The 57,671-nt window shown below is 44.2% G+C and carries 42 protein-coding genes (1 of these 42 only partly in view); 21 read left to right on the top strand and 21 right to left on the bottom strand.

Features of this window, described 5'->3' with window-relative positions; genetic code table 11:
- Together R2R28_RS12175 and R2R28_RS12170 are read left to right on the top strand one after the other, a co-directional pair.
- A protein-coding gene (locus R2R28_RS12175; RefSeq protein ID WP_316825962.1) for a LytTR family DNA-binding domain-containing protein crosses the window boundary here: on the top strand, positions 1-24 show its 3' portion. The gene continues 717 nt to the left of window position 1, outside the view; 24 of the gene's 741 nt are visible here — the last part of the coding sequence; its start codon lies off the left edge, out of view; it ends in the stop codon at positions 22-24.
- Positions 25-259: 235 nt separating this feature from the next.
- Positions 260-1,345, top strand: a complete 1,086-nt coding sequence (locus R2R28_RS12170; protein WP_316825961.1) for a sensor histidine kinase — start codon at positions 260-262, stop codon at positions 1,343-1,345.
- Between the two features lie 282 nt (positions 1,346-1,627).
- On the opposite strand, the gene R2R28_RS12165 is transcribed toward R2R28_RS12170, so the two are convergent.
- The 7 genes from R2R28_RS12165 to R2R28_RS12135 all read right to left on the bottom strand — a co-directional run bounded on the left by R2R28_RS12165 (position 1,628) and on the right by R2R28_RS12135 (position 14,390).
- Positions 1,628-2,161, bottom strand: coding sequence for a sigma-70 family RNA polymerase sigma factor (locus tag R2R28_RS12165; RefSeq protein ID WP_316825960.1), 534 nt, complete (start codon positions 2,159-2,161; stop codon positions 1,628-1,630).
- Positions 2,162-2,501: 340 nt separating this feature from the next.
- On the bottom strand, positions 2,502-3,503 hold the full coding sequence (locus R2R28_RS12160; protein WP_316825959.1) for a hypothetical protein: 1,002 nt from the start codon (positions 3,501-3,503) through the stop codon (positions 2,502-2,504).
- Positions 3,504-4,547: 1,044 nt separating this feature from the next.
- The gene (locus R2R28_RS12155; RefSeq protein WP_316825958.1) at positions 4,548-7,214 is read right to left on the bottom strand and encodes a PQQ-dependent sugar dehydrogenase; all 2,667 of its coding nucleotides are present in this window, start codon (positions 7,212-7,214) and stop codon (positions 4,548-4,550) included.
- 25 nt (positions 7,215-7,239) lie between these two features.
- Positions 7,240-8,100 carry a sugar phosphate isomerase/epimerase gene (locus R2R28_RS12150; RefSeq protein ID WP_316825957.1) on the bottom strand — a complete coding sequence of 287 codons (861 nt, stop codon included), beginning with the start codon at positions 8,098-8,100 and terminating at the stop codon, positions 7,240-7,242.
- Between the two features lie 154 nt (positions 8,101-8,254).
- Positions 8,255-9,718: a RagB/SusD family nutrient uptake outer membrane protein gene (locus R2R28_RS12145; RefSeq protein ID WP_316825956.1), complete on the bottom strand. Its 1,464-nt coding sequence runs from the start codon at positions 9,716-9,718 to the stop codon at positions 8,255-8,257.
- Positions 9,719-9,745: 27 nt separating this feature from the next.
- Positions 9,746-13,027 carry a TonB-dependent receptor gene (locus R2R28_RS12140; RefSeq protein WP_316825955.1) on the bottom strand — a complete coding sequence of 1,094 codons (3,282 nt, stop codon included), beginning with the start codon at positions 13,025-13,027 and terminating at the stop codon, positions 9,746-9,748.
- Positions 13,028-13,229: 202 nt separating this feature from the next.
- Positions 13,230-14,390, bottom strand: coding sequence for a FecR family protein (locus R2R28_RS12135; RefSeq protein ID WP_316825954.1), 1,161 nt, complete (start codon positions 14,388-14,390; stop codon positions 13,230-13,232).
- A gap of 135 nt (positions 14,391-14,525) precedes the next feature.
- On the opposite strand from R2R28_RS12135, the gene R2R28_RS12130 reads away from it, so the two are divergent.
- A complete protein-coding gene (locus R2R28_RS12130; RefSeq protein WP_316825953.1) occupies positions 14,526-15,104 on the top strand; it encodes an RNA polymerase sigma-70 factor in 579 nt (192 codons plus the stop codon).
- Between the two features lie 644 nt (positions 15,105-15,748).
- The gene (locus tag R2R28_RS12125; RefSeq protein WP_316825952.1) at positions 15,749-18,025 is read left to right on the top strand and encodes a glycoside hydrolase family 3 N-terminal domain-containing protein; all 2,277 of its coding nucleotides are present in this window, start codon (positions 15,749-15,751) and stop codon (positions 18,023-18,025) included.
- A 294-nt stretch (positions 18,026-18,319) separates the two neighbouring features.
- Here R2R28_RS12125 and R2R28_RS12120 read toward each other — a convergent pair whose 3' ends face one another.
- From R2R28_RS12120 to R2R28_RS12080, 9 genes are all read right to left on the bottom strand, one after another.
- Positions 18,320-18,787, bottom strand: coding sequence for an Lrp/AsnC family transcriptional regulator (locus R2R28_RS12120; protein WP_316825951.1), 468 nt, complete (start codon positions 18,785-18,787; stop codon positions 18,320-18,322).
- A gap of 774 nt (positions 18,788-19,561) precedes the next feature.
- A complete protein-coding gene (locus R2R28_RS12115; protein ID WP_316825950.1) occupies positions 19,562-22,363 on the bottom strand; it encodes an insulinase family protein in 2,802 nt (933 codons plus the stop codon).
- A gap of 323 nt (positions 22,364-22,686) precedes the next feature.
- A complete protein-coding gene (locus tag R2R28_RS12110) occupies positions 22,687-23,766 on the bottom strand; it encodes a TlpA disulfide reductase family protein (RefSeq protein ID WP_316825949.1) in 1,080 nt (359 codons plus the stop codon).
- A gap of 8 nt (positions 23,767-23,774) precedes the next feature.
- A complete protein-coding gene (locus tag R2R28_RS12105; RefSeq protein WP_316825948.1) occupies positions 23,775-24,965 on the bottom strand; it encodes a TlpA disulfide reductase family protein in 1,191 nt (396 codons plus the stop codon).
- A 99-nt stretch (positions 24,966-25,064) separates the two neighbouring features.
- Complete coding sequence (locus R2R28_RS12100) at positions 25,065-26,546, bottom strand: RagB/SusD family nutrient uptake outer membrane protein (protein ID WP_316825947.1); 1,482 nt, start codon at positions 26,544-26,546, stop codon at positions 25,065-25,067.
- A gap of 10 nt (positions 26,547-26,556) precedes the next feature.
- Positions 26,557-29,847 (bottom strand): SusC/RagA family TonB-linked outer membrane protein, encoded by a 3,291-nt coding sequence (locus R2R28_RS12095; RefSeq protein WP_316825946.1) that lies wholly within the window; start codon positions 29,845-29,847, stop codon positions 26,557-26,559.
- A 251-nt stretch (positions 29,848-30,098) separates the two neighbouring features.
- Positions 30,099-31,232, bottom strand: a complete 1,134-nt coding sequence (locus tag R2R28_RS12090; protein ID WP_316825945.1) for a FecR family protein — start codon at positions 31,230-31,232, stop codon at positions 30,099-30,101.
- A 116-nt stretch (positions 31,233-31,348) separates the two neighbouring features.
- Entirely contained in the window at positions 31,349-31,921 is a 573-nt protein-coding gene (locus tag R2R28_RS12085; RefSeq protein WP_316825944.1) for an RNA polymerase sigma-70 factor, read from the bottom strand.
- Positions 31,922-32,326: 405 nt separating this feature from the next.
- Positions 32,327-33,256 carry a helix-turn-helix domain-containing protein gene (locus R2R28_RS12080; protein WP_316825943.1) on the bottom strand — a complete coding sequence of 310 codons (930 nt, stop codon included), beginning with the start codon at positions 33,254-33,256 and terminating at the stop codon, positions 32,327-32,329.
- A 286-nt stretch (positions 33,257-33,542) separates the two neighbouring features.
- On the opposite strand from R2R28_RS12080, the gene R2R28_RS12075 reads away from it, so the two are divergent.
- The 11 genes from R2R28_RS12075 (at position 33,543) to R2R28_RS12025 (ending at position 43,457) form a co-directional block, all read left to right on the top strand.
- The gene (locus R2R28_RS12075; protein WP_316825942.1) at positions 33,543-34,709 is read left to right on the top strand and encodes a hypothetical protein; all 1,167 of its coding nucleotides are present in this window, start codon (positions 33,543-33,545) and stop codon (positions 34,707-34,709) included.
- A gap of 1,065 nt (positions 34,710-35,774) precedes the next feature.
- Entirely contained in the window at positions 35,775-36,128 is a 354-nt protein-coding gene (locus R2R28_RS12070; RefSeq protein ID WP_316825941.1) for a hypothetical protein, read from the top strand.
- A 55-nt stretch (positions 36,129-36,183) separates the two neighbouring features.
- Positions 36,184-36,726, top strand: coding sequence for a YceI family protein (locus R2R28_RS12065; protein WP_316825940.1), 543 nt, complete (start codon positions 36,184-36,186; stop codon positions 36,724-36,726).
- A gap of 6 nt (positions 36,727-36,732) precedes the next feature.
- Positions 36,733-37,680, top strand: coding sequence for a DUF5777 family beta-barrel protein (locus R2R28_RS12060; protein WP_316825939.1), 948 nt, complete (start codon positions 36,733-36,735; stop codon positions 37,678-37,680).
- A gap of 31 nt (positions 37,681-37,711) precedes the next feature.
- A complete protein-coding gene (locus tag R2R28_RS12055) occupies positions 37,712-37,945 on the top strand; it encodes a hypothetical protein (RefSeq protein ID WP_316825938.1) in 234 nt (77 codons plus the stop codon).
- 919 nt (positions 37,946-38,864) lie between these two features.
- The gene (locus tag R2R28_RS12050; RefSeq protein ID WP_316825937.1) at positions 38,865-39,593 is read left to right on the top strand and encodes an SDR family oxidoreductase; all 729 of its coding nucleotides are present in this window, start codon (positions 38,865-38,867) and stop codon (positions 39,591-39,593) included.
- A gap of 49 nt (positions 39,594-39,642) precedes the next feature.
- The gene (locus R2R28_RS12045) at positions 39,643-40,071 is read left to right on the top strand and encodes a hypothetical protein (protein WP_316825936.1); all 429 of its coding nucleotides are present in this window, start codon (positions 39,643-39,645) and stop codon (positions 40,069-40,071) included.
- A gap of 40 nt (positions 40,072-40,111) precedes the next feature.
- Positions 40,112-40,477, top strand: coding sequence for a hypothetical protein (locus tag R2R28_RS12040; RefSeq protein ID WP_316825935.1), 366 nt, complete (start codon positions 40,112-40,114; stop codon positions 40,475-40,477).
- A gap of 155 nt (positions 40,478-40,632) precedes the next feature.
- On the top strand, positions 40,633-41,370 hold the full coding sequence (locus R2R28_RS12035) for an AraC family transcriptional regulator (protein ID WP_316825934.1): 738 nt from the start codon (positions 40,633-40,635) through the stop codon (positions 41,368-41,370).
- 245 nt (positions 41,371-41,615) lie between these two features.
- On the top strand, positions 41,616-41,807 hold the full coding sequence (locus tag R2R28_RS12030) for a hypothetical protein (protein WP_316825933.1): 192 nt from the start codon (positions 41,616-41,618) through the stop codon (positions 41,805-41,807).
- A 171-nt stretch (positions 41,808-41,978) separates the two neighbouring features.
- Entirely contained in the window at positions 41,979-43,457 is a 1,479-nt protein-coding gene (locus R2R28_RS12025; protein ID WP_316825932.1) for a hypothetical protein, read from the top strand.
- 137 nt (positions 43,458-43,594) lie between these two features.
- On the opposite strand, the gene R2R28_RS12020 is transcribed toward R2R28_RS12025, so the two are convergent.
- Positions 43,595-45,979 (bottom strand): TonB-dependent receptor, encoded by a 2,385-nt coding sequence (locus tag R2R28_RS12020; protein WP_316825931.1) that lies wholly within the window; start codon positions 45,977-45,979, stop codon positions 43,595-43,597.
- Between the two features lie 433 nt (positions 45,980-46,412).
- Here R2R28_RS12020 and R2R28_RS12015 point away from each other — a divergent pair, with 433 nt between their 5' ends.
- From R2R28_RS12015 to R2R28_RS12005, 3 genes are all read left to right on the top strand, one after another.
- The gene (locus tag R2R28_RS12015) at positions 46,413-47,417 is read left to right on the top strand and encodes a hypothetical protein (RefSeq protein ID WP_316825930.1); all 1,005 of its coding nucleotides are present in this window, start codon (positions 46,413-46,415) and stop codon (positions 47,415-47,417) included.
- 222 nt (positions 47,418-47,639) lie between these two features.
- Positions 47,640-49,937, top strand: a complete 2,298-nt coding sequence (locus tag R2R28_RS12010) for a TonB-dependent receptor (protein WP_316825929.1) — start codon at positions 47,640-47,642, stop codon at positions 49,935-49,937.
- A gap of 4 nt (positions 49,938-49,941) precedes the next feature.
- Positions 49,942-50,745, top strand: coding sequence for a DUF4249 domain-containing protein (locus R2R28_RS12005; protein ID WP_316825928.1), 804 nt, complete (start codon positions 49,942-49,944; stop codon positions 50,743-50,745).
- Positions 50,746-50,896: 151 nt separating this feature from the next.
- Here the strand turns inward: R2R28_RS12005 and R2R28_RS12000 are convergent, their stop codons facing one another.
- Positions 50,897-51,028, bottom strand: a complete 132-nt coding sequence (locus tag R2R28_RS12000) for a hypothetical protein (RefSeq protein WP_316825927.1) — start codon at positions 51,026-51,028, stop codon at positions 50,897-50,899.
- A gap of 87 nt (positions 51,029-51,115) precedes the next feature.
- Between R2R28_RS12000 and R2R28_RS11995 the strand changes: the two genes are divergently transcribed.
- The 3 genes from R2R28_RS11995 (at position 51,116) to R2R28_RS11985 (ending at position 54,002) form a co-directional block, all read left to right on the top strand.
- Positions 51,116-51,883 (top strand): methyltransferase domain-containing protein, encoded by a 768-nt coding sequence (locus tag R2R28_RS11995; protein ID WP_316825926.1) that lies wholly within the window; start codon positions 51,116-51,118, stop codon positions 51,881-51,883.
- A 552-nt stretch (positions 51,884-52,435) separates the two neighbouring features.
- Positions 52,436-53,455 (top strand): SDR family NAD(P)-dependent oxidoreductase, encoded by a 1,020-nt coding sequence (locus tag R2R28_RS11990; RefSeq protein ID WP_316825925.1) that lies wholly within the window; start codon positions 52,436-52,438, stop codon positions 53,453-53,455.
- A 61-nt stretch (positions 53,456-53,516) separates the two neighbouring features.
- The gene (locus R2R28_RS11985; RefSeq protein ID WP_316825924.1) at positions 53,517-54,002 is read left to right on the top strand and encodes a nuclear transport factor 2 family protein; all 486 of its coding nucleotides are present in this window, start codon (positions 53,517-53,519) and stop codon (positions 54,000-54,002) included.
- 271 nt (positions 54,003-54,273) lie between these two features.
- On the opposite strand, the gene R2R28_RS11980 is transcribed toward R2R28_RS11985, so the two are convergent.
- From R2R28_RS11980 to R2R28_RS11970, 3 genes are all read right to left on the bottom strand, one after another.
- Positions 54,274-55,104, bottom strand: coding sequence for an AraC family transcriptional regulator (locus tag R2R28_RS11980; RefSeq protein WP_316825923.1), 831 nt, complete (start codon positions 55,102-55,104; stop codon positions 54,274-54,276).
- A 69-nt stretch (positions 55,105-55,173) separates the two neighbouring features.
- Positions 55,174-56,445, bottom strand: coding sequence for a metallophosphoesterase (locus R2R28_RS11975; protein WP_316825922.1), 1,272 nt, complete (start codon positions 56,443-56,445; stop codon positions 55,174-55,176).
- A 28-nt stretch (positions 56,446-56,473) separates the two neighbouring features.
- Complete coding sequence (locus R2R28_RS11970; protein ID WP_316825921.1) at positions 56,474-57,472, bottom strand: alpha/beta hydrolase; 999 nt, start codon at positions 57,470-57,472, stop codon at positions 56,474-56,476.
- Between the last annotated feature and the right edge of the window lie 199 nt (positions 57,473-57,671).

Below are 57,671 nucleotides of genomic sequence, written 5' to 3'. Positions count from 1 at the left end.
TGGCTAAAGACGAAAAGAAAGTAACGCTACTGAACACCCGACTGGCTGGTATGAGAAGTCGTTATCAAGGTGATCGTCGTTGTAGTAGGATCTGTTGTAAGACGTTTACTACCTGAATTGGAGCGAAAAATAAACACTGTTTTTTTGCTCAGTCTAGGGCTGTTTTTTGTTTTCATGAAAGGAAACTAGCCCCCTAAAAACCCCTAAGAGACCGCCCGTGGCCAAATGAGGAATCCCCGTGGCCAAATCCCGAACCGACATGGAAAAAATAAAAAAATATATCCATCGTTACCGTCTGCACGTGATATTCTGGTTATGCTTTATAACCTATGAAACCCTTGCACTCTGGACGCTTACCGGAAAGTTTTCCAATAAGGGAAACTATATATTTCACTACATTATCAACATCGCATTATCATACCTTATCGCCGGTTGCATCCTACCCTGCACCGCGGGTGGAAACAAAAAAAAATATCCGATACTGCTACTGCTTATCTCGGCCGCAATGTTAACTTTTCTGACAATAAGCAATTTTACCGACCGGGTACTCGGAATGATGGCCGGCAAAGCTTTTTTTGGAGAATTTAAACTGGACCAGATCTTCGTTGGTGCCACAGTGTGGCGCGGAATATATTTCATGGGTATAGGTACTGCCCTGTTTTTTTACCGGAACAGCAAAAAAGCCGACAAGAAAGCCATTAAATTTGAGAAAGAAGCTATCCAGAAGGAGCTCAACGAACAGCAGCTTGCCCTGGAACTTGCGGTAGCCAAGAACGCCTACCTACGCGCCCAGATCAACCCGCACTTCATGCTAAGCACGCTAAGCTATATCCATGATCGCACCAGGCTCTCAGAGCCTAAGGCTGCACTGGCAGTCCTTTATCTGTCCAAACTGCTGCGTTATGCGCTTGCAAGCGAACGCGGACCAGAAAAAATACCGCTGCACATTGAAATAGAACAGGTCGGAAACCTGCTGAACCTTACCAGGATCAGGAAATCACAGACGCATATCAGTTTCATTTATGATCACAAAAACAGCGGAGCAGAAGTCATTCCCTTCATACTGTTGTCACTGGCAGAAAACATGCTCAAGCATGGCAACCTTAGCTTACCAGATGATCCAGGAGAGATAAAAGTATCAGCCCAAGGCAACACCCTACTGATCGAAACCAAAAACCTGATCAGTGCCGGCATCAATGATACCGGACTTCATACCGGACTTTCCAGCATAGAGCAAAGGTTGCAGCACAGTTATGGCAACCGCGCATCTTTTAGGTACGGAAGAGATGAAGGGGGGCATTTCATTACAACGGCAAACCTGCCATTGTATAATTTAGATACCTGATGCGCTCAGGGAGTATGCTTTTATATCCATTTTTCCCTATGTATAAATAAATAAACCTGGGGGAAGTGGTGTTCATAGTTCCTGTCACAGCCTGACCAGCGTGTACATGGATCGCCTGATTTTCAAAACAAGTATCCAGCAATGTAATACCCTTCATCAAATTGAGTTCATAATCCATTTTTATCTGGCCCGGACATGACCAATTTTAGGATGTAACCTAAAAACAAGCTTCTAAAGCGATAGGGCAGTTTGATAAAGTTTAACCAGATATGGCCTACCGGATTATTTATCTGCTCCATTAATCATATCCTTAAGCTTTTTCCTTGCTTTGTGCAGGTTGGATTTAGACGTTCCTACACTGATATTTAGACATTCTGCAACCTCTTCATGTGAATACCCATCAATTGCGAATAGATTAAATACGGCCTGGTATGCCCTTGGAAGCTTCCTGACCATCTCCAATAGATCAGAATAGTTTAAATTACTTTCACACTGGTTTACCTCATAAATATCATTGACCTGGTCCAGTTCGAGAAAATAAACGGAGTTGATATTTGCCCTATAATTATCGATGGAAACATTTATCATGATCCGTCTAAGCCATGTCCTAAAGCTCCTGGTATGATCAAACCGGTTGATATTGGTAAATATTTTTAGAAAGCCCAGATTGAGTACAGCGACCGCTTCCTCACGATTTTTGGTGTAGCGCTGACATATGCCAAGAGCGTAGCTATAAAAGTTTTTATAAATATATTGTTGTGATTTCCTGTCATTATTTTGGCATTTCTTAATAAACAACAATAATTCTTCTTCCATATTTGACTATTACAGTTTTACCCTTTTTACCATTGCGGACAAAACCTGTCAAAAGCAACCTCCCTTTATTATTTTTTATAAAGAACCATTGCCATCCAACTTTTATTTGCCAGGCAAATCCATTATCCCGCTTATTATTTTTTTTGCAATCGGAGGAAATGGAATTTCATCAGATATTCCACAAAAGAAATTATAGGTATGGCATCTTTTTCAAACGGGCGATTAAAGTGTTTACCTTATTTCCGGCCCTAAAGAAATGATGCCTGTTTTATAATTTTAAAACAGGCACCATTCTCACCAAAAAAAATAGAGCCCTGCCCCTGGATCAGGTATCCATTGTTTATCTATAACTGTTGAGCAGACTATTTTCTGCAGAACTTGTACGGTTAAACAAATATTCTTCGACAATTTTTCCGTTTCTCCATTTCGCAATGGTAACCAATGCACCGATGGTCTTCGCCGAGGTAGCTGCATTCGTGCTTGAGGTTAACCCGATTACCGCAGTCCAGTCTCCCTGGGCAATTTTAACGGGATGGGAGGTTACACCATCACCGGGCTGCAGAAAAGTAAAGACACGTTCCGCGTCAGCAGTATGTTTGTTCAGGCTGGTCGCGTTATTACCGCTCCATTCCACATAAACATTTTCGTCATGTGCACTATTGAACACCGACAGGTTACGCTGTGTCCAGCCTATAAAATCGAGGTTGTCAAAAGTCGTTAAATTTCTCTTCTCCGAATCATCCATGGCAATATAGGCTGCCAACCGCTCCCGGTCGGTTCCGGTTGGAGAAGTATAATTGGCAGAAGTATAGTTATTGGTAGTTGAATAAGATTTAAGGCGGCTGCTATCTGCCCCATCAGTCCGGCTAAATAAATATTCTTCGGTAATCTTGCCGTTTTTCCATTTCGCCACGGTAACCAGTGCAGTAAGCCTTTTGGTAAAACTACCTGCTACAGTTGATTGCGAAAGGGCCACAACAGCAGTCCACTGTCCATTTGCAATTCTAATAGGGTGCGCAATAACGCCATCCCCAATTGCGAGATAATTATAATAATTAAGTAGATCAGACTCGTGCTTGGCTAAATTATCAGCGTCAAAACCGCTCCATTCCACATGTACCTGGGCATCATGCATAGCTTCAAAGACGGGAAGGTTTCTTCCTGTAAAACCGACATAATCAAGTGAATCGAATTTTAACAGGTTGGAATTTTCTATTTTTTCTTCATCAAGATAGACTTTAAGGTCAGCATCTACTTCAGTCTGGTTAGATCTGTTTTTCTTGCAACCACTGATACAAACAATCAGTAGGACAATAACGGCGAGATTTGTTTTATTAATCATAAGTTCAGGTTTTTGTTTCCAATACTGCAAAGAACAAGAACTTTTCGCAGGTTGATTTAGCACTTTTCGTGCAATTTTTAATACTTTTATCGTACTTCAATATTGAAATATCTGCAACAGTGAAATAAAACCGATATGATTCCGCTGTTGGAAACGATAGCTGATTTCTTTAGGGCTTATGATATTTAAAGGAGGGACTGCCCACATCAGAGTAGAAGATCAAAAAGTAAAATTGAATCATATCTCCCCGAGCAGTACAAACTTCTACCGAAGCATCCATGCCGGCTCAGCTCCACCTTATCCACATCGAAAGAGGACAAAAAAAGTAACAGTTGGGTTCCTTTTTATCAGGATTACAAAAACAAGCGGCAAAAGAGAGAAGCAATGGTCAGAAGAACGAGAATGGTGGTGATATTGTTGTTATCAATCATAAGTACGGTTTTTTGTTTTCGCAATCGCAAAGAACACAAATTTTCAACAGATTGATTTAGCACTTTTCATGCATTTTCTGACACTTTTATTCTACTTAAACTTCTGAAATAATGCCGCGGTGAAAGTAAAATCTGCTATTTCATTGCGGAACAATATCTTGCTTCAATAAAACCTACGGTATTGATATTAGACTTGAAAGGGATTTCGCTGGACCAGAGCAGAAGATCAAAAAGGTAAAAAGAGGCAGGATCCGATCTATGGGACACCTACAGTCTGGTGTCGAAAACACCCTATTGATAAGTCTTTCGAAAGAACAATGCTTAATCCTATACTTTTCCACCAATATGGGCAATCTTAAGGTCCGGATTATCCTGTAACGTCAATACCCGCTTTGGTTACAGCTATAGGATCAGGGACACCGGAATTTCGCTTGTTGTTCCAGTAATTGATGCCTAAGATTTAAAGACAAATAGTTTGGCAACAAACTATGATTGACAAGTCCAATCAGGAGAAATGGCAACAGTTTGTTTTCTACTGCCATTTCCCTGGATATGGAAAAGATCTGTGATTTATCGGAATATGATCCGTTTCACGCGATCCTGTTTTCAGGAGTTATTTAATATCAAAATTGATCCCCTTGAGGTTGGACCCTTTCTCTAAAAAAACAAAGTAAATATCAAATACCCCTTTAATGTTGTCAAGACCGATAATATTTTCACCTTTCTTTTCAACTGTTGTACGCCCCAGTATTTTTCCCTGGGGTGAACCGGTGCGGATTTCCACTATACCATTCACATCACCCAGGATTTCAGCAGTTTTAAGTCCTGTGAGATCGAGTTTCCGCAAGAGCAGGTAAGCTCCATTCTCTGATGAAGTTGCTACAGACCTGTCGTTATTAAAGGTAAAGCCACTGTTGCCATTGCTTTCGTTTACAGGGACATAAGGGTTACGCAGCACCACAATGTTTTCAGAGAATTGCGGGGCAAGCTTTCCAACTCCTTTATCCCTATATGCTGCCCTGAAAATAAAACTGCCTTTATTGGCCGCATTGGCCGGAACATTTGTGGTATATGAACCTTTGACCGGCAGGTTATCTGGGGCAGTCTGTTTGTCTCCCAGACTTAGGATATATTTTACAATCGCATTGACCTCGCTTGGGGGCAAAGTGGCATGCGCGGGCATCATTGCATCTCCCCAGATACCCGATCCACCGTTGATTACTTTTTTTACCAGGCGCTCCTGTGCCCCTTTGTCACCTTTATACTTTATGGCAACCTGGGTAAATGGCGGGCCTAAAGATTTCGCGGTAAGATCATGACAGGCGCTACAGGTACTTTTTTTCATCAAAGCCCTTCCAATCTCAAACTGTGCAGCAGCATCAAAACGTTGCTGGTGCTGCGCGATCGTGGTCATGTCGTAACCCTCTGAGAGGTAATTTATGGATACTGAAACCTGCGAGGGGACAATCCGTTTATCTGCTAAACTTCCATCTTCGTTATCGCTTACCCCTACGGCATAAGAAATGGTGTTTCCCGGAAAGTAAAAGCTTGAATTTCCCTTTACAAAACCGAACTTCACTACAGGGGCTGCGTTACCGGCAGAAATTTCCACCGATTTACTGTTTTTTGCCCCCGAAGGATCGGTAACCGTTAATGTTGCCTTATAAACACCCGCAGCGGTAAGCTGTAATTCGGGATTTGCAGTTTTAAATACTGATTTAAGCCCTTTATCTTTCGTAATACGCCATTCGTATTTTAAAACATCACCGTCGTAGTCTTTTGTTCCGGCTGACGACAATTTAACTTTTAATGGTAAAGCACCTGAAACTTTATCGGCAGCCACCTGAACAACAGGCTTGCGGTTTCCGCCGTTATATTCTATTTTGATCAGTTCGGCTTCGGGGTTATCTTTAAAATAGCCATTGCCATATTCGAGTATATATAGACTTCCGTCAGGACCGAATTTCATATCAATAGGCCCCTTAAGGGTAAGTTCAGGCATAAAATGTTCCATAGACCTGTAATTCCCCTCCTCATCCATGGTGATAGCCAGGATCCACCCGCGGACCCAGTCGGTAATGAACCATTTGCCTTCGTAATAAACAGGAAAAACATTCCCGGCTCCTTTAAAATCGTTCTGATGGAATATCGGACCGCCCACGGCACTTCTTCCGCCACTGCCCATTAAGGGAAAATACTCACTAGCACCATAGGGATACCATACCAAAGAGGTTTCGGTTGGAGGTAGAACGGTCAGGCCGGTATTGTTGGGAGAGTTGTTCACCGGGCGGAGGGGATCGTAAAGATCGCCGGATTTTTTCGTCGCAAAATCATAATACCGGTACGGCAGGTTGTTACCGATAAAATAAGGCCAGCCAAAATTCCCTGCTTTTTTTGCCCTGTTAAATTCATCGTAAGATGCCGGTCCCCTCGATTCTGATGCGTTCGATCCATCAGGCCCCACTTCTCCCCAGTACAGCCAGTTGGTTTTGCTATCCAGGCTCATGCGCCAGGGGTTCCTGTTTCCCATTGTATATATTTCCGGTCTGGTTTTAGCGGTTCCCTTTGGAAAAAGGTTGCCCTCAGGGATCGTGTAAGTGCCGTCCGGTTCAGGGTGGATCCTTAAGATTTTGCCTCTCAGGTCATTCGTGTTCGAGGAAGACTTCTGTGCATCGCGCGCACTTTCACCCGCACGCTCATCGATAGGGGTAAAACCGTCAGAAGATCTTGAAAAAGTATTATCGCCCGTACTCAGCAGCAGGTTATTGTCTTTATCAAACAACATCCCCCCTCCCACATGGCAGCATTCCTCCCTTTGTACGGGTACTTTTAAAACCACCTTTGCCGATCCCATATCCAGTTTGGCACCGGCCCAGGTGTACCTGACCAAATTGTTGACCGATTCACTGCCCTTAACTGAATAATAGGTATATACCCAGCGGTTTTTAGCAAAATTGGGATCCAGTATAAGCCCCTGAAGCCCATCTTCCCCTTCTTCCCTTTTCCCGTTCTTATCTACATATTCTGTGCTCACCGGTATTTCGGCAATGATATCAAGATTTTTCGTGGTAGGATTGTAAACCTTTATTTTCCCTTTCCGCTCTGCATATAATACCCTGCCATCTTTTAATACCTGAAACTGCATCGGCTCCTCAAGCTTTTGTGCCAATACTATTTTGGTGAACCTGTTCATCTCCGGGCCGTGTCCGCTCTGCGCCCGGGCAGCAGAAGAGACAACTGTAATAGAGACAGCGAGCAGGAGGAATCTTTTAAAATTCATTGAAAACATTTTTTATTTTTTATGGTTAGGGTTTTTGAACAGACTGACGGAAGTAAGCTACACTCTTTGCGACATCATCCGTGTTATTATCCCAGTTGTATTCATATTCTGCAGAAATTATACCTTTAAATTTCTGTCTTTTTAATTCTTTTATCACTGCATCAATGTTGGTGGCACCGGTTCCCCAGTGTACATCATGTGCGTTTTCATCTGTTCCGTTCAGATCTTTGAGGTGCAGGTGCAATACATGGCCTTCCGCTTTTTTGATACACTCGAGCGGATCGAGGCCTGAATGTACCCAATGGCCAAGATCGGCACAAAGCCCCAGGCGTTTGCTTTTCCCTTTTATGGCATTTAAGATAATATCGGGGTTCCAATATCTGGAAGGCTTTGCGTGGTTGTGGATGGCCACATTGATTTTATATTTATCGCATAGATCAGAAAGCAACTGCATATCTTTTTCGTTGGGCTCGGCAGTAATGGTTTCAAGCCCCATTGCCTTGCCAAATTCGAATATCTTGATCCATTCCGCTTCACTATCTGCACCGATCACCCCAAATGCAGCCATTTTAACGTGGTGTTTGTTGAGCAGCTGAAGGACCTGTTTCCTTTTTGCAGGTTCCATATGGTAATCCATTTTCCCTTCAATGCCACCGCCTATTTCCTGTCCGGGATAGGCTTCAATATAATCCAGTTTGCAACTGGCGGTTTTGTCTACTGCCTCAAAAAAAGTAAAACGGTTAAAGGTAAAAGCCTGCGTACCGAGTTTCCAGCCAAAACGCTCTTCGGGACGGTCGGCTTTGGTGCTGTAGCCCACCGCAATGGTAAGCAAGATAAACCCCAGGCTGTAAACCAATAGGGACAGTTTGTTTCTGTAAAAATTCATGTTGTTTAGTTTGTGTGTTTAAAGATGATTATTAATTATTAGTTTTTTACTGGATTAGGGCAAACAGGAAATTAACCTATTTACCCTAACCAAAATATATAAATCAATCTGTCCAGAGGTACAAAACCCTCAAACAGATTCAGGATGACTTCCTTTAATATCCCGGATTCTGCACCAGAACACCGCCGCTTAACTGAATTTCGGTCAGAGGGATCGGTATGTGTTCATTTTTTCCCGCCGTGAAATTGGGCAGCAGGGCCGCGGCCCTTCCCGTTCTAACCAGTTCATAAAACCTGCGGTGTTCGCCGAGCGCGGTTTCCACCCGCATCTCGTGGTAAATATTGTTAAGCGTAACCGTACTGTAAGTGGGAAGTACCGTCTGATCGGTATTGCCGCCACTGTTTCTTGCCCTGGTCCTGATCTGGTTCACCAGATCTGTGGCATGCGGTATTGCGGCATTGTGGAAAGAAGCTTCTGCGGTCCATAACATGACCTGTGCCAGCCCGAATACCCTGTCGTTGGTCGGACCATCTCCTGCACCCCCCCCATTATTTGTGGGGATCTCACTAAGGGCAAGCCAGTATTTCCTGTTCCAGTAACCCGTTTCACTGCCACTTGTATTGGCCGTGGTTCCATCTGGCATGACCTGATTGTTAACAATGACCGTGGCTCCAAACCTTGGATCGCCTCTTTCAAATTCATCTACAAGGGATTTGGAAGGCACGGTAAATCCATAACCCCAGGTATTCCTCGGTGCATTGAACAAATTAAGCAGATTACCAACATTCCTGCCCGGAATTGTTGCATTATTTACCTCAAATATAGACTCAGGGCCAAATTCACCAGCCAGTGTCCAGATTTTCGTAACATCATCAGTCAGGTGGTACTCACCGGAAGAAATAATCAGATCCCCCAAAAGCTGGGCTTCAGGCCATTTTTTCTGCCACATGTAAGTTTCCAGTAGTAAGGCCTGGGCTGCTCCCTTAGTTGCCCTTCCTTTGTCTGCCGAAGCCTGTTTGCTATTTTCGGGCAGGTCGTTAATGGCAAGATTTGCATCTTTTTCGATCAATGCCAGAATATCCTTTTCTTCAGACTGTTTAATATTATATTCTCCATTGTCTATCGGCTCGGTAACCATGGGAATCCTGCCGAAAAGCCTCACCAGGTGCAGATAGTAATATGCGCGCAGAAAATAAGCCTCTGCAAGCAATCTGCTTTTCAAACTTTGGTCCATCTCAATCGAAGGCACTTTCTGTAATACCAGGTTCGCGAGATAAACCCCTTTATAATTATCCCTCCAGGCATTGAACACATATCCGTTATCGGCCCTGGCCGTAAATAGCTTAAGATCCTGGATCAGCCCCTGGTCAGAAGCACCGCCTCCGCCCTTGTTTGCATCATCGGCCATGATATCCCCAAAAGAAGTTGGTGAATATCCGCCATATGCCTGGTCTTTCAGCTGCCTATAGGCATCATTCACCGCGCGCACGGCATCATCACTGGTTTTATAAAAGTTACCCGTTGATAGGTGAGCAGTTGGTGTCTCATCAAGAAACTTCTTACATCCACCGAGGCTGAACATTAATACAGCACTCAGGATTAAATAGTAATATTTCATATTTCTTTATTCAAAATTGAATTTCTATTAAAATGATAGGTTAAGGCCTGCAGAAATCGTTCTGCTCTGTGGATAATTGCCACCATCTATACCGATATCCCGGGTACCACCGGCGCCACTGTACTGCTGCCCCACTTCGGGATCATATCCGGTATACTTTGTGAAGGTAAGCAGGTTCTGTGCCGATAAATAAAAGCGCAGATTTTTGATATTCAGTTTATCCAGCACTGTTTTAGGCAGGGTATAACCCAGTACCACATTCTGCAGGCGCAGGTAAGAACCGCTCTGCAGGTAAAAACTGGACACCCTTGAGTTGTTGTTCGGATCGCTTGCGATCAGGCGCGGAAGGGTATTGCTTGTTCCCGGCCCCGTCCATCTGCCCAGCGCTTCTGTTTCCATGTTATAGTTGGAAATGAAGAACCCGTCTGTATAATACTTGTAAGCAGCATTGATCTTATTGCCATAAACACCAGAGAAAAAGGCTTTAAAGTCAAATCCTTTATAACTTGCCCCTATATTGAAGCCATAGGTAAGTTTGGGTATCGGTGAACCCAGAAAAGTCTGGTCATTCTGGTCTATCACCCCATCGCCGTTCAGGTCTGCGAAACGGATATCCCCCGGGGCAGTGCCCGTTTGTTGTCTGGCATGGCTATCCACCTCCTGCTGGTTCTGGAAGATACCATCAGCGACATAACCATAAAAGGAAGCTACCGACTGGCCTACCTGGGTAAGTTCGGTCTGGCCGGGCTTGATATTCCCACTATAGAGTTTTATACCTGTCTGGTTCAGCTCAAGTACCCTGTTTTTGATCGTTGCAAAAAAGAAGCCGGCATCAAGGTTAAGATCATCGTTAAGCTTGCCATTGTAATCCATCGAAAATTCAATCCCGGAATTCTGCATAACACCTGCATTGCGCGGAGGGCTCTGGGTAAAACCTGAAACAGACAATATGTTCAGGTTTAAAAGCATGTCCTTGGTTGTTTTGTCATAATAGTCGAATGAACCGCTGACATGGTCACCAAAAAGACGGTAATCGAATCCTGCATTCCATTGTTTTACCTGTTCCCATTTGAGATCCGGATTTTCCAGGCCGCCGGGGCCTGCCGTTGGCTGCGAAGTGGCCGGTATACCGAAAGCATAATAGCTGGTATTGACCCTGGCCGAATAATCATAATATCCAACAGGGGCCTGATTTCCTACTACTCCCCATCCTCCCCTAAGTTTCAGGTAGCCAAGGACATTGTTTTTTGGAAAAAAGGATTCGTTTGTTAAAAGCCACCCTACCGATCCGGATGGAAAATTACCATATTTGTTGTTTGCACCAAATTTTGAAGAACCGTCACGGCGGAAGGTAGCGGTCAAGAAATATTTCCCGCTGTAATTATAATTCAGACGGCTCAGATATGAGAGCAGGTCCCAACGCTGCTGGCTCCCGCCAACTACCTGGTTACTTATACCGCCATCCAGATATTGCAGATAAGGGTCATTTCCCGGCTGTCCCTGATTGGACCCATTAAGGTAATTGTAGGTAAACTGCTGTGCTGAGATACCCCCAAGCAGATCAAAATGATGGTCTTTGTTCAGTGTAAACTCATAAGCTACGGTGTTGTCCCATGTCCAGTTGGTAGCCTGGTCTTTCTGCTGGTAAACGCTGGGATTGGGGTTGTTAAAATTTGGCGCCACATTATAGCTTGGGGTAAAGCGCTTATTATCACTGAATTTCAGGTCAACACTGTATGATGATTTCAAGGTCAACCCCTTAATAGGTTTGAACTGAGCATAAACACTGCCCAGTAAACCATACTGATTGTAAGGGTTATTATCGGATATATAATGGATCCTGGCCAACGGATTGATAATGTCCGAATATTTGGTTGCCGTAAAGTTGCCGTTCGCATCTTTCACAGGTATTGTTGGATCGAGTGCAAGCGCGTCATTTACAATATTCGCTCCAAAATCGGTGGCAACATTATGTGACCTTGATTTATTGAAGGCCAGGCTTTCCCCAAACTCAAGACCTGGTTTTGGATTAAAAGTGAGGTTATTGGATAAGTTTACCCTTTTATAATCCGATCCAATGATAGTCCCATCCTGGTCCAAATAGCCACCACTAACCCTGTAGGTGGAGTTTTTACTGCCACCACTGATTGCCACATTGTAATTTTGCATACGGGCGGTACGGAACAGTTCTTTCTGCCAGTCGGTGGTCGAGGTGTAGCTTGAAGGCGGACCTTCAAAAGGCGATGTACGGCCTGCATTGGTATAGGCCTCATTATTTAGCATTACGTAATCCGAAGCACTTACCATGTCCAATGTTTTGCGTACCTGGGTTACACCCTGATAGGAACTTAAAGTAATCAATGCTTCACCGTCCCTGCCCTTTTTGGTTTTAACGAGGATCACACCGTTTGCTCCCCTGGAACCGTAAATGGCCTGGGCAGAAGCATCCTTCAGGATATCGATCGATTCGATATTTGCAGGATCAATGATGTTGATATCATTTGAGGTAAGGGGAATCCCGTCGACCACGTATAAAGGATCTGAGTTATTGATCGAAGTCAGCCCGCGTATGCGCACCTGGGCAACGGCACCCGGGGCGCCGGAGTTTTGGGTGATCTGGACGCCGGCCGTTTTTCCCTGTAGTGCACCCTGAAGGTTGACTACCGACTGGTCTTTTAACTTATCGGCAGAAACAGAAGATATTGCCCCTGTAATGTCGCCTTTGCGCTGCGTTCCATAGCCGATTACAACAACCTCATCAAGTGCAGAGGGCTGGGCAAGTAAAACAATGTTCAGCTCCGAACGGCCGTTCAGCTCCACTTCCTGACTTGCAAAGCCCAGATAGCTGAAAATCAGCACAGCATCCGCATCGTTTAATTTTAATGAGAAGGAACCATCGGTAGCGGTAACCGTTCCGGTATTGCTTCCTTTTACCTTTATGGTCACCCCGGGCAGCCCAACGCCTGCCTGATCGCTGACCTTTCCTTTTACAGTCACTTCGCGTGCTGCAGGAATGGGCCTTAATTTCACAATTACGGTATTCTGATTGATGGTATAGGTCAGCAACTGGTTTTCGAAGCACTTTTCAAGTACTTCTGACACAGGAGCGTTCTGGAGCGAAAGACTTACCGGATTAGCCCTGTCCAGCATATCGCTGTCGTAAAGGAAATTATAATTGCTCTGCTTCCTCAATTTCTTAAAGATGCTTTTCAATGAAGCATCTTTTACGGAAATATTGATTTTTTGTGCGTATCCAGACGCACTTACCTGCAAAAACGAGGCAGTCAACAATATGACTATCAATTTCATAATGAGCAACAATTTATAGAATGAACGGAAATTCCGTGTGCACGAAAATGCACCAATATTTTTATACATTTGGTTAAGGATAAATTTATGATTGATTGTTCGAACTATTGATTATGTTTTCCTTATGCCCTAAAGGCTATAGACCGGATGCATTCCACTGCATTCGGTCTTGATAAGGACAACATGATAACCTAAATGATATTTATGGCATCACAATTATCCTCCTTTCCTTAATTTGAAAATGAACGGAACCTGTCAGTTCCAGGGATTTTAAAACCTGGGCAACATCCTTAAAGCGGGAAACCGTCCCACCGAAATTTGCCCTTTTAAAGTTTTGCGGAAATACCACTTCTACATCGTACCATCTTGCGATGCGCTTCATGATGGTGTGGATATCTTCATTATCGAAAACAAAATACCCCTCTTTCCAGGCGACAGCTTCTTCGGCATCAACCCCACGGACATCTATTGATGTCGCACCATAACTGAGCATACCCTGTTGACCGGGTTTTAACATAACCTGCCTGTTGCCTGTGCTTAACTGGACCGAGCCTTCCAGCAAGGTTGTTCTGATCGCATTTTCGTCCTTATAGGCCATCACATTGAAGTGGGTTCCGAGAACCTTGACATCAAGATCATCCACACTGACCTTAAAGGGTTTTGCCTTATCCTTTGCCACCTCGAAATAGGCCTCGCCCGTCAGCCGGACGATACGCTCGTTTTTAGCAAAACTTACCGGATATTTTAGCGTAGAAGCAGAATTCATCCATACTTTGGTCCCGTCTGAAAGTACCAGCTGATACTGCCCTCCCCGGGGAATGGTTATGGTATGGTAGTCAACTGCATCGCCATTATTGGCAACAACTGCAGCCTTGTTATACCGGATCAGTCCATCATTTATTTTATTGACCTCTATTCCGTTCTGTAAAGAAATTCTTCCGTTTTTAAGACCGTCCAGGGTGATCACGCTACCGTCTGCTGTTGTCAGATAGGCTTTATTTCCACCTGGAATAATTTTTGAACCTTTGTTTTTTACCACATGAACAGCTTTCCTATCAGCAGCAGGTTTTTGCAGCACCATGAAGGATATCGCAGCAGATATAATGACAAGGATTACTGCAGCAATTTTTAACAGCTTGAACCTGCCGCGTAAAACAAAGGCCTGCTGATCGGGAATACTGTTACGGATTTTATCCTTTAAGATATGATAGAGCCTGTCTGTATCACTTGGATCTGAAAGCAGATCATCTCCTGTGAAGGGAATTTCTTCATCATGATGGGATTGCAATGTGTCGATTTCTTCAGCTGTACACTTTCCATCTAAAAACTTTTCATACAGTGCAACAAACTCTTCTTTGTTCATTATTCAGATAAATATTTGGTCCTAATATATAAGTACCAAAAAGATCTTCATACACCCATACTTTTATGATTTTTTTTTTAAATCTTTAATAGCCTGTAATTTTTCAATTATTTTTATAGTTTTAGCCGACCAAATATGCGCCTGTCTAATAAAACTGATTCTGATCTCTGGCTAGCCGTCCAAAACAATGATGGAAAAGCATTTAATGTGCTTTTCGACAGGTATTGGCTGATGCTCTATAAGGTAGCGCTACAGCAGTTAAAGGATGAGGAGAGCAGCTTGGAAATAGTCCACAATGTTTTTGTCAGTTTATGGAGCAGGCGGAAAGAACTGCAGATAACCGCTCTGAAAAATTTCTTGTTTACATCCATCAAATATCAGGTATACAAAAGCCTGAGACCAAAAAAACTCTCGATAGTCTATAAGGCAGATATTAGCGAAGATAATTTTTCTACCGAAATCAACCTTGGGGATTTAAAGATCCGGGACTCCGAGCTTCAACAAAGACTAAATAGCTCCCTAAGCCAGTTACCGGGGCGATGCCATCAGATATTCCGTTTGAGCAGGATAGAACATTTTTCCAATAAAGAGATTGCTGACCGCCTGGGCATCAGCCAAAAATCGGTGGAAAACCAGCTGACCATAGCCTTAAAACATCTAAGGGCATCCTTTAAAGATATTGCTTTTCTGCTCTTCATCTTCCACTACCTGTAAGCGGTTATTCAATTTAATATGTATATCCTTTAGCGGCACATCAGAAGCAAATTTTAAAGTCTGCCCGGAAAACTGAACCCGGAACGGGAAACCTCAAGGTCATTTAAAGTGAAAGGATCCCGGGAGGACATTATTTTACATGAATGGATTATCCATCTTTTTGCGCATTGTGTCTATTTCCGGCTTGGGTCAATCAGCGTAATTTAGGCTCCCGTACCCTACCCTGTGCTGGGTGGCTGACCAGATACAACAAATAATTGAGTCTAAGTCCTGATACATTATATCAGTTCCCACGAACTGACGGAAAGCATCATTAAGCTCATGAAAAATCCAATGTTTACCATGAAACCAGTTAAATTTTTATTTCAGGATTATTTAAGGGCCGGAAAGTATTTTTGCTTTTCAAAAAAAAATATGGGGCCAGTCTGTTCCTCAGGCAGCTGAACACTAATAGCAATCCCCGATACTGGCGCAGGAGAACAGCTCCACAATTGACCCCTTCCGCTTGGCATCCAAAAAAACAGGTATAAACAACTGTGAAACCTGACCGTGCCGGAGCATCGCTGAACTGAATTTACAGGATAATAAGACCGTAAGAAAATTATTTTTTTAAAACATACAAGAACAACACCAGGAACAATCAAATGAGAAAAACGTTTTTTACCTCAATAGGCCTATTGCTGATCACATGCAGCAGCTATGCGGTTAATAATCCCAGCACCGATACTTTGCTCTATAAAAACAGTAAAGCTCCTATACCTGCCCGCGTGGAGGATTTATTGAGGCGTATGACACTTAAAGAAAAGATGCTGCAGTTACAAAACCGGGGATCTGGAAAAATAGACGAGGTCGAACGGATTTTTAACGGACAAAGTTATGGATGTACCCATGAAATGAATATGACGGCCCAGAAATGTGCGGATATGTACCAGGAACTACAGACCTATATGCGAAAGAAAACCCGGTTAGGCATTCCCATACTTACCGCTGCTGAAGGTATCGAGGGCATCTTACAGAACAATTGTACAATCTTCCCCCAGGCCCTGGCACAGGGCAGTACATTCAATCCGCAGCTGATACAAAAAATGACAAATGCGGCCGGTAGTGAGGCACAGGTAATCGGCATCCACCAGATCCTTTCCCCTGTGCTGGATATTGCAAGGGAACTCCGCTGGGGAAGAGTGGAGGAAACCTTCGGTGAGGACCCGTTTTTGATCGCGGAGATGGGCACTTCATTCATCAGGGGGTACCAGCAGTATAATATTACCTGTACCCCTAAACATTTTGTTGCCCATGGCAGTCCTTCGGGCGGTCTCAACTGTGCGAATGTAAGCGGCGGCGAGCGTGAGCTGCGGAGCCTTTACCTCTACCCTTTTGCCAAGGTGATTGCCAATACTACCCCATTATCCCTGATGTCGTGCTATAGTAGCTATGATGGGGTAGCGGTGAGCGGGTCGTCTTATTACATGACCGAGATATTGCGTGGCGAACTGGGTTTCAAAGGATACGTATACTCAGACTGGGGTTCTGTCGAGCGGCTACAGACGTTTCACCATGCGGTGAACTCAAGAGAGGAAGCAGCGGTGAGGTCATTGGAAGCAGGTGTTGACCTGGATGTCGACGGTGCTTATGAAACCCTGGAAAAAATGGTTGGAGAGGGCAAGCTTGATATGAAATATGTAGATCAGGCGGTACGCCGTGTGTTGAGCGTAAAATTCACCCTTGGCCTCTTTGAGAACCCATTCGGTGACCCTTCCAGAGTAGAAAAAATCGTGCACAGCGCCAAGAATGTCGCTATCTCCAAAGAAGTAGCGGACGAAAGCGCGATATTGCTTAAAAACGACAACAATATTTTACCCTTGAACCTGTCAAAATATAAATCGATCGCGGTGGTCGGCCCCAATGCGGACCAGACCGTATTTGGAGATTATGCCTGGACCGGGCGGGACACCAAGGAAGGCATCACCCTGTTACAGGGGCTCAAAGATGTGGCAGGTAATAAAGTACAATTCAATTATGCAGAAGGATGTGACTGGTGGAGCAAAGACAGATCAAAGATCGATGAGGCGGTAAAAGCTGCTCAGTCCAGTGACCTTACAATTGTAGCCATCGGTACACGGAGCACCTTTTTGGGCCGCAGTCCGAAATATTCCACTTCAGGAGAGGGTTTTGACCTCAGTTCACTGGAACTTCCCGGAGTACAGGAAGACCTTTTGAAAGCGGTCAAAGCAACAGGCAAACCATTTATCGTTGTTTTTATAGCTGGTAAACCCCTTGCGATGCCATGGGTGAAAGATAATGCAAATGCGGTGATCTGCCAATGGTACGGGGGCGAAATGCAGGGCAGGACATTGGCCGATATCATTACCGGGGCGGTCAATCCATCAGGTAAACTGAATGTGTCCTTTCCGCGTAGCACAGGAAATTCACCGAGTTATTATAACCATTTTGTGACCGATCGCAACGAACCTTTTGATAGCCCCGGCAGTCAAGAGGATCCAAAAGGCCATTATATTTTTGACAGACCGGACCCGCTTTGGAGCTTTGGACACGGCTTGAGTTATTCCAGCTTTAAATATATGGGCTGTAGGTTGGCCGACTCTGTACTTACCTCAAAAGATATCATAAAAATTGATGTTGACATCGAAAATACAAGTGGAATTGACGGACAGGAAGTGGTACAGCTTTATGTCCATGACAAGGTCAGTTCTGTCGCAACCCCGATAAAGCAGCTTAAGGCATTCAAAAAAGAATGGATCAAAAAAGGAAAACAAAAGACTGTGCACCTGGAGATCCCTGTTTGCGAACTTGGTCTGTACAATGTAAGGATGCAATATGTGGTTGAACCCGGCGAATTCGAATTACAGATCGGCAGCGCCGCAGACAACATCCACTTCAAAAAAACAGTTACCGTAAGATAATCAAACAATAAGTTGGGCCGCCCTTGCAGTTTGCGGAAGACGCTCTTCCAGAAGCTATGGGGCGGCCCATCTTTTCTAAAATGAAAACAGACAGATAATAAACAAGCTATGGCGAATCTGTTTTTAAACCAGGATCTCGATAAAACCACGTTTTCTATTCCCCCTTTCATCGCTCCCGTAACCTTCACAGTTATTTCACCCAACAGTACAAAATAGTTCTTTAACATAAAAAAAAGAAATTTTTGTTCCTATCCCCTTCTCTATAAAAAGCGTTTGAACTCAAGTGGTGCGCATTTAAACCGGAATAGCTGTTTCGTGTTTTGTCTGGACAATTACAATTGAAGAGTTCATTGCGCCAACATTATTCAGAAGTCCAAGTTTTTGGGTGAGGAACTCATTATAGGTATTCATATTCCTGGTCAGGATTTTAAGGATAAAATCATAAGAGCCAGTGCAGTGACAACAGTCAACAACTTCGGTAAAACCACAAATTCCCTGTTGAAATTCAGAGATAGCTGCTACAGAGTGATCTGTAATCTGGACATGCAGATAAGCCATCATACAGTCCGGTATTTTACGGTAATCCACGAGTGCCACATAAGATTTGATATAGCCGTACTTTTCCAGCTTCTCTATGCGTTCTTTGATCGGGGTCTGGGACCGGTGAAGTCTGGCAGCTAACTCTTTGTATGTTAAATGTGCATCTTGCTGTAGTAGCTTTAAAATACCAAAATCAGTCTGGTCGGGGCGGAAAGATTCCATTATATTTATTTGGTTTTATGAAAAATTTAGTTAGGTATAATGGTTATCAAATATAGCGGATTTCCTTCCCAAAAGCAAGGTTAACCAACTAAAAAAGAAGATTTTACAAAATAAAATTCGGCCAATCAGAAGCATTTAACGGGGATCAAAATATAATTCCGCAAAAACACCTCAAAACAGAGAAATTCTCTAAAAAGCGGAGTGTTCTCTCATTAAATGGAACTCTTACCGATATTTGTGATAGGTTATCCAGAACATTACGGATGACGGCATAAACGTTTCAAGGTTCGCCTGTAACTGATGCACTTACCAAAGCCCTATAATCAGATTGTAGAAGCTGATTTTTTCATAGGTGGGACAACCTTTAGGCGGATGCCAAGAGGAAGTTTAGGATTAATTAGTTTTTGTAAGACAGTATTTTTTAAGCGGAGTTAGTCCCGATTTTTTGTACTGTTCATTGAAGATGTGAAGGCCGGTAAGTTACCGGCCTTCCTTCTGAAACACCAATTATCAAAAACTATTTTAACACATCCCTTCCACAGTCAGTTCCCACTTAATAAAAGATCAGCAAAACAACAACTGCTCAAGAAAGCCTGTATAATTCCACACATATACCACCAACTAACTGAATCTCAATGTATTACCATTAGCACTTTTGCTTATCCCCTGATAAATATAATTACCATACCGCTACCGGACTTTAAACTGGCATCCGCCAAAAAAAACAGGCACCATCGCTAAGACAGCACCTGTTTTTGAGGCAGAAACATTATTTTAATTTTTAGTCTGTCCGGGTAGCAGGATAAATTTGATCAGGTTCTTTTGATCAAAAAAGATTTTTGAGGCCTGCTGAAGGTTTTCTGCATTGATCTTGTCCAGTATAACCGAATGGTCGAGGACTTCAGGCAGGGGCTCGTTATTTTCGATCTGACCTGCCAGATAGTTAAGCCAAAAGCTGTTGTCCTTTAGGGCGAGTTCTACATTCTTGGCGTAAGAGGCTTTAAATTTCTGTATATCAACTTCTGTTATCCCGCCTTTTAAAACCTTATCCATTTCTTCCGAAATACCAGTGATCAGATGGTCCACATTCTTCGGCGCACATCCAAAAACCACATTGATCGAGAAACGGTTTTGTGGATACTTAACATAGCTGGCCTGGACAGAGGGGCTGTAGACTTCACTTTCAGCTTCACGCAGGCGTTCCAGGACCTTTACGTGAAGGATATCGGCCAATGCTTTCAAAAATAAATTGTTCTGCGGGCTGTATGGATAATCCCCGCTGTATACAAGGCGGACAGAGGCTTTGTTTTCGCTCCCGAGGTAAACTTTCTTGGTGATCCGGCCTTCCGGGATATGTATCCCAAGATCTTTGGCCCTGTGTTTTTGCTTCAGGTCCGGCAAGGCGCCAAGATATTGCGCCAATAAGGGTTTTATTTTTTCAGGGTCAAAATTGCCGACAAAAACAAAGGTGAATCCCGAAGCGTCAGCGAAACGCTCCCTGTAAATTTTCCAGACCTGCTGAAGGTTGATTTTATCCAGGCGCTCAGGCGTTGAGGGCATAGCACGGTAAACATAATTCCCCAGGACAGCATTTATGGTATCGGTAAAATTTGTCACCGGATCACTCTGGTGGGCCCTGAGATTTTCCTTCGCGCTGCTGATGATGTTTTTAAATAACACTGAATCCACGCGGGGTTTGGTCATCTGGAGGTAAGCCACCTGCATGGCGGTTTCAAAATCTGCAACAGAGCTGCTTCCGGTAACCACTTCTGATCTGGACAGGATATTGGAAACTACATTAACCGAGCGGCCGTTGAGTAATTCCTTTAGCTGGTTGGGATTAAAAGATGCGAGCCCAAAGCGGCTGATCAATGCACCTGCATTGAAGGCATCATCAAATTGTTCATCATCATACAGCGAAGTACCACCGGCTTTAAACCCTTTGAATAAAATCTGGTCATTTTTAAAGGTGGTCGGTTTGAGGATAATACTGATACCATTCTGAAGTTTGAGCTGGGTAATCCCCATTTCCGGCAAGCGCTTTTCAGCGGTTATCTTTCCAGCTTTCGGCAGAACGGCCAATAGCTTGGCATTGACCTGTTCATTTACAAACGGCTGAACTTTCATATTTCCAGCCGCTTTTATCCATGCGTCCACAGTGGCCGAATCGGGTAAAGTAGACTGGTCTTTTTCCGGGGCCAGAACCAGCACGTCCACGTCCGCACTGTTCAGGTACTCATTTAGAATCGCCATAATGTCGCTGAGCTGTACCTCAGGGATATGGCGCTTCACAAAATCTGCTTCCCATTGTATCCCCGGGGCGGCGGTACCATGGAGAAAATGTTCTTTATATTCGTTAACAAAGTTTACTGAAGCGGTTTTATCCTGCTCCCTTAAAGTATTCTCAAAGTTTAGCAGGTAGCTCTGTTTCGCCTGGTCAAATTCCTTTTGGGTAAAGCCAAACCTTTTTATTTTCTCCAGAAAACCGAATCCCTGACTGAAGGCCTGTTGAACTTGGCCCTGCTTTGCACTCACCTCAAAAACAAACATATCCAGCCCGCCCATAAAGCTTTGTATACCGATGCTCATATTGTTATATGCCGGATTATCCTGGCGGCTAATTTCCATATAACGCCTTGAGGAGATCAACTGGGAGAGCAGCGATCTTTTGATAAGCTTCAGATAATCCGCCTCGGTCTTAAGTTCAGCTGCCTGGTGTTTATAAATGATTTCCAGCGTCGTACCGGCCATTTCTTTATCGGTTACGGCCATATACTGTTTTTTTCCTGTTAAGGGTATTTTATAATTGATTCGCTCGCGCTTTGGGCTTAAAGCCTTAAGGTCTGAAAAACTGGCTTTGATCTGGCTTTCCACCTGATCGGGATCAACATCGCCCACAACTATCAGCGCCTGGAGATCCGGGCGGTACCAATCCTGCAAAAAGCGCCTGATTACCGGTTCCTGGAATTTGGTAAGTACCTCATAAGTGCCAATGGGAAAACGCAGGGCATAACGGGAGTTATTGAGCATCATAGGCATATATTTTTTTGACATGCGCTCACTTGCCCCTTTTCTAAGGCGGTCCTCTTCAAGGATAACGCCACGTTCCTTATCGATCTCTTCGGGATCAAGTGTCGCTTCCTGAGCCCAGTCCCTCATAATTTTAATGCCGTTCAAAAGTAATCCAGGATCATCGGTAGAAAGGGGCAGCTGATATACGGTTTCATCGAAACCGGTATGGGCATTCAGGTCTGCACCGAATCTGACCCCTGATTTCTGAAGGTAATCAACAAGCTGGTTTTTGGGGAAATTTTTCGTTCCGTTAAAATTCATATGCTCCATAAAATGGGCGAGCCCCTGCTGGTCATCATCTTCGAGAATTGATCCGATGTTATTGACCAGGTAAAGCTGCACGCGTTTGGCAGGTTCAGTATTTTTCTTGATGTAGTAGGTAAACCCGTTTGGCAAAACGCCGGTTTTAACGGATTGATCCAGTGGGATAATTTGTGCTTCTGATGGGCTGCCCAGACATAAAAAGGCAAGAAAGCCTAAAAAGCAGTTTCTGTAGAATTTCATTTTTAATTTTTATTTACCGGTTTTTTTTATGTGTTTTTCCGGGTTTCCATTAATCAGGCTGATAACCAGCCAAACAATTAACAGGATGAATAGAAGAATTAAGGAAACGGCACCTAAAGCCCATATGACAGGGCTTAGCTGACTACCGGTATGGTTAAATTTCAGATAAAATGACAAGGGCATCAACACCAACTCTGAGAACAGTAGTATCAGGATGCCTTTTCGAAGGTCATTGGTTTTCATTCGCATAATTCATTGGATTTACTTTCTTGATATTGATTTGCTGCTTTAAGTGATAAAAAAGCAACCGCAGCAGCGGGACATCAGTTTTCGAAAATTTTGGCCAGTTCTTTTTCCAGTGCCCCGCCCCGTAAGCTCATGGCAACGATCTTACCACTTGGGTCAATAAGAAAGTTCTGGGGAATGCCCTGTACACCATAAAGCTCCACGGCTTTGTTGGTCACGCTTTGCAGATCAGCAATATGCGTCCATGCGCCAATCCCGTCATCATGTATTGCCTTTAACCATTTCTTTTTGGCTGCAGCAACATCGAGGGAAACGCTTAAAATCTCAAATCCTTTGGGTTTGTATTTGGAGTAAGCCGATTTCAGGTGGGGATTATCTTCCCTGCAGGGGGCACACCAGCTCGCCCAAAAATCAAGCAGCACATATTTCCCCCTGTATGCTGATAAGCTTACCGTTTCCCCTGAAGTATCGGGAAGCGAAAAATCCTTCGCCATACTTCCAATGGAGCTGTTGAGCAGGAACGTTTTGGTATAGCGGATCTGTTTGGCCATTGCTTCACCTTCGTAAGAATTTTGGACTGACTTTGGCAAAAGCCTGAATAAAGGTTCGGCCCTGGCAACATCAATACCATGTCCGGTACTGGCATACCGGGTCAAGGCGTACAAAGCTAATGGGGAGCCGGGATTTTTTTTGATATAACCGGCATATAGATATTCCATTTTTTCTTCTTCCAGCGCTTTTATAGCAACCTCACCGGTTAACAGTTTTGCTTTTTGGGCATACTCCTTTTCCATGGATTTCATATTTTCAAAATCCGACTGGGTTTTTGAACCACTTATAACCGTACTTGAAAGACTTCCCTCATGCGATATTATATACTGTTCTGGCGACAGAACAACCAGTGCCATGCCCTGGGCCATATCTTTTGTTTTTAGCGTTGCAAAGGTTGCATTCCCCACCCTTCCTTTGAAGGCGTATTTTCCGTCGATAACCTCCGCACTATCGGTAACCATGGGGGCATTAACCATCCCTGTTGAATAGTTCAGGTAAATCCTTTTGAGGTCAAAATTCCGTACCGTACCCGAAATTTTATATTCCTTCTGGCCCATTACCACCATCGGTAAAAATGCGAAGGCTATTAGTATATACTTTTTCATAAGCTGGATTATTTAAAAACTTCAGCGAGCTTGATGTTAAGTGCTTCCCCCCTTAGGTTTTTAGCGATGATAACGCCATTGGGATCAATCAAAAAATTTTGGGGAATGGCAACCACATTATATAGTTTAGCGGCCTGGTTTCCAAATCCCTTCAGGTCAGAAAGCTGGGTCCACTGCAGGTTATCCTTTTCGATGGCGGCGAGCCACGCGGCTTTTTGTGAGGCCGCATCCAGCGAAATGCCCAGGACGTTGAAACCTTTTGCCTTATACTTTTGGTAAGCTTTCACCAGATTGGGGTTTTCCTCGCGGCAGGGTTTGCACCAGCTTGCCCAGAAGTCAATCAGAACATACTTGCCTTTATAGGAAGAGAGGCTCACCGGTGAACCTTTTGTATCATTCATTGAAAACTCAAGTGCCTTACTGCCCAGGGGGATTTTATCGTCCAGCTCTTTTCGCTTTGCAGCTTCCTCAAGACTTGCTTCCGTCCGTTTTTTAAGCACTTCATTAATCCCTTTTCCGATGCTGGAGGTTTTTATTTTTTCTGGGAGGACCATCAGCAGTGTATCGGTCATGGCCGGGGTAACAAAGCCGGACGAAACCAAAGTATATGTTAGAAATGGGGATATAGATGAGTTCGGGTTTTTGCGGATGTAAACAATCATATTGCTCAAAGCGTTTCCAAGAAGATTTGAACTTCTGGCCTGCACTTCTTTTTTCAGGGAATCGTTAGTACTGTAAGATGGGTCCTTGACAATTTTTCCGATTGCCTCGGATTCCTGTCGTGAAAAAGCGCTTATTTTCTGGAGTTCTTCCTGCGCTGAAGCACCGTTACCGGTAGCTTCTGTATTTGACAAACTTGTTATAGAACGGAGTTCTATGGCACCGTTGTCTGGAACCAGGGTAAAATGGTCTTTATCTTTTTTTATGGGTTCATTTTTATTTAGCGCCAGGGTTATGGGAAAGGAAACATCCAGGCTGCCCTTGATGGTATATTTCCCATTGGATACCGAAGCACTGTCTGCTGTTTTTCCAAAGACTTTATCATAGAGTACATAAATTTTTGTGGGCATGGGGTTCAGGTTTTCCAGTTGGCCATTGATCACAAAGTTTTTATTGTCCTGGGCGGTGGCGCTTTTCGAGGCCAGCAATGCCGTCAGAGCGAAGGCGGGCATCAGCATTTTAAGGTTTAACTTTTTCATTCTTTTTGCTATTTTATTAAAGATTAGGGAAAAGAATCCCATTACCAGCGGAACAGTGGCAGCCGGTCCGCTGGTTTAAGGAAGGAATATTCAAGTATTTTAGTATCCCGGATTCTGGACGATTGCGGGGTTTGCCCGGATATCGTCACTGTTGATCGGCCAAAGCGCTTTATTACCGTTCCATACAATGCCGCCTCCTTTAAGGGCTACTTCTGCACTCATGACCGCATCAATGCTCGCGGTCCTTTTAAGATCAAAAAAGCGATGACCACATTCTGAAAAAAGTTCTATACGGCGTTCCTGCATTACAGCGCTGAGCAGATCTCCCTGAGTGGAAGCACTGGTCGGGCTTAAACCTGCACGGTCCCTGATCCTGTTCAGGTCAGATTTGGCACCATCCAGGTTATTTAACCTTGCCCTGGCTTCTGACCTGATTAAAAACTGTTCTGCCAGGCGAAAGAGTATAATGTATTCAGTACCGCTGACCAATGATTTATACTTAAATGGAAAATAACCTGTTTCTGCAGATGCAGGCGGGGTGGCCGGTCTGATCGATGTTCTTGTCCAAAACGTTTTCCTTCTGTCATCGGCCCCGGTTACCGGATTCACCTCGAAGGAACCATAGAGAGATGGGCTCATAGAGGCATTTACGCCATAAGTGAGAAACGATGATGTTGCGGGGATTGTGGCGGGCATGGTATTGGTATAGACCAGATAATCCTTTTCCGGGGATACACCGACCGGAACTAAGGCGAATATTGTCTCAGCACTTGCGGCCAAAAATACTTTATCAATATCCACAGCAGGAAGCAAGATATAAGCAGTGTTTGCGATAACAGCTGTTGCCTGCTCCTCTGCTTTTGCCCACTCACCTGTATAAAGATAAACCCTTGCCAACAAAGATTGGGCGGTAAATTTATTGGGCCTTCCTTTCAGTGTTGTGATAGCGCCTGCACCGTCCCGATATTCAGGGGTCAGAAGGGACTGTGCCTGGGTGAGGTCACTGACGATACTTTGATAAACCTGGGCCCGCGGACTTCGCGGCAACCTGTTACTGATCAAAAAGTCACTTGTCAAGCTCAAAGGAACGTCTCCGTATAGATTGACCAGATAAAAATACAGATAAGCCCTTAAGAAATAAGCTTCTCCAAGCCACTGGTTTTTTCTGTTGAGTGTTTCTGATGCGGTGATCCCCTCAATGGCCAGGTTGGCATTATAGATCTGTTTGTAAAGCTGGATCCATAACTGACCGGCATCTGCCGGCTGGAGCAGGTTTGTATAGTAAGGCTGGTTAACCGCGCTTGCGCTGTTAAGGTTCTGAAGCTCGTCAGTGTACAGGCCAGATTTATAGGCTATGCCGGTCCCATCAAACATGGCATTATTGGAGAGATTGCCCAGGATGTTATTTATTGTTGCAGCTGAGGATCTATCGGTAGAATAGGCTGCCTCATTTGCGATACTGCTTGCGGGCAATGGTATTTCTAGAAACTTTTTACAGCCCGAAGTAGATAACAGGGATAACAATCCGATAAAGAAAAAGCTACGGATCAGTTTTATATTGTTTATATTGTGAATTTTCATGTTCCAGATTTTAAAGGGTTAAGTTAAGTCCAGCGGTAAAAAACCTTAAAGGTGCCATGCCCGCACCCAGGTTTTCAGGATCCAGGTCGCCGTATTTCGAAATGGTGAAAAGGTTAGAGCCCTGCAAAGTCAGGTTAAGGCCCTTGATGCGTATTTTTTGCAGAAATGCAGTCGGAAGTGCATAGGAAAGACTCAGGCTATTCAACCTTAAATAAGTGGCATCACTATAGGCACCGGTACTGCTGATGAAATTATTCTGACTGAATAGCGCACCAAGACCGGCAGATGCTTTTGGCACCCCGGTAACATCGCCCGGATTTTGCCAACGCTCCAGGGCAATGACAGAAGTATTGTTCCTTTGCCCGGGACTGAACTGCTGTGAGCCCAGGAAGTTTTTTCCCATCCTGCTGGTAAGGGAAAAATTAAAATCGAGGGAAATATTTTTGTACCGTAGGGTGTTCTGGAGCCCTGCAAAAAAATTAGGTGTGAGGTCGATAAATTCCGTACGGTCAAGATTTGGATCCAGGGAAACCGGATCGACCAGAGGCCTGAATGTTCCACGGACACCGTTACGGTTGATAAAATTATATAGGCCGGTATTGGGATCTACGCCATCAAAATTAAAAACCTTGATTCCGTTGATCGATTTGCCGATTTCATAATTAAAATTTGTCACAGCCGTTTCTATTCCGGGGTAGGCAAGCAAATTGTTTTTCTGAAAGCTGATGTTAAAAGTCGTCGCCCATGAAAAATCCTTTCCATTGATGTTTTTAGAATTCAGTACAAACTCATAGCCTGTATTTCTGACCTCTGCCGGCGAATTAATCAACCTGGAGTTAAATCCGGTGACTGATGACAAAGGCTGACTGGTCAGCTGGTCTGAAGCGCGGTTGCGGTAATAGGTCGCATCGAAATACAGCCTGCCTTTAAAAAATTCTATCGAAACGCCTACCTCGCCTTTTGTATTGCGCTCCCAGTGCAGTTCGCGGTTGGCCAGGGCATCTGCCTGGAGCCCAAGATTGCCCTGGTAAAGCAGTCCAGACCTGCTATAGGTTGTTAGGTAGCCATAGTTTGGAATATTATCTCCGCCCTGGTTACCATAACTTCCCCTGATTTTCGCAAACGAAACAAATGGAAGGGCATTTTTAAACCACTCCTCCTCGCTGATAATATAAGAAGCGCCAAATGACCCGAACCAGCCGAACTGTTTGTTTTCACCGAATTTGGTAGAGCCATCATATCGGGCACTTACGTTAAGGATATATTTGTTCGCCCAGTTATAATTCAGGTTACCAAAGAAGCCAATATACTTATTGGGGGTCTGGTTGTAAACCGTCGTTATATTAGGCTGACCGGTTGCTGTGAGGGCATCTGCAAATGATGGATTATAAACCATATCATCGGAAAGAAAATTGTTTCCGGTCACTTGATTGGAATAAGTCAACTGGTCCTGCAGGGTAAACCCTGTTTTAGCTGAAAGTTTTCCTTTGCCCAGGGCGATTTCGTAACTTACATTGGGATCCACGGTAAAAGTTCTTACCGTATAGAGGTTCATTGTACTGGTGGTAATATAGTTGGTCGATGGATTGTAATAAGCCGATGGCTGTGCCCGGAGTTCTTTTCCTGAGATGTTGTTGTAGCCCACTGTCGCATTAAAGGCCAATCCATTGATAGGTTTATAGGACAGTTGAGCGCTTGAAATCAGGTTATTGGAAACACTTTTATAGATGATGTTCGTTGCCGCGGCAGGGTTCTGGTTGGTCTCCCAGTTCAATCTACCGTTAGGCAAAAAAAGAGGCGGTGCATTGGGGGCCAGTGTGCTACTGGCACCCTGACTGAAATCAAAAGGTACCGCATCATCGGTAGTCGAATTATAAGAGGCATTCACGTTGAGTGAAAATTTCTTATCAGGAGTGGTTGTTCCCAGGCTAACATTGATGCCCCCATCACGCGTCGAGCCGCTACCGATCTGGATGCTGTTCTGTTTGCGGTAATTTCCGCTAACCAGGAAATTGATATTCTCGCTGCCACCTGAATAGGAAGCATTTGCACGGTTTACATTTGCATAATTTCCCGAAAATTCTTTAACCCAGTCCGTGTAACGGTCCGTTGGCCATGTGGTCAGGTCCAGGTCCAGGGCCGGATTGGGATTAGTGCCATCGTTCCTCAGCGCCTCGCGTCTAAGCATCAGGTAATCCTGGGTATTGAGCATTTCCGGGGACGATCCGCGGACAGTCAGCCCGGAGGAAACGTTCACGTTCAAAACCGGTTTACCGGCCTTACCTTTTTTGGTAGTGATCAAAATCACACCATAGGCACCGCGGGACCCATAAATGGAGGTCGCATCGGCATCTTTTAAAATATCTATACTTTCTATGATTGAGGGATCGATATAATCAAGTGCATTACCGCCCCTTAATATACTCCCCACGCCTTCGTTTCCGCCAGATATGTAATACTTGGGCAGGTTTCCCGATGGATAGGTAACCCCATCGACAACGATAAGCGGTTGACTGTCCCCGAAAGTGCTCTTTCCGCGGATCAAAACATTGAACGGACTTCCTGGAAGCCCGCTCTGTTGCTGGACAAACAGTCCGGGAACCTGCCCCTGGATGATCTCCAGAACATTTCTTGACGGACTTTTGGCAATATCCTCTGCTTTGAGGGTATACACATTACCAGTGCTGGTCCTTCTGGACGTTGTCCCATAAGCAAGCACCTGTACCTGGTCAAGGTTACTGATACTCACCTTTAGCTTCACCAATACCGGATTCTTGAGTCCCACTATACTAATTTCCTTCGTTTCATAGCCAACAAAGCTGAACTGCAGGATCTGTTTATCCGGAACAGGTACAATAATGGTATATTCCCCTGCATTATTGGTGAGGGTCGCAATGTTGCTTTCTTTGATGCGCACACTTACCCCTGGCATAGGTTTATCGTTTTCATCGGTTACCCTGCCCAGGAATGCACTCGGGATGTGCTTTATTTCGGATACCTTAATTACTTCTGCGGGCTTTATGACCACTGTATTTCCGACTATTTTATAATAAAGCGGCAGGCCCTGCAGACTTTTATCCATCGCCTGTTGGATGGTCGCATCCCTAAGCTCAACATTAATGACCGATAAGGATTTAATTAGGGCCTTTTTATAAAAAAAGGTATAGCCGCTCTGGCTTTCCAGGGCGTCCAGCAGTTTTTCAAGTTTAATGCTCTTTTCGCTGACATTGATATTCTGACTGAATACTGCCGCGTTTAGGTGCATACAGCCGATGATCATGATGACAGTTGTCAATTTCATTATCATAAATAGTTTTTTGAACCGCACATAATGCGGTTGATACAAAGTAGAAATTTGCATACTTTTGGTTAGTTTGGGTTTACTTGTTTGGTTGAATGATAAGACTGTAATGAGGTTTGCCTAAGCTTTTAGCCGGATCGTGTTGGTAGCACTTTCCGGTTTTTCTGACAGACCGGGTTGTGGTTGTCCCACAACAGGATTAGCTCTGTTTTTTAACGATATTGGTGTTCTCCTTTCAAAATGGGTTAGGTTTAATTAACTATAATTTTTTTGCCTTCGATATCGAACTTAACTCCACCGACTTCTAAAATCTCCAGCACCTGGGAAAGGTTCACATTTCTGGAAATCTTACCCCTGAAGGTATCTTCAGAAATATTTCCCCGGTACTCTACTTCCACATTATACCACCTTTCGAGCTGCCTCATAATGGTTGCGATATCTGCATCCTCAAACTGAAAAATACCCTTTTTCCAGGCGATCGATTCTTCACCATTGGTTCGGGATATCAAAAATTTACCTGAACTGAAAGCGGCCTCTTCTCCTGGTTTCAAAGCTCTGGATACCGCCCCTTTTGCATTTAGGCGAACTGCGCCCTCGAATAGCGTTGTTTTGATCTGTTTTTCATTCGCATAGGCATTTACATTGAAATGCGTACCCAAAACCGTTATTTCCTGCCTGTTACATTCCACTTTAAAGGGTTTTAAGGCGTTTTTGGCGACCTCAAAATAAGCCTCCCCCTGGAGATCTACTTTACGTTCGCTGGATGGAAAGTTTGCAGGGAATTTTAACGAGGAGCCGGCATTAAGCCACACCCTGGTCCCATCGGGAAGTTCAATCTGATAAGCCCCACCCTTTGGGGTGCTGATGGTATTGAAAGTAGGCAGGCCGGATGAATGGGTATCGGCAACGCTGTAAAGCAGTCTTCCCTCGGCTGTTTTTGTGATCCTGACCCCAGATTGGATGGCAAGCTGTCCGTTGGATGCATCATCAAGAACAATTTCACTTCCGTCCCCAAGGGTAAGCAGGGCCCGGTTTCCACCAGGTCTGATGTCATTTTTAAAATGTTTATCTGATGAGGCGATCTGGTTATCCACTTTAGTCCTGTTGAGATAAAAATAAAGACCGAAACTGCACAAAACCAACAGTATTGCCGCCGCAGCGAGGCGCGGAACAGATAGTAATTTTCTTTTTACAGGCTGGGAATGATTTACCGACAAGCGGTCCCAGACCCGGTCCAGGTTATCTTCTAACCCCGCCTCCTCGATAATCAGGTCTTCCTGAGCGGCAGCTCTAAGATACCAGGTATCCAGGATGGCCATCTCCTCAGGGCTTAACATTCCTGATCTGTACTTTTCCAGTAATTCCTTTGCTTTTGTGGTAGACATATAAGGAAGGTATTTTATTACCTTATAATAGCAATACGGATAAGTATGTCCCTGGTAGTAGTTTTATTTTAAAAAAAAATTAACATTATCTTAAAGCAGGATAAAAAGCGTCCCCTTTATAAAAAGAAATTAAAAAACACATATAAATCAAGCCTATTGCGAAGGATTTTTATGGCATTGTTAATCTGTTTTTTTACCGTTTTATCAGAAATATTCAGTTCGGCCGCGATCTGCGCGTGTGATAGGTTCTGGTTTCTGCTCATCTCAAAGATTTCGCGCATTTTCTTTGGCAACAGCGTGATTTCCCTTTCAATCAGTTTACCAAGTTCCTTTTCCCTGATGGTATTGTCGGTAATATAGGAACCGCTTTCTATAATTTCCTGCAGCGATTCCATGTGCTTGTTTTGAACTTTTTTGTGCGCGAACACATCCAGGACCCGGTTTTTCACCGACCGGTACAGATAGTAGTTCAATGGGGTTTCGGTATTGTACTTTTCAGCACGGGTCCACAGCGCCGAAAAGAGATCATGAACGAGGTCTTCGGCCTCGAGGTCATCCTTCAGCATCCTTAAAGAATGCAGGAACAGAACAGCCTTATAACGGTTATAAATTTCTGTAAAAGCCGACCTGTCCTTATTGCTAAGCAGAACAGCAAGCTCTTTATCACTAAGCTTGTCATAGAAAATCATAGTACTATTGGGATCACTATACTTTTTAGATAATTCCACTGAAATTTTATCATTATAAATTTAAGTGCTGAGTAAAAACCGGAAGTGCAGGCTAAATTTAGCAAAATTAGCACCGACATCTGTAAAACGCTATAAATTAAAAGAAAAATAATGGCATTTCACGCAAATAGTCGATCAATAAGGATTTATTGCCGGAATATAAACGCTGGAATATATGTTATCAAGTCCCTACCCAGCCTGAATACAGTAAACACGGATCGAATCTGTTGTCAATTCATAAATCACTTAATTTTAAACCGTTTTCACTGAAACAGGTGCTCTTATCTTTCTTAACACCTCAGGAAACAGACGGAGACATTTCTATCTCGGGATAGCCTAAAAGGCGCTTCAAAGCTTATCTGCGCACTATGATATAGCGTGCTGCCGGAACAGTGTAGGTGTAATCCCAGTGAATTTTTTAAAAAACCTGTTGAAATAGGACAGATTCTCAAAACCAAGTTTATAGGCGATTTCCGACACCTGGAATGAGGTATTCAGTAAATAGGTCTTGGCATCCTTCAATACTTTTTCCTGTATTACCGAGGAAGTTGTCTGCTGCCTGATTTCCATAATATTTTTATTAAGCCGGTTAGGGGTAACATTAAGTAGTTCCGCTAACAATGATGCCGAGGGCATGACCTGCTTTTCACCTGCTGCCAACTGTCTCATGTAACACTCTAAAACTTCCAGGAACTGGGTATATAAATATTGGTTTTTATTCCCGGGCGACGAGCAGTCCTCCGCGATGGCAAGATGTATGCGCTTTATCTTTAGCAGATAAATGGCAAGCAACTTTTTAGCCATTTCAAATTTATCGGGCCTGTTGGAGCGCATCTCCAGTATCATCTCATCCACGATAAATTTTAATCCTGCTGCCTCTGGGGGCTGTAAGCCGAGAGGGACAGATTTTAGCGGATCAAAGAACGGAAAACTGTCAAAATATTTTGGATGGCTGACATCCATGTCAATGAAATTCCTGGTAAAATAGATGACAGTCCCTTTTAATTTCCCAGTCCTCGACCAGGATTCGAGTTTCCCCGGGTAGCTGAAAATTAACCTATTAAGCCCTACTTTTACTTTTTTGTCTCCCTCAATGTGAATTAGGTGGGATGATTCCAGATGGATGATGCGGTAGAAATTTGTCCTGCTCAAGGGCATATGTTTCAACTTTTCACCCTTTTGATCCTCCAATCTGATGCAGGCAAACTCCCCTTCCAGTTCCATATCAATACCATAAGCCTTAAAGAAATCAGCTATCGTTTCCAGTAAAGGAACCATATCGGAGTGTGTTTTCATCGCTGAGGGCATTTCAAATGTTGATGTATGATAAAAGTATTAAAAATTACACGGAAAGTACTAAATCAACCTTAGAAAAGTTTGTGTTATTTGGAAAATAAATAAGACTTTTTCGAATGTTCAACTGATGGAACTGGCGTCGCTTTAAAGCTAGTGCTGTTGGAATGATGAACATTTTCAATACATACAGGATGTATTATATAAAGATAAGCTGATAAATAAACAATCCAGGATAGGCAATTTAAATTTTATAATTGAATTAACCTGCCCGGTTTAAAACTTGAAGATGAATAATAATTTAATTAAGATCTGCGGAATACTGTTTTTTTTCTTTGTTCTTGCCTGTTCCAGAAGTCCCAAGAATGAAAAAAGGATAGATAAAGGCTCAAAAATAAACCATGGGGTTATTTCAATACCAGATGTTTTAAAATCTGATATTATAGCGGATGACTTTCTGCTTGACTTTAAATGTGTTGAATTGAAGGGGTACCAAGCTAAGGAAAATACTATAGATTTCAAGCATGTGAAAATTACAGGCAATCAGATTTATCTTTTGGATGTAATCCAGAATAAATTTTACTGCTTTAGCCAGGAAAGTACTTTACGGTATGTGGTAGATTTATCCAAATATAAGACAGAAGATAACCTAGTCATTGAGGCGAGCAGTTTTTTTATAGCAAATAATGAAATCACATTCATAGACACTGGAAATAGAATTGTCGCAACATTTAAAAAAGATAAATTAAAAGACATTAAAAAAATATCATTTTGGGCGTCAGAGGGTGAATTTGTTGAAAAAAATGCTATTGTTATTTATCAGGGATATGTGAACAGTGATTTTGGTACGCCATATTATTTCGTTCAGACCGATAGCAACTTTAAAGTGGAGAAGCGGTATTTGCCGGTTGCTAAAGATGAAAATGAGGCAAGTCTCAGAACTGGTACGGTTGCAAACCATATTTTTAAAACGGATAATTCATGTAACCTGTTGATTGATCAGGAAAATGCCATTTATAAGTACCCTGATTTTAGTAAGCCAGCATATAAAGTGGATTTTGCCAAATACAACTTTAACCTTCTAAAAGCAATTTCGCAAAACCTGCCTTCACCAAGTAATTATAATTTCGCAAGGATCAGTACGTTTTGGGAAAGCAACGACAATATTGTTTTTTCCTATTTTCTACAGAAGGAAATGTGTTATACAGTCTACAACAAGAAAAGCAAGCAAGTTCTCAATAGGTTTGGTGTCAGAAATTTCACAGATTTTATGTTATATGGTCTTCACGGTAATCACCAGGACTTTTTTTATTTATTAGTCGAGCCAGACCAGTTGAATGTTATACTAAAAAGTAATCAAACAAGTTTCTTGGAATCCTTTACGAAACAATTGCCAGGTTATAATGCATACAGCAAAAACGCTGTTCTGGTATTGTTTAAATTAAGAAATTTTTGACCGTAGGATACCCCGAAAAATACAGCTACTTAAAAAAAAAGAAGTTGCTCATGGCATTTTTTCTTTTTTTGTACGGGATTATTGCATACCCAAAAACCAGTCGAAGCCCATCCATTATTATGAATGCGGCCCATATATCTTTTTTAAAGTTAAACAGGGCGAATTTACCTTAACCCTTACTGACTTAGCCTTTAAAGCAAAATTTTAAAAATATCTGGTGCGCTAAATGTATTATCGATCCCAAAATAGGCTTTCACGAGTATATTCATAATACTAATTATTATGTGAGGTCACTTAATAACCAAAAATGGTAACAACATGGAAACGTGCAGCGGATTTCCGCCGATGTCAGTATTTTAGTTAATGAGCCTTGCGGTCCTGGAGAAGGGGCCGCTCATAATTAAAGGGTGGTCTTTAGCTTAGCCCTTTATCTAACCGGTCGGTGTGCACCATTGCTCTCCCCTCAGGCAAAGCGCAAACAGAACATGTTGACACTGACTAAGGTTTATCTTTTAAAAGACAGGAGCACGGCCTCTGCTGGCAGAAGTAAATAAACCGGTCTTCCACATTCAACTGTCTGAGCGGGTGATGTCTTTTTTTTAGCCACTCCCATATTACTATCAATCAAATGAGCCAATCGAGCTTCTGCCGTCATTAAAGACATCCAAGTTGCTCCGATTTAAAAGCCGGAGCTTTAAAGCTTACACAAAAGCCATATCAACGCAAAAACGGAAAGGTTTTTATACTTTTTTTTTCAATTTTCAGGCAACCAAACCAAAAAAAACCGCGTATTCATTTAAGATTAACACGGATTCTATTTAAAAAGCCACAACTGACGACAAATCGACATGGCTTTTTGGATAAACAAAGAATAAACAACAAAAAAAAACCGGACATGACTGATAAAAAACAAGTTATCGCGATTCATCCACTGTATTTACGATATTTTATGCACATCACCGATAGCACAAAACAATCCCCCCAAAAACCAAAATCCAGCTGCTCACCGTACAAACAGTATATAATTTAAAAAATGAACCGACTCCCAATTTTAATTAAGCAACTATGAAAAAACAAACTTCAATCTTCCTACTGGCCGCGTTTACTGTCTTACTTTTTGCCTGTTCAAAGAAGCAGGCAGAAGAAATGATACCCGAGGATCCAAGTGCGGTAACCACAGAAAACGTGACCTATTCCAACTTTGCCGGTGCACTTTTCCAAAACAAGTGTTCCAGCTGTCATGCGCCCAACAGCTCTATGAGCAGTATATGGACACTTAACGGCTTAGCCTCCATAAAGAACGATACGCGCGTGGCCAATGCAGTTCTGGTTACCAGGTCAATGCCGCAAGGGGGCAGTTTAACTACAAATGAAAGAACGTTATTACAAGCCTGGGTTGACAAAGGCATGCCGCAATAATACAGGTCCAACAGCGAAACCAAAATATCCATTAAAAACTTAAACAGATATACCGATGCAAAAATTATTTTTCATGTTAACAGCCCTGTTTGTATGCACAGGCGTAAAAGCACAGATATTGGTAAGTAAAACTGTTACCTCTACATTTTTTTCTTCAACACCAATAGAGGATATAGACGCCTCCAGCAAGGGCGGGGCATCGGCCATAAACACCAAGACCAACGAGATCATTTTCAAGGTCAGTAACAGTTCATTTCAATTTAAGAAAAAATTGATGCAGGAACATTTTAACGAAAACTACATGGAAAGCGATAAGTACCCAACCTCGGATTTTAAGGGTAAAATTGTGGAACCGATCGAATTTTCGAAACCGGGCACCTACCCTATTACAATAAAGGGCAATTTACAGATCCATGGGGTTACCAAAGCATACCAGGTAAAGGGATCGCTGGTCATTACCGGTGAAGAAATAAAGGCTGCCTCAGCCTTTAATGTAAAGCTCGTCGATCATAATATTAAAGTTCCAACTCTTGTTTTCAAACAGATAGCAGAAACCATACAGGTAAAAATGACCGCTGTTTATCAAATCAAAAAATAACACCTTATGAAGTATCATTTAAAATCGCTTTTATACCTGTTTATCCTTTGCTCACCGATGGCTGCTTCTGCACAGGATCCGCTAGAAAAGTCTCTGCAGATGCCGTCCGAAAAAAAGAATGTCAAGGCCACCTTTAAAGCCACCAAACTCATTAACATACAAACCAATGAGACCATTTACAAAAATGAAATGGATTTCAGGGTAGATCACCGGTTTGGAGATATTGCTGGCAATGGCGGTGGAATTAAGAACTTTTTTGGACTGGACCAATCAACGGATATCCGCATCGGTTTTGATTATGGTATCAGCGACAGGCTATCGATAGGTTTAGCCAGGGCAAAGGGCGCAGGCATAGTTACTCAGTTGTACGAGGGCAATATAAAATACCGGTTATTGGAGCAGACTGCGGAAGAAAAAACACCAGTATCTGTAACGCTATTTGGCAGTACCACCATTGCTGCCGTAAAGGCATCAACCGATCCGACTGCGGTGAATGCCTACAGCGAATTCCAGGACCGGCTGGTATACGTGGTGCAGGGGGTGATCGCAAGAAAATTCAGTACAGATTTCTCAGTGTTGGTAATGCCCTCGTATATCCACCGCAATTTTACGGTGTTCGGGGACCAGAACGATCTGTTTGCGGTATCGGTTGGCGGCCGCATCAAGATTACTAAAAGGATGGCTTTTGTTGCCGATTATACCATTCCTTTCAGGGACAAAGATAAAAAGGCTTATCTGGAAAGTACCTCTGGAAATCAATTCTATAACACGCTGGGCGCCGGACTGGAATTCGAAACCGGTGGGCACATTTTCCACCTCAACTTTACCAATGCGACGGCCATACAGGAATCGCAGTTTATTACCGATACCAATACTTCCTGGCTGAAGGGCCAGTACCGTTGGGGATTTAGCATTGCCCGCAGATTTTCTTTTGATAAGAAGAAAGCAAAGTAGATCAATCAAAGAACAAGCAAACGAAACAATCATGCAAAGAACCGAATTTATCAATTCTCCGGGTCTGGGCATTGCCCAGGCCTGCACTCAAACCTGCTTTTCGGCACGTGGCAAAAAAGCAGTTCACCGGAACCCGGCAGACCAGTGGTGGCGTTGCTCCTTTTGGAACTGTGCCTGGTGCAGAGCTCAGCTCCCGTTCATTAACCATAGGAACTTCTATTATGATAAACAGCAGTTTACAGGCATGGCTTCAAAGCGAGATTGAGTTCGCTCTGGTTTCCTTTCTTTTTCCCGCGTAAATTTTTCTTCAACTGCAGGGGAAGACACGCTCTTTCCCCTGCAGCTATTTCCCGGTATTTAGTTATCTGAAACAATAAGAGCTTAGCGGGCTGTGATTTTATACTCATTATCGGCCCTACCTTTTCGGCACTGACATGTTTGATTACCTGGGTTTTTATAACGCTTTGCTTCTGCTGCAATTGAACAGTTACAGTTCTGGATATTTAAGTGGAACATTTCGAGTTTGACATGTTGATCAGGGCGATAGGCATCCAGGAAAATATGGCACTGGCATTTAAAAGAATCGGATTGCTAGTCGGATAAATTTAAAAGGATCATTGACCGGGATGAATGTTCTCTCCGGTATTTACGCATGAGATTGCCTTACGGGCCCAGCTCTCCTAGGTGAAACAAGTTCCAAAAACATTCAGGTGAAAACCGGACAGACCTGTTATTATCATTAACATTTTACAGCCCAGTAATACCGTGGTAAGGGAAAGTGATCCATTTTTTAATTCTTTAAGATACCCTATACTACAATTTCCTGATTTACATACGACCAGATGATACGCTGAACAAAAAAAATGACTGTATGAACAAAACAAATTGACATTCTCAACAAAACCCTCCCTGATTGATCTCCCTAAATTTGTACTATACATTTAAACACCAGCAAATGGGACGTAATAATTATCTGGATATTAAAATATCGTTTACAAGTATGGGAAACCCTGGAAATTTAGCACTTCACCCCCACACCGGCTGATAAACTGAATATAAAATGCGTACTGGAGGCGAGCAAAGACATGTTGACATCGACCCCCTGGCCGAAAAATTTTCACAAAACAAACCATGCGGGCGATTGGAAGCTGATGTGGGATAAAAATAATTGAGAAGAAAAGAAAATGAAAATCTTAGAAGGAAAAACCGCCGTGATTACAGGCGGGAACAGCGGCATCGGATATGCTACGGCAAAGGAACTTAAAGAAAACGGTGCAGAGGTGATCATCACCGGAAGAAGAAGAGATGCTGTTGAAAAAGCAGCCAGGGAACTGGGCGTAACCGGTATTGTAGCAGATCAGTCAAACCTGGAAGATATTAAGGCACTGGTAAGCGAAGTTACGGGAAAGTCTGGCAAAATAGATATCCTACTGGTAAATGCAGGGATCAGCAAATTCTCCCTTATTGAGTTTATGCCTGAAAATATATTTGATGAGATTATGGATGTAAATTTCAAAGGAGCCTATTTTACGCTGAGCAAGTTCATTCCGATTTTAAACGAAGGTGCCTCGGTGATACTGTTGTCTTCAACATCCGCACATATTTCACCACAACAGGCATCTGTGTATGCTGCAAGCAAGGCAGCATTAAATGCGGTCATGAAAATTGCTGCGCTTGAACTTGCGGGCCGTAGGATAAGGGTAAACGCAGTGAGTCCCGGGCCCATTTCTACAGAGATTATGGAAAAAATAGGCCTTAATCAAAATCTGGAAGATCACATGATCAGCACCATACCGCTGGCAAGGTTTGGAAAACCGCAAGAAGTGGCAAAACTGGTGGCCTTTCTCTCCAGTGGGGATTCCTCTTTCATTACCGGATCGGAGTATCTGATCGACGGAGGCCAGTGCGTATAGTTGAAGATAAAAGGTTCGCCAGTCTCAAACAACACCTGAACATAATAAAATGAAAAACTACAAAAACAGATCAGCAGCAGGGTTACTAACCGATTTTCTTGCCAGCGTATCCGCCGGTGACCCGAAGAAGACAGCATCGCATTTCGATCCTGAAGGCTACCTTGAAGCACCATATGTGGAGTCCCTGGGCCTTCCCTCCAGGATCGATGGACGGGGACCTGTAGAGGCTACGATCTTAAATCTATTCAAGATTGCGACACGGTTCCGGTTCAGCAACATCAAAATTGTACTGGAATCACCAACGGAGGTTGTTGCAGAGTATGAAAGTGAAGCACTTTTGCGCAGTGGAAGAATATATAAACAACTGCACATGTGCCACTTAACAGCAAGAGATGGACAGATATTAAGCCAACGGGAGTTTTTGAATACGCTCCTTTTTGCAGATGCCTTTTTCCCGAACCATCTGTTCAGTTATTAGTAGGAATTTATTTTTCAGCAGCAAATAAATATATAAGACAATGGTTATAGTTAAATTCATAATTGCCCCGCTGCTAACCTGTATTTTATTATGCATTGACTGGTACGTCTGGAAAGCGGTAAAAGCGGCCCTCAAAAACAGGGGCACCAGGACAAGGGAAAGCGTAACATACCTGTTCTGGGGAGTGACCTTTGTTGCACTGCGGTTCCTTTGGGGCTATATTTTTATAGATGAGGATCTTTTAAGTGCCGATGCCCGGCTGGTAATGTTAATGGTGGTAATAGCGGTCTACCCTGCCAAACTGTTTTCACTGGCCCTTATCACCTGTACCGATCTGCTCAATCCCCCGAAAGGGATAAAGGAAAAAGCAGTTCGGAAAAAGGCATTGCCGATGCCAAAAAACTGAAAGCAGCCGACTGTACACAAAAACAATAAACGGGTTTCTCTTTGAGAAACCGATCAAAAACAGATAACTTTAATACAATGGAACACATATCGAAATACCTCACCAAGGACATCAAACTTTCCAGTTATGAGGACAAGCTGTTCAAGTCTGAACTGATGTTTGAAGACCACATGCTGATCTGGTTTATTTCAGGTGAAACAAAGATCATCCAGGCTGACCGGACATTTTTTTTCAAGACGGGGGACATTTTCCTGATCCCGCGCAACCAGTTGGCCACGGTCATCAACTACCCAAAAAACGGCCTTCCGCACAAAACTGTGGTTATGCACCTTTCTACCGAACGGCTTAAACGTTTCTATGATAAAATAGACATTACAAGGAGGAGCCAGCCCGAGGAAAAAATTTACAGTTTCCAGAACCATCCGTTCCTGGAAAGCTGCCTGGCCTCATTGATCCCCTATTTCAATATCGAGGGGGAATTTCCGGAGGCGCTTGCCTCATTAAAGATATCCGAGGCAATCAGTATCCTGCGCGCTATAGATCCCGAGGTTGACAATGTACTGGCCAATTTTGATGCGCCGGGAAAAATCGATCTCATCAGTTTTATGCAACGTAACTTTATGTTCAATATGTCGCTGGAAAAATTGGGTTATCTGACCGGGCGAAGCCTGTCGACCTTTAACCGGGACTTCAAAAAACTCTTCAATACCACACCTCAAAAATGGCTCACCGATAAAAGGCTTGAACTTGCCTACCACCATCTGGCGGAAAAAAAGAAAAAACCCACAGAGGTTTACCTGGAAGTTGGTTTTGAGGATCTCTCCCACTTCTCTTTTACATTTAAAAAGAAATATGGGGTATCTCCGAACCAGCTTCCGATGAATGCATATTAATAAATACAGTCCATGGGCTAAAGTCCGTAAAACCTTATCAGACCTAATCAAGGCCTGCCCCTTCCTGCAGAGACAGAACGCTGCCGATCACACCAGCCTGTCACTACAGGAAGCCGGGGGAAGAATCGAACAGCCCTACCAAAAAAGACCCGCTGTAAAAGCAAAAAGCAACTGGCCATATCGGCAGCGTTTGTGAAACACTGAAGCAGGCAACAGCCAACGAGGGACCGCTGTTCAGGAAAAGCATGGCAAACTACCTGGAAGTGATCGCCGCCGGGTGCAACGCACTGCAGAGCGAACTGGATCTGGCCAAACTGAAATGCGATGGGTTTATTGCGGCCCCTGACCTGTACCGTCCATTAGGGGCGGCTGGAATTGAAGTCCAGGCCCTGGGCATTCTATGCAGCTATTATCCAAGGGGATATTCCCGTCATTAAAAAACTATATGGATAGGGCGTTAAAATATGGCTTCTGTACAGACTTAAAATTACCAAATCACCTTATGTCAATGGCACCTTTATCCTGTCAACCTGTATTTTAAAACCTGTCATGGCAAAGCTGCTTTTATTTTATCCAGTTTTGTATACTCACCACAAATAAATAAGAATATGAACATCTGTTATCAATGCGGCCACACGATGGTGAGCGAGGAACATTATCTGGCGAACAAGAGTGAATTTACCGTCGAGCCGAAATTTAACCATTACGAACATATTATACAGAACGCCCTTTACGGACGCCTTAAGCCGAACAACATCCTATGCAAACAGTGTGGGGGCAGTTTCAGCTCTGGTACGGACAAAGATTTTGTCAGTCTTTTCCAGATTATCACAGAAACGTCCCAGCACAGGTTCATAAACAAGGACCATGGCAAGGGCAGCATCAACACACTCAGCGGTTTTCTCTTCGATAAGGCCGATGAGCGCAAGAAAAAGGATGTCCGGATCCGTGAAAATATCGTTACGCCTAAAGATCCTTTTTATGACTATGACTCGGAGGAGCAGGTTGTCTATCTATATGCAAACAGGGTACGCTCAAAGCAGTACGAGCCTGTAGTCAGGAAAGAACTAGAAAGAAAAGGCATTAATACAGCGGAGCTCACCTTTAAAGTTGTGGAAGATGTAACGGAAATGGGTGTGCTAGGGATATTTTTTTCACAGGGTGTAGAGGATTTCCACCAGAAGTTCACAATGGGGTTCTGCAAGATCGCGGTGGGCTTTGCCACTTACCATAAAGTGGATAGAAACAACCTGAAAAACGTCCTCAAAATAGATGCATCGGGAATGGGCGTGCTGGTCAACAAGGGCAATATTTTTCCATTTTTCCCAGTAGGTACGGTAGATGCCCAACTGGAACTTATCCGTCCGGATATCGAGAGGCACTACCCGAGCCATACCCTTATTCTGTTTTCTCAGAAATTCGAAGGGGGCAAAAAGCACCTGTACTGTTATATCGATCTGTTCAGCACATTTCAATATTATGTACTTTTAAACGATGATTATACCGGACCGGACATTTACCATAACTACTACCAGGCGGTTGCGAAGGAGGATATAAAGGAACCTGTGGATGTGAGGAAAATCAGGCACAAATACCTCAACATTGTGGTGAGCGATTATAAGATCGACACCAAAAAATTCAAAGGGGCGGATTCTGACATGGAAGCCTATCTCGATTTCCTCCAGGCAGAAATCAAAAACTATAGTTTTGCGCCGGCCCTGGACCTTAAAAAAGAACTGTACGACAGGCTGGAGTTTTTGATGAGCAGTTATGTCGCTGCTGAATCGGGCCTTTTCGTGACAGAAGCTTCCGGAATCATAAACAGGCTTTCCGCAGGGGAAAAACGTGCATTGCTTTTTGAACTGCAGTATTATTTAAGCCGTCCGGACGGGGGCATCGAATTTTACCGTAAAAACTTTCTGGAGGATGACGGATCTGGGAAATTGGAAACGATGTCGACCCCTGTTGAATGTGGGACTGATCTGTCGATAAATAAAGTCAGGAGCATATACTGTACCGGAAAGTTTGAACAGATGAGTAAATGGATTTTTGAAAACAGGCTCATAAAAGACGACCAGCAAGATTAGCCTGAGCACAGGCCTTCTGGCAAGTACTAAACCGGCCTGAGGGCACACCATGCGGATAGCCGCACCTTTCATAAAGCCAAAAAAAATGGCCCGGGCCCGGAACTACCGGGATCGGGCCAAAAAGAAAAGCGCTAATACTAAAATTTCAGGGTAATGTTGCCCGTCACCCTGGTCGGCATCTGAGCGGCAAGGCGGTATGACCAATATTTTTCATCGGTAAGGTTGTCGACCTTCAGGCCGATCCTATATCTTGTTCTATCATAAAAAATGGCTGCATCAAGCACGGTATATGAAGGTATGCTAAATTTAAAAGCAGTGGTATTGGTCTGGTAATATTCACTACCATAAATACCCCCGAACCCGATACCCAATCCCTGCGCAGGACCGGAAATGAGCCTATAGCTGACCCAAAAATTCGCTGTCGTCGGTGAACCTGCAGTGGTAGGGCGCAGCCCCTCAACAGTTGCGTTCGCTTTTTTATATCTGCTATTGTTATAGGTATAACCAGCTACAATGTTCAGCCCGGGAAGGGGATTGGCGATAAACTCTGCTTCAAAGCCTTTACTGACCTGGCTTCCGTCCTGGATCTGGAAGTTTGCATGATCCGGGTCATCCCGGGTAACATTGGTCACATCGATATCGTAATAGCTAAAGGTGGCGCTGAACTTGTTGAGGTCAAGCTTGATCCCTCCTTCGAACTGGTTGGCCTGGTTTGGCCTGAAGGTTGTACCGTTAAAATCCGAACCACTGACGTTGCTGAAACCGTTCATGTAATTACCGAAAAGAGCAACCTTATCTTTTACGACCTGGTACACCATACCGAACCTTGGTGAAAATGCGGTCTGGTTATAGGCACCAGAGGTAGAATCCCTATTTGCGTAATAAACCCCCTTATTGAAATAGCGGTCTATGCGTACACCAGCCATCACAAGCAGCCGGCTTGTCACATTGAGCACATCGGAAACATATCCGCTATAGGTCTGCTCGTTATTGGAAACAAAATTAACAAAGGTAGCGGTATTGAATAAAGGGGCTATCTTGGCAATATTAAAATTATTGTAGGCAGCACCCGGTTTTTTGAAGTTGATAGCAGGCATATTCACGGTAGCATCATTGCGGGTAGCTCTAAGGCTGTAAAAATCAAACCCAGCCACTACCCGGTTTTTAAGTTTGCCGATGTTGAACTTACCGGTGAAGTTCTGTTGGATATCTGTTCCATAGTATGGGTATTCCTGATTGGTTACCGCCTGTCTGAGCGTTGAATCGGTGAGTGCGGTCAGTGCGACCACATATCCGTCAGAAGAGGATCTTGTGCGGGAAACTATAGTCTGAGAAGTCCATGCGTCCGACATTTTATATTTTAGCTGGGCAAAGATATTATACTGCTGGCTGGTATAGTTTACGGTATTGTTGGCAAAGGAGAGTTCGTATGGTATCCCCAGTTCTGTGATGCTGGTTGCACTCCCCCTTGTGAAAGGGCTCAATCTGGTTGGTGAGGTGCCTTTATAACCGCTCAGTTCGGCATCAAGTAGTAATGTCAGCCTGTCATTAAGTGTATATGAAAAGCTGGGTGCGATCAAAAAGCTTTTATTGAATCCCGCATCCTGAAAACTGCGCTCGCTGTGCAGTGCGGTATTGATCCTGATAAGCGCAGTTTTTTCTTCATTGACCGGGGTATTGATATCGGCTGTCAAACGGTTGAGGTCATAACCCCCACCAGAGTAGGACACCTCGCCCTTAAATGAATCGAAAGGCCTTTTGGTCACCCGGTTGAACAGTCCCCCAAAAGAAGATATTGTGCTTCCAAACAGCGTTGCTGACGGCCCTTTTATCACTTCGATACGTTCAAGGTTGGCAGGATCGATGGTCGTAAAGGTAAAACTTCCAACCCCGTTCCTTACCAGTTGAGGTGTTGGGAATCCCCTGGAAATATTTGTTGTCCTGCCCTGGTTCCTTACTTCGGCGATTCCGGCCCCCGGAACATTCTTAAAGGCACTGTTATAGTCGGTAATGATCTGTTCCTTCATAAGCTCTTTACTGACGATGGTATAAACCTGTGGGTTTTCGATATTCCTGAGCGGCATTTTGGAAACGTCTTCACTTTCTTTCCTTGAAAAACGGTTACCTCCGCCATTGACCACAACCTCTTCAAGCTTTTCAGAAGAGTAATCTATCTTTAGATCAATATCAGCTATAGGGTCTGCCTGGCTGACCTCAAAAGTTGATCTGGCGGATTCAAAGCCGACCATGACCATCTCTATGGTATATTTTCCGAACGGCAGGTTTTTGATCTCAAACTTCCCGGATGAGTTGGTGGAAGTTGATTTTTTAATTTCCCTGATCCTAACGGTCACGCCTTGCGCGGGATTTCCGTCCTGTGATGTAACTGTTCCCCTGACCACCCCTTTTTCTACCCGGGAAAGTTGGGCATCAGCCGGAATAAAAAAGAACATGAAAACCAGGCTGGCCAAGCAGATTTTAGCAAACAGACAATAGCGTGTTAAAGTTGATGATAAGGACATTTAATAAGATTAATTTTATTTAGACTGATTATAATTTACGCCAAAGAAAAGAATATTTTCATTCAAAACAATAGGTTGAGTAGCCTTTAAATAACTTTTTTTGCTTCTTCTGCGCACTTGACATGCTCAACAAAAAGAAATGACCTGCTGAACAAAACCGCTTTGTTTTGATCGCATTAATTTTGACCGCGTCAGTAATCAGGGACCTTGAGCAGGATGAGGAACGATCAAGCTGCAGGGAAGAAACCGGCAGTCTTGGGACCGTATACATAATGATAGGCGGGCGGGTCCCTGCGGAGCAGGCTATATCTTCAAAGTTGGGATATGGAAAACTGGCTATTGACTGTGGGCCGCTCAATGGCAAGTGTTGGGGGCAAATCCAAAAAGTGAAACCCTTTGGGAATCATAAACACCATTAATAAAAATCAAGGCAATGGCAAACTTAAAAAATTACGACAAAAAGATCATCCTGGCTGTACTCCTATGTTTTATCTTCGGATCAGCTGCATTGAATTCATGCAAAAAGGACAGTACAACAAGCGAAGACATTCCTACGGTGGATTTCAGTACCAGGCTTTCCGCATATAATATCTATCAGGGAACGCTAAGCGACCTGGTACCCCGGATGGAGTACCATCCCGTTTCACTCGCCACTACGCTATACACGGATTATGCTGAGAAACAGCGCCTGATCAGCTTGCCAGCAGGGACGCAAATGATCAGCTCAGGCGACGGGCTACCTTCCTTCCCTGATGGTACCATTATGGTAAAAACGTTTTATTATTACACCGATCTAAGGGATCTGACAAGGGGAAAAAGAATACTGGAAACCAGGCTGCTGATCAAGCGGCTGGACCGCTGGAACCTGGCGACCTATGTGTGGAACGATGCGCAGTCCGAGGCTTTTCTCCAGGAAGGCGGTTCAGTGACCAATGTGTCCTGGATCACCGTTGGAGGCAGTGCGATGGCTGTAAATTACCGCATACCCAGCGCAGCAGAATGTAATGCCTGTCACAACAGTAACGGGACCGTTATTCCCATAGGGCCAAAACTGAGCAACCTGAGTGTTACACTTAGTAACAACGGGCAGAATGAAAACCAACTGGCTTTTTTTCAGTCCCAGGGTATCCTCAACCGTTTTGCTGTTGACCAGGTTGCCCCGCTTCCCGGCGCATTTGACAGTAGGTTCACGCTTGTGGAACGGGCAAGGGCCTATATTGATGTCAACTGTGCACACTGCCACAACCCAAATGGGATTGCAGGTTTGACCAATCTTCATATGTCCTTTAACCTTCCCCTTGACCGGACAGGCATCAGTGAAAGAAAAACCCGTATCCTGGAAAGGGTAACGGCAGGAGAAATGCCCCTGCTTGGCAAAACGGTAGTCCATCAGGAGGGTTTACAACTGATCAGGGACTATATCGCGACGCTTCCATAGTTTTTGGGAAATTCAGTTAGCTAACGAATACTTTCAGAAAAAAGCCCACAGACTCACATCAAAACACTGACTTGCGTGAACATAATGCAGGGTAGAATTATCTAGAACAAAAGACCACAGAGAACTGCTATGATATCAAAAAACCAGATGCGCCATAAATATTTTTCCAGGCAGGGCAATAGAAGACACTTAAGACTTACCGGTTACATTTTCACCGGAATAATGATGTTCACCACATTTAGCTGCCTGGGCCAAAAGCGCTTCACCCTGAGTGGAACAGTAAAGGATGCCCAGACCGGCGAGACGCTGATCGGTGCATCCGTGCGTTTTGAGGAACTCGGGACAGCGGGTTCCCCAACTAACAGTTACGGTTTCTTTTCACTTCATGCGCCTGCAGGAGTATACCGTATCATCTGTAGCTATATCGGTTACGAAGCAGTTACCCAAAAAATCTCCCTGTACAATAACCAGGTGATGAACTTTGAGCTGGGATCCAAAGCCGATCTGGATGAGGTTGTGATCAGCACGAACAGACCGGGCAACAGTCAGATCACGTCCCCACAGATGGGCCTAGAGAAACTGAACATGGCCCAGATCAATATGGTCCCGGTGGTGCTCGGTGAGCGGGACATACTGAAAACGATCACACTGATGCCAGGGATCAAAGGCGGAGGTGAAGGCAACACAGGTTTTTATGTACGCGGCGGGGCTTCAGACCAGAACCTGATTATTCTTGATGAGGCAACGGTTTACAATGCCTCCCACCTACTGGGTTTCTTTTCCACCTTCAATTCCGATGCAATCAAGGAAGTCAGTATTTATAAAGGCGGAATGGGTGCAGAGTATGGGGGGCGGCTTTCTTCGGTCCTGGATGTAAAGATGAACGAGGGAAACAGTAAACAGTTCACCCTCCAGGGCGGCATCGGCCTGATCGCCTCAAGGCTTAAGATGGAGGGACCTATTGTGAAGGACAGGGGCTCGTTTATGATCAGCGGCCGCAGAACCTATGTTGACCAGTTTTTCAGGTTTTCTTCAGATCCGGCCATCAATAACAGTCAGCTATATTTTTATGACCTGAATGCCAAGGCCAATTACCGTTTCAACGACCGCAATGCAATTTACTTCTCGGGCTATCTCGGCCGTGATGTGTTAGGCCTGCGGGATATTTTCGCTACCGACTGGGGAAATGCGACAGCTACATTGCGGTTCAACCATGTATTCAGCAACAGGCTGTTTTCCAACACCTCACTGATTGCAAGCAATTACAATTACGTTATCCAGAGTTTCGACAACGTAGACGAATTTAGGGTTGCCTCCCGCATCACCGATATCAATCTAAAGCAGGATTTCCAGTATATGCCCGGTGGGGATCATAACCTGAAATTTGGGATCAACCTGATCCGGCACCGTATCTCGCCCGGCGATGTCACCACGGGAGCGAGTTCGAGTTTTAATGATACCCATGTCGAACTGCGCCATGGTTACGAGACAGCGGCCTATTTCAGCGATGAATGGAAGGCAAATGGCAGGCTGACACTTCTATACGGCTTTCGTTTAAGCGGGTCGCTGATCGTAGGGCCGGGAACATTCAGGACTTATGACAGCAACGGGATCCCCCTCAGCTCGCAAACTTACGGTTCAGGGGCATTGGTGAAATCATATATCAATCTGGAACCCCGGCTGTCGGTATCCTATGCTTTCAATGGTGCAAACTCTCTGAAATTTTCATACAACCGGAATACACAGAACATCCACCTGCTGAGCAATTCTACAAGCAACACCCCCACAGATCTTTATGTAATGAGTACCAACAACATCAGGCCGGAAATTGCAGACCAGGTTTCTGCCGGCTATTTCCGCAATTTTAAAGATAATACATATGAATTTTCTGCAGAGATATATTACAAATGGATGCAGAACCAGATTGATTACAGAAACGGCGCACAGCTACTGGTCAACCAGGAAGTGGAGTCCCTGCTCACTTATGGAGTCGGCCGGGCTTATGGGCTGGAACTGTTCCTTAAAAAAAGATATGGCCGGTTCAACGGCTGGATGGGCTATACCTATTCGAGGACAGAGCGGAAATTTGATGCGGTGAACGGCGGCACGTATTATCCTGCAAGACAGGACCGCCCACATGACTTCTCATTGGTTGGCATCTATGAGCTGAACAAACGGTGGTCCTTATCGGGAACATTCATCTATGCAACGGGCAACGCGGTTACCTTTCCCACAGGCAGATATACCGTTGACGGTACAACGGCCCTCTCTTATTCGGAAAGGAACGGTTACCGCCAACCTCCGACACACAGGCTTGATCTCGGTGCAACCTTTGAAGGCAGGGTACACAAGCGTTTCCATTCGAGCTGGACCTTCAGCATCTACAATATATACGGACGCCGTGACCCATATGCGATTGCTTTCAGAGATAGCGAAACCATGCCCGGTAGTACCGAGGCGGTGATGACCAGTATTTTCCCTAACCCCATTCCATCAGTTAGCTGGAACTTTAAATTTTAATACCATGATAAATAAGATAAGATTTACTATATTTTCCGTTCTCTTATGCGCACTTTCTGGCTGCGAAAAGGTCGTAGAGCTTGATCTGCGCAATGATATCGGGCAGCTGGTCATCGAGGGCAATATCAATAACCTGTCTGAACGGCAAACGGTAAGGCTGAGTACCAACGTTTCTTTTTCGGGCGGGCAAAGCACTGACCCTGTAAGCGGTGCCGAGGTAACGGTAAGCGAGGGTACCCAGAGCGATCATATCTTCCGGGAAACCACAGCGGGAACCTACATCGCCGACGGGTTCAGGGGGACACCCGGACGCAGTTATACCCTACGCGTTATAAATGGGGGAACAACCTATACCGCGGTTTCTGTGATGCCTGCTGTAGTGGAACTGGATTCTGTAAGTTCCAGGATAGATGACTTTGATATACAGGGAAACGACAGACAGGTCAGTGTTCACTACCGGGATCCAGTGGACGGGCCTAACCAATACCGCTTTGTTTTCTATATAGACGGTGTGATGGTCAGGCGGCCGTTTGTCAACAACGACATGCTCAGCAACGGCCGCAATGTGCGTTTTGACCTTAGGCTGCTCTCGGAAGATCCCGAAGTCCGTTCAGGGGCCAACGTTAGGGTGGAGATGCAATGTGTTGATCTTCCGGTTTATACCTATTGGTTCAGCTTACGCCAGCAGGGGCTTAATGGTGCCGGAGGTGGCGTCACCCCTTCCAATCCGCCCAATAATATTTCCCCAACTGCACTTGGGTATTTCAGTGCCCATACCGCTCAGATAAAAAGCACAACAGTGAGGTAATAACACCCTGCTTCGCAGCTTACGCATACGTCCAGGCGCTTTTTTAAGGCCCGTTACCATCTCTTGCCGGCCAGCTGACAGTTAGTATGGTCCGCCCGGATCAACAACGGCGTTTTTAATCGATATCTACAGATGCAAAAAAATATCCCCTCTAAGCATTTCCATAGTAATCTTCGGTCGATGATGGAATCCCGTTTTTCCTGTCAATGAAAGTATCAACGTCCTGACAGACATATACAGTTACTTTTGCGCCCTGCAGAAAAACGAAGAAAATTGTTAGCATGTTTTTTGCTGTTCGCTTACCAGTACTTTTTTTAACCATACCGCCAAGCGTTAAACAGCAGGGCGGGAAAAATTAAAGCCGAATTTTATGCCATGGAACCCACAGATTTACGACAAATTCAAAAACATCCGTTATCAGCCATTTTATGATCTGGCAGCGCTTGTCAAACCAGCTGCGAACAGCATGGCAATAGACCTTGGGTGTGGCACTGGCGAGCAGACAGCGATACTTGCCGAGAGGTTCAGGGATACGGTGTTCCTGGGGGTCGACTCTTCTGCAGAAATGCTGGAATCATCAAAAAAGCTGGAAACCGGCAACCTTAGCTTTCTCAGCAATACGACAGAAGAGATTATTGCCTCGGGTAAAAAATGGGATCTTGTTTTCAGCAATGCGGCACTGCAATGGTCTGAAAACCATGCAGAACTTTTCCCGCAGCTACTCGCGCTGGTTAACCCTGGCGGACAGTTTGCTGTACAGATGCCTGTCCAAAAAGAAAACCTGCTCAATAGGATCCTTTTTGAACTGGTGGAGGAAAAACCTTTCTCTGATTTTCTCGGTGGATGGAAAAGGGGTTCTCCAGTGCTTTCAATCGATGAATATGCGCAGATTCTCTTTGATGGCGGGCTGGAAGATATCCAGATTGTACAAAAAGTCTACCCCATCATTGCCCATGATCATGAAACGCTTTATAATTTTATTTCCGGATCTTCATTAATCCCCTATTTGGAGCGTCTGGAAGGAGGAGAAAAAGAGCTTTTTGTAGCAGCATTCAAAGAAAGGATCGCAAAAAACTTTCAGAAGCTTCCCGCGATCTATGCCTTTAAAAGGCTGTTGCTTTATGGAAGAAAACCATAAACGAAGCTTTCCGGACAGATCCCCCGAAGATAAACCCTGCTTCTGCCCTGCATACCGGCGGCAGACCGCGGTCAATCTGAGGGGATTATGTGCTTTGGCTGAAAGGGAAGCATTCTGTTCATGCGGGATTTGTGAATACTCTCCGACCAGGGACGATGTGAATATTTTTCCCCAGGAACCCCTTTTTTCACAAAGAATATAATCTCTTCGATAGTATCTGTTCAATGCCCCCACGATATGCCATTCGGTGCCCTTACCGGACAGTATATGGATTGATCCGAAATACGATGCCCATTGAGCACCGATAATCCCAGAAAACAGCATAAACAATTTATTCAGAAACAATATAGCCGCGGGACCAATGCAGATCACTCCTTTCATCCCTGCTGGTTTCAAAAAGCTTTGTATGGCCCATTAAGTTGGTGTTTCCGCGGTGGCTTGACATGTTCAACAAACAAACTGACTTTCAAAACAAAAAAAATTGACACGCTGAACAAAACCCGTCCCTCTGGATCTACCTAAATTTGTTATATACATTTAAATAAAGACAAAATGGAAAATAATAATTATCAAGGCGCGTTACAGCAGCCGATTGGTTCAGGTTTCAATGCCAGATCAACCGCAAGCGAAGTGATCAGTGGTATTGACCTAAGTGGAAAAATAGCCATCGTAACTGGAGGAAATTCTGGCATCGGCCTGGAGACCGTTAAAGTTCTAGCATCAGCGGGTGCAACGGTGATCGTACCGGCGAGGGATGTTGAGAAAGCAGAGAAGAACCTTCAGGGAATTCCAAACGTGGAAATCGAGGCGATGGACCTGAGCCATTCCGAAACAATAGATATTTTTGCTGAAAAATTTCTTGCCTCAGGCAGGCCACTGCACTTATTGATCAATAATGCAGGTATCATGTGGGTACCATTGCAAAGAGACAGCCGCGGCATCGAATCACAACTGGTAACCAATTATCTTGGACAGTATCAATTGGTTGCGAGATTATGGCCTGCATTGAAAGCAGCCAATGGATCCCGTGTAGTAAATGTTTCCTCACTTGGACACCACATGGCACCATTCAATTTCGATGATCCCAATTTCGAACAAAGAGAGTACCAGACACTACAGGGCTACGGACAGTCGAAAACCGCCAGCAACCTGTTTGCACTTGAACTTGACAACCGCGCCAAGGCATTTAATGTAAGGGCTTATTCACTGCACCCGGGTTCAATCGCCGGAACTGAGCTGGCCAGGGACGCCGATATTGAACTGTTCAAGCAGATGGGCTTCTTCGATGAAAACGGAAATCTGCGTCCGGAAATTCTTGCTGGGCTAAAAACCATTCCACAGGGCGCTGCAACTACCGTATGGGCCGCAACCAGCCCATTGCTAGATAATATTGGAGGCGTCTATTGCGAAGATGGGGATATTGCCGAGCTTCTCTCGGAAGATCCCAATGTTGAAACCAATGCCAAACTTCATCAGAGCGGCGTACAGGAATATTCCCTGGATGAGCAAAATGCAAAAAAGCTATGGAACCTTAGCATAGAGATGACAGGTATTAAATTCGATGTTAATTAGGGTTGATGCCTTCCATCAGCCCATTTATTAAAATAGATATGAATTACATATTAAAAAACAAATGATGAAAAATCTGATTATCACACTATTATTAACAGGTACGGCACTTACCGCTTCCGCCCAGCGGGCAAAGAAGGCATCCCTTATCTTTTCAGAATATCTGGCAGCGGTTAGCTCTGGAAATCCTAAGGCAGCAGCCTCTTTCTTTACTGAAGATGGTTATATGGAGGCTCCCTATGTAGCGGCTTTTGGGATGCCAGCCAAGTTTCAGGGACATGATGTGATCGAGGCGACAATGGCGGGACTGCTAAAGCTTGCGCCCAACTTCCACTTTACGGGGATGAAGGTTGTCTCTGAAACGCCAAACCAGCTTGTTGCCGAGTACGAAAGTGAAGCCACTACTGCCACGGGCAGACCATATAAGATGCAGTATATCGGGGTGATCACCTTAAAAAACGGAAAGATCTTTTCCCACAAAGAATACCTCAATACAGTTCCCTTTGTAGAGGCACTGTTCCCAAATGGACTTAAGGATCTGATCAAATAGTCTTTAGGGCAACCTTAAAAAAGAAAACTGTTATTATTGCCCGGGGACTGCATCAACATGCAGTCCCTATTTTTACCGGCAACCGCCGGGCCGGGAAAACAGGAAGCCGCAAAGGCTAAGATACACCCAGGGCATCCATATGGTAGGAACCAGAATCCATTTGGCAAAAACAGGCTTTTATTTCAGCAAATTTCCAGGCTGTCAGCAATAGGGGCTTGAAAAACCCTTCTATTCCCTCCAGAAATACCCCGCATAAGGAATCATAAAACATTTACACAACAGGCTTTATCCCAGCGCTACGGCCGCACAGTTCTGTTGGTGCATAGCCAAACTGTTTTTTAAAAATATATGAAAAATGGGACAGGTTTTCAAACCCGGCTTCCAAGAGCACTTCCGCTGGTTTTCTGTGCTCTCGGGCGATCATAAAATGCGCAAGTTCCAAGCGCTTTTGGGTAAGCCATTTCCGGGGCGTAACCTTATATGCTTTTTTAAAATCACGTTTAAAGGTTGTAAGGCTCCTACCGGTAAGATATCCGAATTTCTCTATGGTCATATTGAACATATAATTTTTCTCCATAAACCCGATCAGGTCAGCTTTGCCAGGTTCTTCAAAGTTTGCCAGCACACCATCTATTTCCGGATGAACGGCCCTGATTACGGCGATGGCCTCGATAATCTTTCCAAGTGCAATATGCTTTGGAAGATCCTCTAGCTCAAAATACGGGACTAGGGAATCCAGGCAGCTGGTGAGCAACGGGTGTTTGTCGAAACTGCGGATATGGGGAACCGGCCTGAGGTGGATGGACACCTTCAGATCTGCATAAAACTCACGGAGTATTTCCGCAGTCAGCACCATCACCACATTCCTATGGGGCAGGCCATCTTTGGGATAATTGAGGATCGTGGACGGATGGTCCTTCGGGATCAGGAATATATCGCCGGCCTTAAAAATCTGGCTGGCTTGTGCCTGAACAATTTTCGTTTCACCTGAAATTAGCCAGATCAGCATGTGGTCATTAAAAACGACCCCGGACTTGAACAGTCTGTCTTTATAACAGGAAAGCTTGATACCGGGGGAAATGTATCTTGAGATATGTCCCATTTTAAATCTAATTTTGGTTCAAAAACTAAGCAATCTACAAATGGGCTCTTTGAGCAGTGAGCGGCTGTTTTAAGAGCCTGAAAGTTCAAAAATGGTTATTTCCGGCGGCATCCCTACCCTGCCTGGATAGCCGAGATAACCAAATCCACGGTTCACATATAACTGCTGGGCACCTTTTTGATATAGTCCAGCCCATTGTTCATAACTGAGCTGTGCAGGAGAATAGCATTCCCCGCCGATTGTCACTCCAAACTGCGTACCGTGGGTATGCCCGCTGAACATCACATCAATATCTGTAAAACCGCTGTTCACTTCCTTGTCCCAATGTGTAGGGTCATGGCTTAAAAGCAGCTTTACGGGCGCATCCTCTGTTCCCTTTTTCGCTTTGGCAAGGTCGCCATTCCCATAAAAAATGGATTCTTTGGCAGAGATATTGTGAACCCCGATGATCGCCAGTTTCTCTCCGTTCAGGGTGATTGTCCTGTTCTGGTCCTGGAGGAGCTCGTAACCCAGTAACTTGTGGGCATGTATGACCGCATCGAGGTTCTTTCTTTTTGCCTGTGGGCTCGCCCATCCCTTATAGGCACCATAGTCATGGTTACCAAGGGTACTATATACGCCAAGGGGCGCCCTTATCTTATCAAAGATATCAATGTAGTCTTTAACCTCTTCTGCGCGGTCATTGACCAGGTCGCCTGTAAAGAAAACCATGTCTGCTTTTTCCCTCAACAGCATCTCCACCCCCCCTTTAACCGCAGTGCGGTTAAAAAACGATCCGGTATGGATATCGGAAATCTGTCCGATAGTCATCCCCTGGAAAGCCTTGGGAAGGTTCCTGATCACTAAGCGTACCCGTCTGAGATGGTAATCGTGTGCCCCGGAAAGAATCCCCCAGGTGAGGGCAACTGCGGGGACCGAGGCAGCGATCAGGGCAGTTTTCATCAGAAAATCCGAACGGCTTATTCCAGTACCTTCTTTATCAACACTTTCAACAGCTCCGTTGGTATTGAACATTTTGAACCTGAGCGATTGAAAAAGTCTCAGTATATCATCGGTCAGGATGAAAATTATGGAAAACAGCTTGGAAAAGTAGATGACAAACAGACTGCCAAGTATAAGGGTGCGCATCCTGACCCCCAATACATCCGGATCCACAAAATTATAGGCCCACAAACCAGCGATTATGACGATTGTCAAACTCCAGAACAGGTATCTCACAATCGTTTGAACCTGCGCCGGGGAATGCTGAAAGACAGCTTTTACCGCCTGCCATACATACCAGTCAATGAGTAAGAGGATGCAGGTAAGAATGGGGATTACAATAAATTTACTGGCTGTCATGATCTATATTTTTTATATTGAGACTATATTATTTGTGCAGGATAAGTTTAGTGGGTAAGAATGGGGAATAAACATATGCATCCAGGTATTTGCTATAGGAAGACAAAAGAAACGACCAGGCCTCTTTGCTCACTTCAAGTTTTGGAAAAAGTACTTCGAAGGCATGAATGCAGCCTTCGAATATGCGGAACTCCACAGCAATACCCTCATCAAGAAGCCTGTCCACGTATTCAAGGGTTTCATCCCTAAAAGGCTCTATGTCCCCAACGAAAGTGATGGTTGGAGGGAGTTTTGAAAAGTCCCGGGCCCTTGCGGCAGCGGCATACGGCGGGATTTCCTCACCTCTTTTCATTAACCCCTGAAGATAAGCTGACCAGCCCATCTTGTTCGACTGAGCGTTCCATCCGGGAGCGTTATTTTCTTTTGCCGAGAGTGAGTTTTGCCTATCATCGATCATCGGATAGATAGGCATCTGAAAGGCGATCTTTACTTCTCCAGTATCAGTTGCCTTTAAAGTGACAGCAGCTGCCAGCCCACCTCCTGCACTGTGTCCGGCGACGATGAGTTTATTGGGCATGATACCCAAAGTCCCTGCATATTTGTCCATCCACAAAAGGGTATCGTAACAGTCATTAAAGGCCGCGGGGTATGGAGCATCCGGGGCCTTGCGGTAATCCGGGGCGATAATGACACATGGGCTTTTATCGATAAACCTTTTAACGATATCCAGATAGTCCTCGGGATTCCCCATCATCAGGCCACCGCCATGGATATAAAGCATCCCCGGCAAATCCCCTGTATAGTGCAATGGCCTGAAAATACGCAGCCTGATAGCCGGACCTCCGGAGTTACTGGAAATCGACGTTTCCCCACACTGCAGACCTTCAATATCCTTACCTTTGGATCTTGCGCTGATCCGGTTTATCATTTTTATGCCTACCCTGTTCATGAGCAGTTTTGAGGACAACTTCAGTGCCCAATAACTTGACTGCAACTCTTTGTGCAGCATATCCCTGGTTACTTTCATACTTATTTTTTAATTGATTATCTTGGTTTCATTGTCAGTACATTTTATAATCCCAACATCTGTTGAAGACAAAGTAACTGTTACCCCGGAGGCCATGAGCTTACTGTTTTGTCCGATGCCTGCAGCCCCCCATAAGGTTCACAATCTTTGCGTTAAGGAAATTCACCTTAAAGCCCAGTTAACAGTGATCTAACATTAA

The organism is Pedobacter miscanthi (assembly GCF_032678605.1).
In the GTDB taxonomy this organism is placed as follows: Bacteria; Bacteroidota; Bacteroidia; order Sphingobacteriales; family Sphingobacteriaceae; genus Pedobacter; species Pedobacter miscanthi_A.
Note: the sequence above shows the minus strand (reverse complement) of the source record. Positions and strands in the feature narration are given on the sequence as shown.

Bases quoted from the DNA above. Each gene is read 5' to 3' on its own strand.
- R2R28_RS12085 (WP_316825944.1), bottom strand. From the start codon at position 31,921: ATGATTTTCTATGACAAGCTTAGTGATAAAGAGCTTGCTGTTCTGCTT.
- R2R28_RS11975 (WP_316825922.1), bottom strand. From the start codon at position 56,445: ATGACAGCCAGTAAATTTATTGTAATCCCCATTCTTACCTGCATCCTC.
- R2R28_RS12135 (WP_316825954.1), bottom strand. From the start codon at position 14,390: ATGAACAAAGAAGAGTTTGTTGCACTGTATGAAAAGTTTTTAGATGGA.
- R2R28_RS12110 (WP_316825949.1), bottom strand. From the start codon at position 23,766: ATGAAAAAGTATATACTAATAGCCTTCGCATTTTTACCGATGGTGGTA.
- R2R28_RS12130 (WP_316825953.1), top strand. From the start codon at position 14,526: ATGCGCCTGTCTAATAAAACTGATTCTGATCTCTGGCTAGCCGTCCAA.
- R2R28_RS12060 (WP_316825939.1), top strand. From the start codon at position 36,733: ATGAAGTATCATTTAAAATCGCTTTTATACCTGTTTATCCTTTGCTCA.
- R2R28_RS12120 (WP_316825951.1), bottom strand. From the start codon at position 18,787: ATGGAATCTTTCCGCCCCGACCAGACTGATTTTGGTATTTTAAAGCTA.
- R2R28_RS12170 (WP_316825961.1), top strand. From the start codon at position 260: ATGGAAAAAATAAAAAAATATATCCATCGTTACCGTCTGCACGTGATA.
- R2R28_RS12125 (WP_316825952.1), top strand. From the start codon at position 15,749: ATGAGAAAAACGTTTTTTACCTCAATAGGCCTATTGCTGATCACATGC.
- R2R28_RS12065 (WP_316825940.1), top strand. From the start codon at position 36,184: ATGCAAAAATTATTTTTCATGTTAACAGCCCTGTTTGTATGCACAGGC.
- R2R28_RS12145 (WP_316825956.1), bottom strand. From the start codon at position 9,718: ATGAAATATTACTATTTAATCCTGAGTGCTGTATTAATGTTCAGCCTC.
- R2R28_RS12080 (WP_316825943.1), bottom strand. From the start codon at position 33,256: ATGAAAACACACTCCGATATGGTTCCTTTACTGGAAACGATAGCTGAT.
- R2R28_RS12010 (WP_316825929.1), top strand. From the start codon at position 47,640: ATGATGTTCACCACATTTAGCTGCCTGGGCCAAAAGCGCTTCACCCTG.
- R2R28_RS12025 (WP_316825932.1), top strand. From the start codon at position 41,979: ATGAACATCTGTTATCAATGCGGCCACACGATGGTGAGCGAGGAACAT.
- R2R28_RS12035 (WP_316825934.1), top strand. From the start codon at position 40,633: ATGTTTGAAGACCACATGCTGATCTGGTTTATTTCAGGTGAAACAAAG.
- R2R28_RS11995 (WP_316825926.1), top strand. From the start codon at position 51,116: ATGCCATGGAACCCACAGATTTACGACAAATTCAAAAACATCCGTTAT.
- R2R28_RS12115 (WP_316825950.1), bottom strand. From the start codon at position 22,363: ATGAAATTCTACAGAAACTGCTTTTTAGGCTTTCTTGCCTTTTTATGT.
- R2R28_RS12050 (WP_316825937.1), top strand. From the start codon at position 38,865: ATGAAAATCTTAGAAGGAAAAACCGCCGTGATTACAGGCGGGAACAGC.
- R2R28_RS12030 (WP_316825933.1), top strand. From the start codon at position 41,616: ATGGCAAACTACCTGGAAGTGATCGCCGCCGGGTGCAACGCACTGCAG.
- R2R28_RS12055 (WP_316825938.1), top strand. From the start codon at position 37,712: ATGCAAAGAACCGAATTTATCAATTCTCCGGGTCTGGGCATTGCCCAG.
- R2R28_RS12020 (WP_316825931.1), bottom strand. From the start codon at position 45,979: ATGTCCTTATCATCAACTTTAACACGCTATTGTCTGTTTGCTAAAATC.
- R2R28_RS12105 (WP_316825948.1), bottom strand. From the start codon at position 24,965: ATGAAAAAGTTAAACCTTAAAATGCTGATGCCCGCCTTCGCTCTGACG.
- R2R28_RS12090 (WP_316825945.1), bottom strand. From the start codon at position 31,232: ATGTCTACCACAAAAGCAAAGGAATTACTGGAAAAGTACAGATCAGGA.
- R2R28_RS11990 (WP_316825925.1), top strand. From the start codon at position 52,436: ATGGAAAATAATAATTATCAAGGCGCGTTACAGCAGCCGATTGGTTCA.
- R2R28_RS11970 (WP_316825921.1), bottom strand. From the start codon at position 57,472: ATGAAAGTAACCAGGGATATGCTGCACAAAGAGTTGCAGTCAAGTTAT.
- R2R28_RS12040 (WP_316825935.1), top strand. From the start codon at position 40,112: ATGGTTATAGTTAAATTCATAATTGCCCCGCTGCTAACCTGTATTTTA.
- R2R28_RS12095 (WP_316825946.1), bottom strand. From the start codon at position 29,847: ATGAAATTGACAACTGTCATCATGATCATCGGCTGTATGCACCTAAAC.
- R2R28_RS11980 (WP_316825923.1), bottom strand. From the start codon at position 55,104: ATGGGACATATCTCAAGATACATTTCCCCCGGTATCAAGCTTTCCTGT.
- R2R28_RS12070 (WP_316825941.1), top strand. From the start codon at position 35,775: ATGAAAAAACAAACTTCAATCTTCCTACTGGCCGCGTTTACTGTCTTA.
- R2R28_RS12100 (WP_316825947.1), bottom strand. From the start codon at position 26,546: ATGAAAATTCACAATATAAACAATATAAAACTGATCCGTAGCTTTTTC.
- R2R28_RS12150 (WP_316825957.1), bottom strand. From the start codon at position 8,100: ATGAATTTTTACAGAAACAAACTGTCCCTATTGGTTTACAGCCTGGGG.
- R2R28_RS11985 (WP_316825924.1), top strand. From the start codon at position 53,517: ATGATGAAAAATCTGATTATCACACTATTATTAACAGGTACGGCACTT.
- R2R28_RS12155 (WP_316825958.1), bottom strand. From the start codon at position 7,214: ATGAATTTTAAAAGATTCCTCCTGCTCGCTGTCTCTATTACAGTTGTC.
- R2R28_RS12075 (WP_316825942.1), top strand. From the start codon at position 33,543: ATGAATAATAATTTAATTAAGATCTGCGGAATACTGTTTTTTTTCTTT.
- R2R28_RS12000 (WP_316825927.1), bottom strand. From the start codon at position 51,028: ATGCTAACAATTTTCTTCGTTTTTCTGCAGGGCGCAAAAGTAACTGTA.
- R2R28_RS12015 (WP_316825930.1), top strand. From the start codon at position 46,413: ATGGCAAACTTAAAAAATTACGACAAAAAGATCATCCTGGCTGTACTC.
- R2R28_RS12165 (WP_316825960.1), bottom strand. From the start codon at position 2,161: ATGGAAGAAGAATTATTGTTGTTTATTAAGAAATGCCAAAATAATGAC.
- R2R28_RS12045 (WP_316825936.1), top strand. From the start codon at position 39,643: ATGAAAAACTACAAAAACAGATCAGCAGCAGGGTTACTAACCGATTTT.
- R2R28_RS12140 (WP_316825955.1), bottom strand. From the start codon at position 13,027: ATGAAATTGATAGTCATATTGTTGACTGCCTCGTTTTTGCAGGTAAGT.
- R2R28_RS12160 (WP_316825959.1), bottom strand. From the start codon at position 3,503: ATGATTAATAAAACAAATCTCGCCGTTATTGTCCTACTGATTGTTTGT.
- R2R28_RS12005 (WP_316825928.1), top strand. From the start codon at position 49,942: ATGATAAATAAGATAAGATTTACTATATTTTCCGTTCTCTTATGCGCA.